Origin of the sequence: Thalassococcus profundi, assembly GCF_003344785.1 — a bacterium.
GTDB lineage: Bacteria > Pseudomonadota > Alphaproteobacteria > Rhodobacterales > Rhodobacteraceae > Puniceibacterium > Puniceibacterium profundi.
Map to the genome: position 1 here is coordinate 164512 of NZ_QPMK01000006.1, position 54653 is coordinate 219164.

The following is a 54653-nucleotide window of genomic DNA, read 5'->3' on the forward strand; positions in this document are numbered from 1 at the left end:
CCCGCACCCGCGCCTCGACCTCGGCATTGGCGGTCAGCAGCAGCACCGGGCGGGCGTCGCCGCGCGCCCGCAGCCCCCGCAGCACTTCCAGCCCGTCCAGCCCCGGCAGGTTGATATCGAGGATGATCAGGTCGTTGCCGTCGCCGCGCAGGAACTCGTCCGCGGCGATGCCGTCATGGATGAGGTCCGTCGCATGACCGCGATCCTCGAGCCTGTAGGCGATCCCCTTGGCCACGCTTTGATTGTCCTCGACGATGGCGATGCGCACAGTTTTTGACCGTTTTGTGAAAAGGCGTCAGCTTCACGCAAGTTTTGCAGGTTACCAACCGGTCATCAAGCGGGGCTGCCCCGCTGATTCGAACTTTGGCCGCAGGGAGAGGCGGCCGTTTTTGGGAGGACCATCATGACCGACTTGACGAAACTGAACATTTCCAAACCCGCGCCGCTGGCAGCGTTCGGCGTTGCCGCCGTTGTCGCATCTTTCGCGCTCGCCGCGGCCCCGGCCCAGGCGGGCAGCCACGGCATGGACCTGAGCGGCGAGACCGTCGAATTCGTGATCCCGTTCTCGGAATCCGGCGGTTCGGCCAAATGGGCCAACTTCTATGCCCCGCTGCTGAGCGAAGCGCTGCCCGGCAATCCGACCGTGGTGGTCAAGTACATGCCCGGCGCCGGTTCGACCAAAGGCGCCAACTGGTTCCAGGATCAGACCTTCGAGGAAACCAACGGCACGCTGATCTTCGGCTCCTCGGGGTCGACGCAGTTCCCCTACCTTCTCGACGATCCGCGGGTGCGCTACGAATACGGCGACTGGAACGTCGTGCTGGCGTCGGGCACCGGCGGCGTCGCCTACCTGCCGCCGGACATCGCCGAGCAGATGGACGGCATGGATGCCACCGGCCTGCAGGACATCGACTTCATCTGGGGCTCGCAGGGCGCCACGCGTCTCGACCTCGTGCCGCTGCTGGCCTGGCGGATGCTGGGCATGAACGTGGAGCCGGTCTTCGGCATCGAGGGCCGCGGCGACGGCCGCCTGATGTTCGAGCGCGGCGAAGCCAACATCGACTACCAGACCTCTTCGTCGTACCTCAAAGGCGTGACGCCGCTGGTCGAAGGCGGTTCCGCCGTTCCGATGATGAGCTGGGGCGCGCTGGACGAGGCCGGCAACATCGTTCGCGACCCGACCTTCCCGGACATGCCGAGCTTCAAGGAAGTCTGCGAGGCGACGCCGGCCTGCTCGACCGAGGGCGAGGCTTGGGACGCTTGGAAGGCCTTCTTCGTCGCCGGCTTCCCGGCGCAGAAGATGGTGTTCCTGCCCCAAGGCGCAAGCGACGACGCCATCGCCACCTACACCCAGGCGTTCCGGGACATCATCGCGCGCGAGGACTTTGCCGAGATGAGCGAAGTCACCTTGGGCGACTACCCGCAGATGACCGGCGACGCGGCCAAGGAGACCCTGCGCCAGGGCACCCAGGTGCCGGCAGAGGCCAAGGCCTATGTCAAGGACTGGCTGCTCGAAGCCTACGGCGTGTCTCTCGACTGATCCGGTCGTGACCACACGATCCGCGGCGGCTTCCGGCCGCCGCGGATCCTCTCGATTTTCCGAACTCTGACCGAAAGGAGGCTCTGTGATGGAGACCCTTCTGGCGGCGCTTCCGGCGCTGGGCGAAGCCTTTTCCCTGATCCTGCATCCGACACAGATCATGTACCTGATCATCGGCGTGGTTTTGGGCCTGTCGGTCGGGGTGTTCCCGGGCCTTGGCGGGATCGCGGGGCTCAGCCTGGTGCTGCCCTTCATGTTCGGCATGGACCCGGTGTCGGGCCTGGCGCTGATGGTCGGGCTGGTGGCGGTGGTGCCGACCTCGGACACCTTCGCAAGCGTCCTGATGGGCATTCCCGGGTCCTCGGCCAGCCAGGCCACGGTCCTGGACGGCTTCCCCATGGCCCGCAAGGGCGAAGCCGCGCGGGCGCTGTCGGCAGCCTTCGCCTCGTCGCTTTTCGGCGGCCTGCTGGGCGCGACAGTCCTGACCTTCTTCATCCTGGTCGCGCGTCCGCTGGTGCTGTCCTTCGGCACGCCCGAGATGCTGATGATCACCATCCTCGGCCTCTCGATGGTGGCGATCCTCGCAGGGCGCCTGCCGCTCAAGGGCCTGGCCGCGGCCTGTCTCGGCCTGCTGCTCGGAACCATCGGAGAAGCGGCAGCCGGGGGCGGCCTGCGCATGGCCACCTACGACATTCCCTACCTCATCGACGGCGTGACGCTGGTGATCGTGGGCCTTGGCATCTTTGCGATCCCCGAGATCGTGTCGCTGCTGCGCCAGGACGGGTCGATCGCGCGCAATGCGTCACTGGGTGCGGGCTGGATGCGCGGTGTGCGCGACTGGTTCGCCAATATCTGGTTGTCCGTGCGGTGTTCCGTGATCGGCGTGCTGGTCGGCGTGATCCCCGGACTTGGCGGGTCGGTCGTCGACTGGATCGCCTATGGCCACACGGTTCAAAGCACCAAGGACAAGTCGAAGTTCGGCTCGGGCGACGTGCGCGGCGTGATCGGGCCGGAAAGCTCCAACAATGCCAAGGAAGGCGGCGGTCTGGTGCCGACGCTGATCTTCGGCATCCCCGGTTCGGGGTCGATGGCTGTGTTCCTGGGCGGCCTTGCGCTTCTGGGCATCGACGCCGGTCCGCAGCTCATCACCAACGACCTCAGCACCACCTACACCATCGTGTGGTCGCTGGCGCTGGCCAACGTCGTCGGCGCGGGCCTGTGCATCGCGCTGTCGGGCGGTATCGCCAGGCTGACGACGATCCGCTTCACCCTGCTGGCGCCGTTCCTGTTCATGATGATCGCCTTTGCCGCCTTTCAGTCGCGGCAGTCGCTGGGCGACCTCGTGGCGCTCATGTCCATCGGCATCCTGGGAATTTTCCTGCGCCGCTTCGACTGGTCCCGGCCGGCCTTCCTGATCGGCTTCGTGCTGTCCTACCAGGCCGAGAATTTTGCCAACCAGGCGCACCAGATCGCCAGCTTCCGGTTCCGCCGCGGCTGGATGGACGGGCTGGAGTACATCTTCTCGCCCATCGTGCTGGGTATCCTGCTGGTCACCGTGATCTCGATCATGGTGGGTCTGCGTCAGGCCAAGCAGATCCTGCCCGAAGGCAAAGTCGCCACCGGGCGCAAGCGCGCGCCGCTGGTGTTCCTGCTGCTGATGCTGGCCTATTCGATCACCGCCTGGATCAACGCGTGGATGCTGCGGCTCACCTCGGACAAGATCTTTCCGATGACCGTGGCGACCGTGGGCATCATCGCGCTCTGCATCCTGCTGATCCGGATGATGCGTGCGCCCGAAACCGATCCGGTCTTTGCCGACCGTGAAACCGGGGGTGAGGATGCGGAGGCGCCGCACGGGCTTTGGACGACGCTGGCGTGGTTCGGAGCACTCCTCGTGCTGAGCGCGCTCCTCGGCTTCATCATCGCGCTGGCGCTCTTCATGGTGGCGTTCTTCCGGTTCCGCGCCGGGCTGGGCTGGGCCCGGACGCTGATCCTGTCGGGGCTGGGCATCGCGGGCATGTGTTTCATCGCCGGAACGCTCAATCGCGACTTCCCGCCGGGACTTCTGCAGGAATTCGTGCGGCTGCCCTGGCCGCTGACATGACGCTGACGCTGCTCTGTCTGCCCGGCGACGGGATCGGGCCAGAGATCATGGCGGCCACCCGTGACACGGTGGCCGCCGTCTGCGCGTCGCACGGCGTCGCGGTCGCGCTGCCCGAGGCCGAGATCGGCTTTGCCGCGCTCGCCGCTGCCGGCACCACCATTGCGAAAGCGGTGATCGACGCGGCTCGCGCCGCCGATGGCGTGATCCTGGGGCCGGTGTCGCACAACGCCTATCCGCCGGTGGCCGAAGGCGGGCGCAACCCGTCGGGCGTGCTGCGGCGCGAGCTGGGCCTTTTTGCCAACATCCGGCCCGCGCGCAGCCATTCCGCAGTGCCGACCCCCACCGGCGCGGCTGTCGACCTGGTGGTCGTGCGCGAGAATCTCGAAGGCTTCTATGCCGACCGCAACATGCACGAGGGCGGCGGAGAGGTCATGCCGGTGCCGGGCGTGGCGCTTGCCATGCGCCGGATCACCGCCGAGAACAGCCGCAACATCGCCCGTGCAGGCTATGCGCTGGCGGCGCGAGAGGGGCGGGGCAAGGTGGCGCTGATCCACAAGGCCAACGTCATGCGCCTGTCGGACGGGCTGTTTCTCGACTGCTGCCGCGCCGTCGCCCGCGACTATCCGCAGATCGAGACGACCGAGGTGCTGGTCGATGCGGCGGCGGCGCTGCTGGTGCGCGATCCCGGTGCCTTCGACGTGCTGATCGCCACCAACATGTTCGGCGACATCCTGTCCGACCTTGCCGCCGAACTGGCCGGCGGGCTGGGCCTTGCCGCATCGCTGAACCACGGCGACACGCACGCCGTGGCGCAGGCGCAGCACGGATCGGCGCCGGACCTTGCCGGGCAGGATGTGGCCAATCCGGCCTCGCTGATCGGATCGGCGGCCATGCTGCTGGCCCACCTCGGCCACGCCGGTCCGGCCGCCAGCCTGCAGGACGCGCTGGCGCGCGCGCTGCGCGACCCGGCGACCCGCACTTCGGACCTGGGCGGCGCGCTGGGCACCCGCGCCTTCGCCGACACGCTTTGCACCCTGATATCGGAGTCCACATGACCCAGACCGCCATCCCCTATCACTTCCTGCGCGGCGGTACCTCGCGGGGGCCGTATTTCAATCGCGCCGACCTGCCCGAGGATCGCGAGACCCTGTCCAGGGTGCTGGTCCGCGTCGTGGGCGCGGGCAATTCACGCAACATCGACGGGCTGGGCGGGGGCAACGCCGTCACCACAAAGGTGGTGATGCTGTCGCGTTCCGAAGATCCCGCCGCCGACATCGACTATTTCTTCGCCCAGGTCGCGGTCGAGGAAGAGCTGGTCGATTACGGTCCCACCTGCGGCAACATGCTGGTGGGCGTCGGCCCGGCGGCGATCGAGATGGGGCTGATCGCGCCTGCGGGCGACGTGACGCCGGTGCGCATCCGGGCGGTCAACACCGGTGCGCTGGTCGAAGCCGAGGTGCAGACCCCGGGCGGGCAGGTCCGCTATGACGGCGATCTCGCCATTGACGGCGTGCCGGGCACGGCCGCTCCGGTGGCACTGAACTTCATGGAGGTGGTGGGATCGCGCACCGGCGCGATGTTCCCGACCGGCCAGCCCAAGGACGTGATCGACGGCATCGAGGTATCCTGCGTCGACGTGGCCATGCCGATGATGATCGCCCGCGCCGCCGACCTCGGGATCGGCGGCTACGAGACGCAGGAGGCGCTCGACGCCATGCCCGAGCTTTTCGCGCGAATGGAGGCACTGCGCATCAAGGCCGGGGCGCTGATGGGGTTTGGCGACGTGACCAAATCCGTGGTGCCCAAGCTGGGTCTGATCGCGCCCGCGCAGGGCGACGCGCATTTCGCCGTGCGCTACTTCATGCCGTGGACCACCCATCCCACCGTGGCCGTGACCGGATCGCAATGCCTGGCCGCCTGTGCGCTGGCGCCGGGCACCGTGGCCGAGGGCATGGTGCGCGCGATCGACCCGTCACCCGCAGTGGTGACGATGGAACATCCGATGGGCACGCTGGATGTGCTGGTGAAATACGAGACCGGAGCGGAGGGTTTCAGCTTTGTTTCCGCCGGCGTCACCCGCACCGCGCGTCTGATCGCACGGGGCGAGGTGTTGGTGCCCGCCTCGGTCTGGGGCGGCGCGTGATCCGGGTCTACGACCGGCTGGCGCAGGTGGCGGCGCAGGAACGCCCCGGCACCTGCTTTGCGCTTCTGGGCGATGCCAACATGAACTTCGCCGTGCGGCTGGGCGCACTGGGCTGCCCGATGATCCACGTCCGGCATGAACACTGCGCCGTCGCCGCGGCCATGGCCCATGCCCGCAAGACCGGCGGTGTCGGCTTTGCCACGGTGACCTGCGGACCGGGGCTGACGCAGCTGATGACGGCGCTTCCCGCCGCGGCGCGCGCGGGCATCCCGCTGGTGGTGCTGGCGGGAGAGGCGCCGCTGCGGCAGGCCTGGTACAACCAGGCCATCGACCAGGCCCCCTTCGTCACCGCCACGGGAGCGGCCTACCACGCCGCACACTGGCCCGCGCGGATGCCGACCGTGCTGCGCGACGCCTTTTTGCAGGCGCGTCAGGAGCGGCGCCCGGTGGTGGTCGGCATGCCCTTCGATCTGCAGAACCAGACATGGGAGGGGACCGAAGACCTGCTCGCCCCGTCGCGCGACCTGTTGCCCGATCTTGCCCCGATCCCTCCGCATCCGAACGACCTTGCGCGCGCGGCGGCGCTGATCGACGGGGCGGAGCGCCTCGTCGTCATGGCCGGGCTCGGCGCGGTCGAGGCGGGCGCCGGACCGGCTTGCGCCGCGCTGGCCGAACGCTGCGGCGGTCTTCTCGCCACGACTCTGCCCGCGCGCGGGCTCTTTCACGACGATCCGTTCTGCATCGGCATCGCAGGCGGGTTTTCGACGGATACGGCACGGGACTGCTTCGGGCAGGCGGATTTGATCGTGTCTGTGGGCTGTTCCCTGGCGCGGCACAATGCCGACGGCGGGGCGCTCTGGCCGCAGGCGCGGGTTCTGCAGGTGGACGTTTCCCCGCGCTCGCTCAGCCAGGGGCGGGTCGCGTCGGATGCGCACCTGCGCGCCGATGCGCGGCTGGGGGCAGAGGCGCTGGCCGGGGCCGTCGCGCGGCGCGACGGCTGGCGCAGCGCGGCCTTGGCGGACCGGATCGCCACCGCCCCCGCCGACGGGTCCGTGCAGCCGCAGTCGCCCGACCTGCACGATCCGCGTGACGTTGTCGCCGCGCTCGAGGCGGCGCTGCCGCGGGACTGGCAGTTGGTCAATTCCTCGGGGCATTGCTCGTACTATACCGCGCAGATGCCCAGCCGGCCGCAGCACCGGTTCCTGACGATCCGCGAATTCGGCGCCATCGGAAACGGCCTGTCCTTCGCCCTCGGCGTGGCCGCCGCCTGTCCCGAGGACCGGGTGGTCCTGTTCGACGGCGACGGCAGCCTGCTGATGCATGTGCAGGAACTTGAAACCGCCCTGCGGCACGATCTGAACATCCTGATCGTGGTGTTGAACGACGGCGCCTACGGGTCCGAAATCCACAAGCTGCGCGCCGAGGGTCTGCCCGAGGAGGGCGCGTTTTTCGGCCGCACGGACCTCGCCGCGATCGCGCGCGGTTTCGGCGCGCAGGGCCGGACGCTGGACGATCTTGCCGCGGTTCCGGGACTGGTGGCAAACTGGGCCGCGACGGGCGGCACCGCCGTCTGGGACGTCCCTGTCAACGATCGCATCCTGTCGCCGGTCATGCGCCGGGCGCATCCCCCGAAAGCCGCGCATTGATTGGATCGCCCCGGAATGGTATGCGATTGTATACCTTCTGGGAGATATGCCATGAGACCTGAGTACGAGACGGAGCTGACCCAGGCCCAAATCCACCTTCGCGCCGCGCGGCACGCCGTGCAGGCTGAAATTTCCGCCTATCCGACACCGATCTCTGGCTGCGACGCGCAGTTCAACCGCCTCCTGTCGGACCGGTCCCGGATCGACGCCGCGCTGCGCGACCTATCCTCGGCGCCCTTCGTGCCCACGCCGCGCATGCCCATGCCCGCCACATCGCTGGAGTCCCGATGAATGTTCATATCCTCGACGACTGGTTCGACACCCTGCGCACCCTGCCAAGCTTTGCCAAGCTGGCCGCGCATGACGTCACCGTCTGGAACGACCACACCGAAGACCTGGACATCCTGGCAGAGCGGCTGCGGGGCGCCGAGGCGCTGGTGCTCTTTCGCGAACGCACGCCTGTCACGGCGGCGCTGCTGGACCGGCTGCCAAAGCTGAAGCTGATCAGCCAGCGGTCGGTTTATCCGCATGTGGACCTGGCCGCCTGTACCGCGCGCGGCGTGCTGCTCAGCTCCAACATGTCGGCGGGCAAGCCCTCTATCGCCGCGGCCGAGCTGACATTCGGACTGATGCTCGCCAGCGCGCGGCAGATCCCGCAGCAGATGGCCAGCCTGCGTGCCGGAACCTGGCAACTGGCGCCGGGCCAGACGCTGGCGGGGCGCAGGCTGGGCCTTTACGGCTATGGCAAGATCGCGGGTCAGGTCGCGGGCTACGCGCGTGCCTTCGGCATGACGGTGCACTGGTGGGGGTCCGACGAGGGCCGCCAGCGCGCCGCCGCCGCCGGAGAGACCGTGGCGCCGGACCGCCAGAGCTTTTTCGCAACGTCGGATGTCGTGTCCATTCACGTGCGGATGAAACCGGCCACCCGGGGGATCATCACCGCCGAGGACCTGTTGGCGATGAAACCCTCCGCGACCTTCATCAACACCTCGCGCTCGGGCCTCGTCGCGCCGGGCGCTTTGGAAGAGGCGCTGGTGCAGGGTCGTCCCGGACGGCTGGCGCTGGATGTCTTCGACGTCGAACCGCTCACCGACCCGAATGATCCTCTGGTTCAGCACCCCGCGGTCATCGCCACGCCGCATATCGGCTACGTCACCGAGGACGAGCTGGATATGCAGTTTTCGGACATTTACGACCAGATCAACGCTTATGCCGCGGGGGCGCCGATCCACATGGCGAACCCCGAGGTCTGGAGCGGCGCATGACCGGACGTCAGGCGGTCGGATACGCGACGCCGGGCGGAAAGATCACCGTGCCGTCCTCGTCCGAGACAAGGAACGCGCCGGGGTCGACGCGCGCCTCGCCCAGCCGGATCGGCACACCGATGCTGCCGCCGTCGCGCCGGATCGACGGGCGCATCATGTGTCCGAGCGCAAGGATCCCCATGTCGAGCTTGGCAAGCTCGGCCACGTCGCGCACGGCGCCCCAGATCACCACGCCGGCCCAGCCATTCTTGGCAAAGTTGCCTGCGATCATGTCGCCCATCACCGCGTGGCGCAGCGATCCGGCGGCGTCGACCACCAGCACGCGGTCCTCTCCGGGCGTCTGTGACAGTTCGCGGATGCGGCTGTTGTCCTCGAAGCACTTGACCGTCTCGACCGGCCCGAAGAAGGCCGTACGCCCGCCGTATGCACGCAGGCCAAAGGGGACGATTTCAAGTTGCGGGCCGAAATCGTCGTGCAGGTCGCAGGTGTTCTTCATTCTCTGTCCTTGTCCGAAGGTCCGGGCATGAACTGGGACCAGTTCAGCGCGATGATGGGCGGGTTCGACCCGATTGTCACCTTCGGATTGCTGGCCGCGAGCTTTGGCGCGTCCTTCATCACCGTGGCCTTCGGCATCGGCGGCGGCGCGCTGCTTCTGGCGATCATGGCCAGCCTTATGCCGCCGCTCGCCCTGATCCCGGTCCACGGCGCGATCCAGCTGGGGTCCAACCTCTTCCGCGCGCTTCTGCTCGTGACGCATGTGCACTGGCCGCCGGTGCTGAGCTTTGCCATCGGCACGCTGATCGGCGTGAGCCTTGGCGGGATGGTCGCGGTCAACCTGCCGCCGGCCTTCGTTCAGATCGGCGTCGGCGTCTTCGTGATCTACAGCGTGCTGCTGCGTCCGCCCGCGTGGCTGTCGGCCTGGCCGTCCTTCACCGGGGCGTTCTCGAGCTTCCTGACGATGTTCTTCGGCGCGACCGGGGTGTTCGTGGCGAATTTCAGCAAATCGCTGTCGCTACCGCGGCAAGAGCACGTGGCCACCCACGCCACGCTGATGACCCTGCAACACCTGCTGAAGATCCTCGCTTTCGGTGTGTTGGGCTTTGCCTTCGGCCCCTGGGCGATCTTCACCCTCTCGATGATCGCGGCGGGTTTTCTGGGCACCGTGGCCGGTCGCGTCCTGCTCATCCGGATGAGCGACACCGGCTTCAAGAAAGCGCTCGACGCGATCCTGATCCTTGTATCGCTGCGGCTGATCTGGAACGGCGCGACGAGCTTTTTCGGCATCGGCTGAGCCGGGGCCGCCCGCGCCACGCCAGGGGCGCGCATGAAAAAAACGCTGGCCTTTTCATGCGACTCGCCTCATCGTGAAAATAAGGTCGATTTTTTCACGAGGTGTTCCGTTGCAGCACGCCACCCCCGCCAGCCCCAGCACCCTTGGTGCCGACCTGCGCACCCTGCGCAAGGCGCGGCGCCTGACGCTGGCGGCGCTCGCGCGGCGGTTGGGGCGGTCCGTGGGCTGGCTGAGCCAGGTGGAGCGCGACCTGTCCGAACCTTCGATCACCGACCTGCGCCACATCGCGGCAGCGCTCGACGTGTCGGTGTCGATGCTCTTCGGCCAGGCGCAGGCCCCCGCCGAAGAGGTCGGGCGGATCGTGCGACGGGGCGCGCGGCGGCCCATCGGGTCGGGGGCGGCGGGGCTGGTCGAGGAACTGCTGTCGCCGGACCTCACGGATGAGTTCGAGATGGTGCATTCGACCTTCGCGCCGCATTCGCGCATCGGCGAAACGGTCACCCGACCGACGCAGGAGGTCGGCTACCTCGTCTCCGGCACGCTCGACCTCGAGATCGGCGACAGCGCCTTCACCCTGCATCCCGGCGACAGCTTCCGCATCCGCGGCGAGCCGTTCCGCTGGATCAATCCCTACGATGCGCCCGCCGTGGCGATCTGGGTCATCGCGCCGCCGGTCTACTGATGAGCATCGAGGCCTGGGGCATATTCGCGCTGTTCTGGGTGATGTTCGTGACCTCGCCCGGGCCCAACGCGGTGAACTGCATCCAGAACGGCATGGCGCTCGGTTTCGTGCGGTCGCTCTGGGGCGTGCTCGGCATCCTCACACAGGCGACGCTGTTCCTGTTCCTGTCGGCGGCGGGCATCACCGCGCTGCTGACCGCGTCCCCCACGGCGTTCTTCATCGCGAAACTGGTCGGCGCGGGATTCCTGATTTGGACCGGCCTGCGCAACTGGGTGCGGGCGAGGACGCCCATCCGGGCGGAAGAGCAGCCCGGCGGGTCGATCTACATCCGCGCCTTCCTGATTGCCACGATCAATCCGAAATCCGTCGCCGGCTACCTCGCCGCCTTTTCGCAATTCGTGCAGCCCGACGTGCCCATCGCGCAGCAGATGTGGGTGATCGTGCCCACCGCGCTCAGCATCACGGCCGCCAGCTACTGCACCTACACGGCGCTGGGCGCGGGGCTGGGCCGCGCGGCGCTGGGCGCGGTCGGCAACCTCGTGGTGCGCCGCGTCATGGCCGCCTGCTTCATCCTCTACGGCGTTCTGCTGGGAGGTTCGACAATTCCACAGGGGAGAGGCATATGAACGGCAGTTGCGCCTGCGGGCAGATCACCTTCACGGTCACCGGCCCGGTGCAGGGCGTCTCTGTCTGCCACTGCACCACCTGCCGCAAGATGTCCGGTTTCGCCTGGTCCTCGGCCTATGCGCCTGAAGAAGCCATCGCGATCTCCGGCCCGGTCCGCTGGTTCGAGGCCACACCCGCGGCCAGGCGCGGCCTTTGCCCGACCTGCGGCGCCTTCCTGTTCTGGCAGGCACATGACGAGGACACCCTGAGCTTTGCCCTGGGCGCGCTCGACGGGCCGACCGGCCTGACGCTCGAGAAGCACATCTTCACCGGAGAGAAGGGCGATTACTACACGCTGGCCGACGGCCTGCCGCAGAAGGATTAGGCGATGCTCGAGACACTCCTTGCCCCGCCGCCTTCGACGCTTTTGGCCTTTGCCGGGGCGGGCATCCTTCTGAATCTCACGCCCGGCGCGGATGTCATGTTCGCCACCGCCAGCGGCGTTCGCGGCGGTGCGAAAGCGGGAATCGCGGCGGCGGCGGGGGTGGCGCTGGGGTCGGTCTTTCACGTGGCACTGGCGGTGCTGGGCGTCGCCGCCGCCCTTCGCGCCATGCCCGAGGCGCTGACGGTCATACGTTGGGCCGGTGCGGCCTACCTTCTGTGGCTGGCCTATGCCGCCTGGACCGCAAAGCCCGATACCGGCAATGCCGGCGGCGCCGGGTCGCTGGGCCAGGCCTTGCGCCGCGGCTTCGTCACCAACCTGCTCAACCCCAAGGTCGGGCTCTTCATCCTCGCCTTCCTGCCGCAATTCGCCGATCCCGGTCTGGGGCCAGTGGCGCCGCAGATGGCGGTGCTGGGCGCGATCTTCATCTTCACCGGCCTTATCATCACCTCGGCCTACGGCGCGCTCGCCGGGGTTTTCGGCACCGCGCTCCGGCGGCATCAACGCTTCACCAACCGGATCGCGGCGGCGGTCTTCGGCGGCCTCGCGGCGCGTCTGGTCCTGGACTGAGGAAGAACGGACATGGCGGATTTCCCGACAACGGCCCGCGTGGTCATCATCGGCGGCGGTGCGGTGGGGGCTTCCTGCGCCTATCACATCGCCAAGGCCGGGTGGGACGTGGTCCTGCTGGAAAAGAACGAGCTGACCGCGGGCAGCACCTGGCATGCGGCGGGCAACTGCCCGTCCTTTTCGACAAGTTGGGCGATCATGAACATGCAGCGCTATTCGCTGCGCCTCTTCGCGGGCTTGGCGGCAGAGGTCGACTACCCGATGAACTACCACGTGACCGGCTCGATTCGGCTGGGTCATTCGCGCGACAGGATGATGGAGTTCGAACGCGCCCGCGCCATGGGCCGTTACCAGGGACTCGACCTCGAGATGATGCAGGTCGGCGACATCAAGGACCGCTATCCGTTCGTTGAAACGCATGATCTGGCAGGCGCGCTCTGGGACCCGGACGACGGCGACATCGACCCGGCGCAGCTGACGCAGGCGCTGGCCAAGGGCGCACGGATGCACGGGGCCAGGATCGAACGCTTCTGCCCCGCCACCGGTGTCAGCCGCAGGGGCAGCGAATGGATCGTGCACACCGACAAGGGCGATATCGCCTGCGAAAAGATCGTGAACGCCGCCGGCTACTACGCGCAGCGCGTCGGCGAATGGTTCAAGCCCTTCGGCGGGCGCACCGTGCCGATGACCGTGATGAGCCACCAGTATTTCCTGACCGAAGAAATCCCCGAACTGGAGGCCTGGACGAAAGAGCAGGGCCGCAAGGTGCCGCTCTTGCGCGACGTCGACAGCTCCTACTACCTGCGGCAGGACAAGCACGGCCTGAACCTCGGCCCCTACGAGCGCAACTGCCGCGCGCATTGGATCAGCCGCGACGACCCGATGCCCGAGGATTTCAGCTTTCAGCTCTATCCCGACGACCTCGACCGGCTGGAGTGGTACATCGAGGATGCCATGGCCCGCGTTCCGATCCTCGGCACCGCCGGGGTGGGCCGGGTGATCAACGGCCCCATTCCCTATGCCCCCGACGGCCTGCCGCTGCTGGGCCCGATGCCCGGCGTGCCCAACGCCTTCGAGGCTTGCGTCTTCACCTTCGGCATCACCCAGTCGGGCGGCGCGGGCAAGGTTCTGGCCGAATGGGTCACCGAGGGTCAGACCGAATGGGACATGTGGGCGGTCGATCCGCGCCGCTACACCGACTACGCCGACCAGGACTATTGCAACAAGAAGGCGATGGAGACCTACGGCCACGAATACGCCATGCACTTCCCGCATCACCGCTGGCCCGCGGGCGCCGACAAGCGCCTGTCGCCCAACCATGCGAAGGTGCGCGCGCTGGGCGGCGTCATGGGCACCTACAACGGCTGGGAACGTGCGAACTGGTTCGCGAAGCCCGGGGACGACACGTCCGAGGCGGCGAGCCAGACCTGGGCGCGCTCCGGCCCGTGGCAGCCGCGCGCGGCCGAGGAATGCGCGGCGGTGCGCGACGGCGTCGGTGTGCTCGACCTGCCGGGGTTCTCGCGTTTCGAGCTGACGGGTCCGGGGGCCGCGGCGCATCTCGACCGCCTGACCGCCGGACGCCTGCCGTCGCCGGGCCGCGTGAGCCTTGCCTATTTCCCCGACGCCTGCGGCCGCATCCTGACGGAGATGTCGATCCTGCGGCACGGGCCCGAGCACTTTACCCTCATCACCGCCGCAGCCGCGCAGTGGCATGACCGCGACGTGCTGCGGGATGGCCTGCCCGAGGGTGTCACGCTTACCGACCGCAGCGCCGATATCTCGACGCTGATCGTTACCGGCCCGAAAAGCCGCGCGCTGATGACGGCGCTCGGCACGGATGCCGACCTGGGCCTGCCGTGGCTCACGCATCAGGCGGCCACCGTTGCGGGCCGTCCCTGTACGCTGGTGCGTGTCAGCTTTGCCGGGGAACTGGGCTGGGAAATCCACGCGGCCAATGCCGACTGCCCCGCGCTTTACGACGCGGTTCTGGGCGCCGGCGCCACGCCGTTCGGGATGTTCGCGCTCAATGCCCTGCGCATCGAAAAGGGGTATCGCGCCTGGAAGGGCGATCTGTCGACCGACTACAGCCTGCTCGAAGCCGGGCTCGGGCGGTTCATCGACTGGTCCAAGGACTTTACCGGCAAGGCCGCGCTGGATCTGGAAAAACAGCGGGGTGTGACAAAGCAATTTACCACCCTCACCATCGACGCAGGCGACTGCGACGCCCCTTACATGTCCTCGATCTGGCAGAACGGAGAGCTCGTGGGCGAAACCACCAGCGGTGCCTGGGGCTACCGCGTCGGTGCCTCGGTGGCGCTGGCCATGGTGCGCGCGGATCTCGCGACACCTGGCACGGCGCTGGAGGTGGAGATCTTCGGGCGGAAATGCCCGGCCTTGGTGCAGCCCGCGGGCGCGCTCTGGGATCGGGCGAACGAAAGGCTGCGCGCATGAGGTTGAACGTCGCCGCCCGCCAGCTGATCGCGCGGTTTCCGCTGGGCTTCGTCGCCACGGTTGACGCCGAGGGCCTTCCTTGCGTCTCACCCAAGGGCACCTTCCTGGTGCTCGACGACGGCACGCTGGGTTTCGGCAACATCCGTTCGCCGGGCACGGTCGCCAACCTGCGTGCCAATCCGGCCTGCGAGGTCAATTTCATCGACCCCTTTCTGCGCAAGGGCCTGCGGGTGCGCGGTACGGCGCGGATCGTGGGCAGCGGGGAGGCCGGATTCGACCGCATCTCAGGCTGGCGCGCGGTCTGGGGCGACCTGGCCGACCGGATCACCGACCTTGTGCTGATCGAGGTCGCGGCGGTCAAACCGCTCTCCACGCCGCCCTATGATGACGGGGTCACCGAAGACGAGATGCTGGCCCTCTACAAGGCCAAATACGCGGAGATCTATCCATGAGCGACATCACCCTGCTCGACGGCGGCATGGGACAGGAACTGGTCAAGCGTGCGGGCGACAGCCCGACGCCGCTCTGGTCCACGCAGGTCATGCTGGACCATCCGGGCCTCGTGTCGCAGCTGCACCGCGACTATTTCGAGGCGGGCGCGACCGTCGCCTCGGCCAACACCTACGCGGTGCATCGCGACCGGCTGGCACCGGTGGGGCTCGAGCACCGGTTCGAAGACCTGCAGGCCGCCGCCCTCTCCGAAGCCGTGACCGCCCGCAACGCCCACGGCGCGGGCCGTGTTGCCGGCACCATCGGACCGCTCGGCGCCAGCTACCGGCCCGACCTGCTGCCCGATCACGACACCGCCGTCGCGGCCTTTGCCGAGATTGTGCGGATGATGGAAGGCAGCGCCGACATCCTGCTATTCGAAACCATCGCCTCGCTGGATCATGCCCGCGCCGCGCTTGCCGCGGGACGGCAATCGGACCTGCCGATCTGGCTCGCGGTGACGGTCGACGACACCGACGGCAGCCGCCTGCGGTCGGGCGAACCGGTGGCAGAGGTGGTGGCCATCGCCCGCGACGGCGCCGCCGCGGTGCTGGCCAACTGCTCGGCGCCCGAGGCGATGCCGGCAGCACTCGACGCGCTGATGCGCTCCGATCTGCCCTGCGGCGCCTATGCCAATGCCTTTACCCGCATCACCGAGGATTTCCTGAAGACACGCCCCACGGTGGCCGCCCTCGACGCCCGCCGCGACATGGACCCCACGACCTACGCCCGTCACGTGATGGGCTGGGTCGGACAGGGCGCCACCATCGTCGGCGGCTGCTGCGAAACCGGCCCCGCCCATATCGCCGCGATCGCCCGCGCCCTGCGGGATGCCGGGCATGACCTCGTCTGACCCTGCCTTCATCTGCCCGAAAATACTTCGGGGGGTTTGGGGGGCTGGCCCCCCAATCGGCCCGACGCCACCGGCGTCCGGCTCTCGACCATCCCCGAAGGCATTCCTCTCGAAAGACACCCCATGACCCTTCCCACCCAGGCCCGCGTCGTCGTCATCGGCGGCGGCATCATCGGCTGTTCGGTCGCCTACCACCTGACAAAGCTCGGCTGGACCGACGTGGTGCTGCTGGAACGGAAGCAGCTGACCAGCGGCACCACCTGGCACGCGGCGGGTCTGATCGCGCAGCTGCGCGCCACCGCCAACATGACGCGGCTGGCGAAGTACAGCCAGGAGCTTTATGGCGCGCTGGAAGAGGAGACCGGCGTCGCAACGGGGTTCAAGCGCGTGGGGTCGATCACCGTCGCGCTGACCACCGCACGGCACGAGGAGCTGCGCCGCTCCGCCGCCATGGCCCGCGCCTTTGGGGTCGAGATCGACGAGATCGGCATCGACGACATTGCCGCGAAATATCCGCATCTCAACACCGATGGCGTGCGGGGCGGTGTCTATCTGCCGAAGGACGGGCAGGGCGATCCGGGTAACATCGCCCGTGCGCTCGCCAAGGGCGCGCGCATGCGCGGCGCGCGGATCGCGGAATACACGCGCGCCACCGGCGTGACCCGCGAGGGGCGCCGGATCACCGGCGTGGACTGGACGGCCGAGGACGACAGCAGCGGTCACATCGCCTGCGACCATGTCGTCAACTGCGCCGGCATGTGGGGCCGCGAGGTGGGGCGGATGCTGGGCGTCAACGTCCCGCTTCAGGCCTGCGAGCATTTCTACATCGTCTCGGAACCGATCCCGGGGCTGCAACCGCTGCCGGTGCTGCGGGTGCCGGACGAATGTGCCTATTACAAGGAGGACGCGGGCAAGCTGATGCTCGGCGCCTTCGAGCCCCTGGCCAAGCCCTGGGGCCTGGCGGGCATCCCCGACAGCTTCGAGTATGACCAGCTGCCAGAGGATTTCGATCATTTCGAACCGATCCTCGAGATGGCCGTGACGCGGATGCCGGCGCTGGCCGAGGCGGGGATCCACACCTTCTTCAACGGGCCCGAAAGCTTCACCCCCGACGATGCCTACCACCTGGGCCAGGCCCCCGAGAGGGAGAATGTCTGGGTCGCTGCCGGGTTCAACTCCATCGGCATCCAATCGGCGGGCGGCGCGGGCATGGCGCTGGCGCAGTGGATGGACGGGGGCGAAAAGCCCTTCGACCTCGGTGACGTGGACATCGCGCGGATGATGCCGTTCCAGGGCAACCGCCGCTACCTGGCCGCGCGGGCGACGGAAACCCTGGGCCTGCTTTACGCCGATCACTATCCCTACCGGCAGAAGGCCACGGCGCGCGGCGTGCGGCGGTCGCCGTTCCACGAGCAGCTTGACGCGCGGGGTGCGGTCTTTGGAGAGTTGGCGGGCTGGGAGCGCGCCAACTGGATCGCGCGCGAGGGCCAGGCGCGGTCCTATGACTATGGCTGGGGGCGGCAGACCTTCTTCGACAACGTCGGAGACGAGTTGCACGCACTGCGCACCGGCGTCGGCATCTACGACATGTCGTCCTTCGGCAAGCTGCGGGTTGAGGGGCCCGAGGCCGAGGCCTTTCTGAACCGGATCTGCGGTAACGACGTGGCCGTGCCGCTGGGGCGGATCGTCTACACGCAGTTTTTGAACGCCCGTGGCGGGATCGAGGCCGACCTGACCGTGACGCGGCTGTCCGAGACCGCGTTCCTGGTGGTCACGCCCGCCGCGACGCGGCTGGCGGACGAGACCTGGATACGGCGGCACCTCCACGGCGCGCAGGCGGTGATCACCGACGTGACGTCTGCCGAGGGCGTGCTGGCGGTGATGGGGCCTCGGTCGCGAGACCTGCTGCGCGCGGTCAGCCCAAATGATTTTTCGAGCGATGCCTTTCCTTTCGGCACGGCACAGGAGATCGAGATCGGCCTGGGCCTCGCCCGCGCGCACCGGGTGTCCTACGTGGGCGAGCTGGGCTGGGAAATCTACTTGAGCGCCGACATGGCCGGACATGTTTTCGAGACGCTCTGGGAGGCGGGTCAGGATCACGGTCTGACGCTCTGCGGGCTGCATGCGATGGATTGCGGGCGCGCGGAAAAGGCGTTCCGGCACATGGGCCACGACATCACCTGCGAGGATCACGTGCTCGAGGCGGGTCTGGGATTTGCCGTCAAGACGGGCAAGGGCTGCGATTTCATCGGCCGCGACGCGGTGCTGGCAAGGCGCGAAGCCGGGCCGGCGCGGCGGCTGGTGCAGTTCCGGCTGACCGATCCCGAACCGCTGCTCTATCACAACGAACCGATCCTGCGGGACGGGCAGATCGTCGGGCACCTGAGTTCGGGCGCTTACGGGCATCACCTGGGCGGCGCCATCGGGTTGGGCTATGTGCCTTGTGCCGGGGAAAGTGCCGCGCAGGTGCTGGCCTCGACCTATGAGATTGACGTGGCCGGCAGCAGAATTGTGGCGGAAGTGTCGGTGAAGCCGATGTACGACCCTGACGGCGCGCGTCCCAAGGGGTGACGGGATCGCCCTTCGGGCGATACGAGAGGCTCTGCCTCTCGTGCTCTCCGAGGGTTATTGTAAACCGAAGAAGGGGGTACGCGTTGTGGCGGTTGTGCGGGATGTGCGGGCCGGGGACCTGGCCGGGCTGGTGGGGCTGATCGGGGGATTGGCGGCGCATCACGGCGACACTGCGACGGTGCGCGTGGCGGATCTGCAGCGCGATCTGTTCGGGCCGCGCCCCTGGCTCTTTGGGCTGGTCGCGGAAGAGGCTGGACGGCTGGTGGGCCATGCGCTGCTGTTTCCGCTGGCGCAGGCGCAGTTCGGGTCGCGCGGGATGGACCTGCACCACCTCTTTGTCGCGGAGGATTGTCGCGGGCAGGGTGTGGGCCGTGCCCTGATCGACGGGGTGCTGGACCTCGCGACGCGGTTGGGGTGCGCCTATGTCGCCGTCGGCACCCAGGGAGAGAATGCCCGCGCGGTGGCGGTCTACGACGCGGCGGGTTTCGTGCTGCGCGCCCCCGGCGGGTTGAGGTTGGTGAAGCGGCTTTAAGTGCGCTTGCGCCTGCGCCCGGCATTTGACAGGAGAGCGGGATGAGCACGCCCTATGCCCCGCCCGACGATCCGATCGATGTCCTGCACGAGGACATGCAGCTTCTGGTGGTGCAAAAGCCCGCGGGGCTGTTGTCGGTGCCGGGCAAGGGACCGGATCTGGCGGATTGCCTGCTGTCGCGATTGCAGGCGGCCTTCCCGACGGTGCTGCTGGTGCACCGGCTGGACCGCGACACTTCGGGTGTCATGGTCTTTGCGCTCACCCCGCATGCGCAGCGGCACCTGGGGCTGCAGTTCGAGAAGCGCAGCGTGAAGAAGATCTACATGGCGCGCGTCGCGGGGCGTCTGGTGCCGAAGACCGGCACCGTGGACCTGCCGCTCTGCGTCGACTGGCCGAACCGGCCCTTGCAGAAAGTCGATCACGAGACCGGGCGTCCTGCGGTCACCGACTGGCGTGTAATGAAGGCGGACGAGACCGAAAGCCGGGTGATGCTGATGCCGCAGACCGGGCGCAGCCATCAGCTGCGTGTGCACATGCTGGCGCTGGGCCATCCGATCCTGGGCGATCCGCTTTATATGCCCGACCGCGCGGCGGAGTATCCGCGGATGATGCTGCATGCGCAGGAACTGCGGTTGCGCCATCCCGAGGGCGGGGCGGGGATGAAGTTCCGCGCACCGGCGCCGTTCTGAACCGGGCTCAGGCGCGGGTGCTGAGCCGCTCCATGCGCTGACGGGCGATTTCCTCGTGGGCATCTGCCTTGCGCTCGGCGCGCAGGGCGATTTCGACGTAGTCGAGATGCGCCTCGACCGCGGCGCGGGCGGCGGCGGGATCGCGGGCCTGCAGCGCGTCGTTGATCGCCCGGTGCTGGTCCAGCAGGGCCGAGCGGGTGGTGCGCTGCTTGAACATGACCGAGCGGTTGTAGAACACGCCCTCGCGCAACAACTGGTACATCGACCGCATCATGTGCAGCATGATGACGTTGTGGCTGGCCTCGAAGATCGAGAGGTGGAATTCCGCGTCGAGCTGCGCCTCGTCTGCCGGATTGCGCTTCTGATGCGCGGCTTCCATCTGCGCGAAGACCGCGCCGATGACCTTGAGGTCGGTTTCCGACGCCAGCCGTGCCGCACGGTCGGCGGCGAGACCTTCGAGGTCGCGGCGGAAGCTGAGGTAGTCGAAGACCGCCTCGTCATGTTCGGCGAAGAGCGTCACCAGCGCCTCGGAAAAGGCCGAGCCCAGCACGTCGGCCACGTAGATGCCGGCCCCGGCGCGGCTGGTCAGCAGGCCGCGGGTCTGCAGATCGGCCACCGCTTCGCGCAAGGAGGGGCGCGATACGCCGAGACGTTCGGCCAGTTCGCGTTCGGCTGGCAGACGTTCTCCGGGGCGCAGGATGCCGCGCAGGATCATCTTCTCGATCTGGCGGATCACCGCGGCGGACAGTTTCTCTGGCTGGACGGGGCGGAACGGCATGGCACACCTGACTGATTACCGCACAGGTGATAGGGTGCGGCGTGCTGTCGCGCAAGCTTAGCGTGCGTTCGGGGCCTTACCAGCGATCGAGCGCTGCCTCGTCCTCGTCCTTTGCGGCGACCCATCCGGCGCTGTCGGTACCGTGCTCTTTTTTCCAGAACGGCGCGCGGGACTTGAGGTAGTCCATGAGGAATTCCGCCGCCTCGAAAGCGTCCTTGCGATGCGGCGCGGCGGTGGCGACCATCATGATGCGCTCACCCGGAGTGAGCCGTCCAAAGCGATGGATGACCAGCGCATCGCCCAGAGACCAGCGCCGGATCGCCTCGTCCGCGATGGCTTCCAGCGCCTTCTGCGTCATGCCGGGATAGTGTTCGATCTCCATCGCGTCGAGCCGGTCGCCGGCGAGGTCGCGCACAACGCCGGTGAAGGTCACCACCGCGCCCATGTCGGTGCGGGCGCTGGCGAAGGCCTCGGCCTCGGCGCCGAAGTCGAAGGGCGCTTCCTGCACGACCACGCGCATGGCTCAGCCTCCGGTCATCGGCGGAAAGAACGCCACCTCGCGCGCGCCGGCCAGCGGCGCGTCGAAATCGGTCAGTTCCTGGTCGACCGCGACGCGCAGGGCCGACAGGTCGGCGAAGGCCGCGGCGTATCGGTCCTCGCGGGCGCTGAGTTCGGTCACGAGATCCGAGACGGTGGCGGCGTCAGTCTCGACCCGTTCGCGGGGCAGGCCGATGCGTTCGCGGACCCAGGCGAAATACAGCACATCCATCAGCGATCCTCCTTGAGGTAGGGCGCGGCCTTGGTCAGGTAGTCCCAACCGGTCATCAGCGTCAGCGCGGCGGCGATCCAAAGCAGCGCGATCCCGACGTTTCCGGCCCAGACCATGCCGGTCTCTTTCCAGCGCAGCCCGTGCAGATCCTCGGTCTCGCCGTTCAGGATCGACTCGATCATCGCGGAATCCATGCCCCAGACCGACATGCCGAGGTAATGTTCGAAGACCCCCTGGGCGAACAGCACCGCGATGGCGATCATCTGCAGCGTCGTCTTCCACTTCGCGAGGTTCGTGACCTTGAGCGTCCCGGCGGTGTCGCCGAGGTATTCGCGCAGGCCCGAGACAAAGACCTCGCGGAAGAGGATGAAGGTGGCGGGCAGCACCAGCCAGGGCGACATCGAGGAATAGCCGACGATCACCATGAGCGCGATCACCACCATCGCCTTGTCGGCGATGGGGTCGAGCATCGCGCCGATCTTGGTTTGCTGGCCCCAGGCGCGCGCCAGGTAGCCGTCGAACCAGTCTGTGATGGCCGCGCCGACGAAGAGCGTGAGCGCGAACCAGTCGGCATAGGGCCGGGTGAAGAACAGGAACATGACCGCCACGCCGGGGGCGGCGAGCAGGCGCAGGGCGGTGAGCACATTGGGCACGTTCCAGATCATGGGGGTTACCTAGCGCGGAATGATGCCGCAGGGAAGATGGCGCGGTCGGTCTCGTGTCGAGGTCTCTTGTGGGACAAACGCAGGCGGGCTAGGACCGTTGCATGCGAATTGACCTGCTTCTTTCAATCGGCCTTCTGGCGGCGTGCAGCGCGGACGAGACGGTGTTCTCCTACGGCGCCGGGGAACGCACCTTTGCGGTGCAGAGCATCGACGGCGATGGGTTCGACGCCCGCGCCACCTTGTCCTTTCCCGAACCGGGCCGCATCGCCGGACGCGCGCCCTGCAACGCCTATTCCGGCGCGCAGCTGGTGCCTTACCCGTGGTTCGAAGCAGGTGAGATCATCGCGACCAAGATGGCCTGTCCGGACCTTGCCGCCGAGGCCGCCTATTTCGAGGCGCTGGCCGAGATGGCCCTGGTCAAGGTCGAGGACGGGACCATGCGGCTCTGGAACGACGCGGGGCGCGAGATCGTGCTGACAGAGGTCGCGGCGGAGTAACCCGGCGTCGGCGCTAGGCGCTGTCGACCCGTCTGCCGAAACGCTCCACGAACAAGGCCCGCGCGGCGGGCAGCGGCCTGTCGCCCAGCGACGCGGCCAGGTGCGCGCTCAGGAAGTGACCGGTGGTGCCGAGCGCCGTCAGCACCTCGTGATCGGCGCCCATGCCTTCGCCCAGCATCACCGGCGGCAGCGGCAGCAGCCGCGGCGCCCAGTCGCCGGCCCCCGAGGCCGACACCGCGCGGCCGGTGCGCGGCGAGACGTAGACCAGGTGATCGTTGCCCCCCGTCGCGGCGCAGGCGGAAAGGTCGAGGCCGAAGCCCATCTCGTCGAGCAGCGCCATTTCCCAGCGCAGGTAGGCCAGCGGCCAGAGGTCGGGCTGGTCCAGCAGGTCGAGCAGGTTGTGCGTGCGGGCGTAGAGCGCGGGATGCGATTCGCGTTCGGGCAGGCAGAAGGCCAGCAGCGCCGTGACCGCGTTGAGCCCCGCCAGCGCCAGCCGGTCGGACATCGCCTGCGCGGCCCGCGACCGCTGCGGTTCGACCGTATAGGTGCCCAGGTGATCCTCGAGCCGGGCGCGCCAGGCGAGGTCGAGCTGCGCGCCGGGTTGCAGGCTGGGCGCGATCCTGCGCGAGGTGCCGCCGCGCAGGATGCCCGCATGCCGCCCGTGCTCGGCGGTGAACACGTCGAGAATGGCCGAGGTTTCGCCATGCCGCCGGGTGGTCAGAAGGATGCCTGTGTCGCGCCAGTCCATGGCGTCAAACTGGGCTTGGCGCGGGTCTGGCGCAAGCCCGATCGCGGCTCTGGCGCTATTGCGCATTGGAACCGGCCGGCGCCCGCGCTAGCGTTGCCCGGAGTGACACGAAAGGCGCGGCGGCGATGGCACAGAAAATCCTGATCCTGGGCGGCGGATTTGGCGGCATGTTCGCCGCCCGCGAGCTGCGCAAGCGTCTGGGCGGCCGCGCCGAGATCGAAATCATCAACAACACCAACTACTTCGTTTTCCAGCCGCTCCTGCCCGAGGTCGGCGCCGGGTCGATCACCGCGATGCACGCCGTGTCGCCGTTGCGCAAGCTCCTGCGCGGGGTGCGGGTGCGCAAGGCGCGGATTTCGTCTGTCGATACGGACCGAAAGGTGGTCACGGTGTTCCAGGGCGTGCAGCGCCGCCCGACCGAGGTGACCTACGATCACCTCGTCGTGGCGCTGGGGCAGGGCGTGGACCTTACGCGCACGCCGGGGCTGGCGGACCACGCGCTGACGATGAAGACGCTGGACGACGCCCGCCGCCTGCGCGCGCATGTGCTGGAACGGCTGGAGCATGCCGACATCACCGCCTTGCCCGAGGTCAAGCGTGAGGCGCTGACCTTCTGCATCGTCGGCGCCGGGTTCTCCGGGATCGAGACGGCAGGCGAGCTGGGCGAGATGATCGACCGCGCACTGGGCGATTATCCCAACATCAAGCGCAGCGAGATCCGGATCGTCCTCATCGAATTCATGGGCCGGGTGCTCGCGGAACTGCCCGAGACGCTGGCCACCTATGCGCAGAAGACGCTGGAGGATCGCGGCTTCGAAGTGATGCTGAACACCGGTGTGAAATCCGCGACCGGCACGTCGCTCGAAACCACGACCGGAGAGATCATCGGCACCCGCACCATCGTCGCCACCATCGGCAACACGCCATCCCCGGTGGTTCAGGAGATGCCGCTCGAGACCCGGCACGGGCGGATCGCGGTCAACCGTCACCTGCAGGCGCAGGGGGCCGAGAATGTCTGGAGCCTGGGCGACTGCGCGCTGATCCCGATGAAGGAGGACGCCACCGAGCGCGGCGATTTCGCCCCGCCCACCGCGCAGTTCGCCGTGCGCGAGGCGCGGTGCCTGGCGCAGAACATCGAGGCCGCCATCGCCTGCCGCCCGCTGCAGCCGTTCGAGTACACGTCGCAAGGCGCGCTGGCGTCGCTGGGCGCGCATCGCGGCGTGGCCGAGGTCTGGGGCATGACCTTCCGGGGCTATCCGGCCTGGCTCTTGTGGCGGGCCTATTACCTGTCGTTCCTGCCGGGGTTCCGGACCCGGATCACCGTGCTTCTGAACTGGTTCATCGACGGCTTTTCCCGCAGCACCGTGCAGATCCGCGCCGAAGACAACAACGGCGCGCGCTACGTGCATTACCGCGCCGGCGACCGGGTGTTCGAGGCGGGCAACCGGTCCGACGGAGTCTACTCGGTGATCTCGGGCGCGGTGGAGTTGCGCATCGCCGACCCGGAGACCGGCGAGGAGCGCGTCAGCCGCATCGGCCCCGGCGAGATCTTCGGCGACCGGGTGATCTTCGGCAAGATGCAGCGCACCGGCACGGTGCGGGCGCTGGAGAACACGCAGGTCCTGGTCCTGCGCCGCGAGGAGGTGGCCAAGATCGCCACCGGCTTCGCCCCGTTCCGCGACTATTTCCAGCGCCACATGAAAGAGGCCTATGGCGTGGAGTGGAACCCCGAGGACGGCATCGGGCCGGATCGGTAGGGGGCCTGCTTGATCGGGCAGACGGGAGCGGTGCGCGCGGGTCTGGTCCCCTTCTTGCCCTCCGCGAAAGCCTCGCTCTGCCGAAACGGCGATGCGGGCCGTGCGCCGCACCCGGAGACCCTTCGATGGCACCGTGAGAATGTCTTTGGCCGAAATCTGCCCGGCGGCTGGGCGCCTTGGGCGTGACCTGACGCACTTGTGCTCGACTGCGGCATTTGGCGCCCTGAGGCAGGGTTGCGACGGGGTGGCGAACGGCCCATCTAGCGGCCATGCCCGCGTCCGTCCGAACCTGTGCCGCAATGATCGCCCTGCTGACCTGGGCGGTACTGGTGATGCATGTGCAGGTCGGCCTCGACCGGCGGCCGCACTGGACGCTCTGGCAGGAGTTGTGGCGCACGGGGCGATATTTCACCATTCTGACCAATGCCCTGACCGCCGCGACGATGACCGCGGTGGCGGCGGGCTGGCGCGTCCCGGCGGGCTGGGCGGCGGGGCTGACGCTGTGGATGGGGATCGTGGCGCTGGTCTATCACGGCATCCTGTCGCGGGACCTTTCCGGCCTGCGCTGGTGGACTGACCAGGGGATGCACACCGCCGTGCCAGCGGCGGTTGGCCTGTGGTGGTGGGCCTGTGCGCCGAAGGACGGGCTGCGTCGCCTCCACGCGGTCTGGTGGCTGGGCTGGCCGGCGCTTTACCTCGCCTACGCGCTGGTGCGCGGAGAGATCGACGGGCGGCATCCCTATTTCTTCATCGACCCGCCGCGGATCGGCTGGGACATGGTGGCGCTCTGGATCCTCGGGCTGGGGCTGGTGTTCTGGCTCTTCGGACTGGGGATGGTGGCGCTGGCCCGGTGGATCAGCTCAGACCGTCCTCGTCCAGCAGGTGCCGTCCCTGCCGATCCTCGACCTCGATGACCCAGAGATCCGGGTCGAAGCCGCGCTGACGGGCGATGGCGGCATCGACATCGTTTTCGGGACCCGCCGTAAGTTCGGTCCAGGCGCGGTCGCCGGTGCTCAGGTCGAACATCCGCGTGAAGGCGCGGGCGGCTCCGTCCAGCGTGTTGAGCTTGACCAGCACCGCGCCCGCCGTGTCGTCTCCATGGGCGGTGACGAAGGCGGGGATGTCATGAAGCGACAGGCGGCGCAGGTAGGCCTGCACCCAGAAGCCCGCCGCGAGGCGCGGTTCAGGCATTGCCGTCCTTGAAGTTCAGGCCCATTTCCGAATAGCGCTCTGATTCCTCGAGCCATTTCTCGCGGACCTTGACCTGCAGGAACAGGTGCACCTTGCGGCCCAGAAATTCCTCGAGCTCTTCGCGCGAGGCCTTGGAGACGGCTTTGATCGTCTCGCCCTTGTGGCCCAGCAGGATCCCCTTATGCCCGTCGCGGGCCACGTAAACCACTTGGTCGATGCGGGCGGTGCCGTCGGGGCGTTCCTCCCAGTTCTCGGTCTCGACCGTCAGCTGGTAGGGCAGTTCCTGGTGCAGGCGCAGGGTCAGTTTCTCGCGAGTCATCTCGGCGGCGATCATGCGCAGCGGCAGGTCGGCGATCTGGTCCTCGGGATAGAGCCAAGGGCCTTCGGGCAGCTCTCCGGCCAGCCAGTCGCGCAGGTCCTCGACACCGTGGCCCTTTTCGGCGGAGATCATGAAGGTGCGCACGAAGGGAAAGGCGTCGTTCATCTCCTGGCTGAGCGCCAGCAATGCCTCGGCCTTCACGCGGTCGATCTTGTTGATGGCGAGCGCGACGGTGCGGCCCTTGGCGATGTCGCCCAATCCTTCGAGAATGTTCTTGACGCCCTCGGTGACGCCACGGTGCGCTTCGATCAGCAGCACGACGACATCGGCATCCGCGGCGCCTGACCAGGCGGCGGCGACCATGGCGCGGTCGAGCCGGCGCTTGGGGGCGAAGAGGCCGGGCGTGTCGACGAAGACGATCTGCGCTTCGCCGGCCATCGCGACGCCACGGATGCGGGCGCGGGTGGTCTGGACCTTGTGGGTGACGATCGACACCTTGGCCCCGACCATGCGGTTGGTCAGGGTGGACTTGCCCGCGTTGGGCTCTCCGATCAGGGCGACGAATCCGGCGCGTGTGGGCATCTTGGGAACCTGTCTGCGGTTGCAAGTCTGCGCCTATAGGCGAAATCGCGGCCAAGGGCCAGAGGGTCGTCGCGGAGGGCGATCCGCGCGGGGCGCGCGGATACGAGAGACGCTGTCTCTCGTGCTCTCTGGAGTTTATCGGCAAGATGAAGGGGCGGCGGGCGGCTGCCGTTCCTCTGACGGGCCGTTGGTTTTACGCTTGTCTGCGGGGGCCTCCGGTTCGGGAGCCGCCGCGTCCGTGCCTCGGGGTTATGGTGTCGCGCGGCGGCGGTAGCTGAGCTTCATCCCCGGGGCGGCGAGGCGGTCGGTATTGCCGACCCAGGCATAGGCCAGCAGGCAGGGGTCGACCTGGCCGGTGGTGATGCGGTGTTCGTGTTCCGACCGGTTGAGGATCAGCGAGCCGGGCGCGTAGACGGCGGCATCGTTTTCCGACCAGGCGCCGGCGAGGGAGATGTAGCTTTCCTCGATTTCCTTGTGGCTGTGCTGCGGATAGGTGGTGTTGGGCGCGAAGAGCACGAACCCGAGGATCAGCCGTTCGGCCATCACCGGGCCCTTGGGACCCAGCACTTCGCAATAGGCGTATTTGCGGGCCAGGGCCTTGGGCACTTTTTCGTAGCCGTATTCCCAGGTCAGCAGGTGCGCCACACGCTCCAGCGCGCGGGACAGGCCGCAGAGCGCGCCGCGCGCGCCGATGTCGAGCGCGCGGTCGAGGTGCGCGGTCACCGGCTTGGCTTCGGGCGCGCGGGCGGCGAGCACGGGGTTGGCGTCGATCACCGAGGACAGGGTTTCGCGCACCCGCTTGCGGTGGCTGCGGATCGCCTTGCTGCCGCCGGCCGACCCGTGTCGGTAGAGGGTTTCGAATTCGCGCAGCAGGTAGATCCAGTTCGGCGTATCCTGCAGCCGCTGGGTCTGGTCGGGCTCGGCTTGGAACGGGCGGAATTCGGACATCGGGCAGGGCTTTCAGATCGGCGTGGTGGTTCGGGCCGTAGCCGACTCGCCGGTGTTTCCACCGCCCATGGGCGACAGGATCGTGTCGGTTTTCGACCGGGTGGCTATTGCGGCCGCGGGCCTGGGCGGCGCAGAAGCGTGTAGGTGCCGCTGGCGACGATGATCGCGGCGCCCAGCAGGGTCAGCGCGTCGGGCGTTTCCCCAAAGAGCAGCACCGCGAGGACAAGCGCCACCAGCAGCCGGCTGTAGCGGAACGGGGCCACGACCGAAACCTCGCCGGTGCGCATCGCGAGGGTCAGCGCCGAGTAGCCCAGCACGCCGCAGATCGCGGTGCCGGTGATCTTGAACGCGGCGCTGGCGGTGGGCAGGGCGAGCGGCTGCGGCTCGAAAGCCAGGATGGCGAGGCCCGCGGCGGTGACCACCGCGAAGCCGAGGATGCCCAGCTGGTGCGCGTGCACCTGCGGCGGGCTGGTGCGGGTGGCGAGGTCGCGTCCGGCAAAGCCGATCATGCCGAGAATCGCGAAGATCGCATTGGCCTCGAGCCCATCTGCCGTGGGCCGCAGGATCAGCAGCACGCCTGCAAAGCCGACGGTCATGGCGATCCAGCGCCGCGGTCCGACCTTTTCGCGCAGGACAAGCGCCGCACCCAGCGTGACCACCAGCGGCGCGGCCTGCAGGATCGCGGTGGTGGTGGCGAGCGGCGTGTAGGCGAGGCTGAGGGCGAAGAAGATGCGCCCGCAAAGCTCGAACCCGGTGCGGATCAGCAGGCGGGTCTGCAAAAAGGCCGGGTGCCAGAGCGGCGTACCGCGGGCGCGCAGCAGGGCGGCGTAGATCAGCATGGCCATCAGCCCGTATTGCAGCGTGCCCATGCCGGGACTGGTGCCGCCGGAATTGGTGGCGGCTTTGAAAAAGGCGTCCTCGATCCCGAAGCCGATCATCGCCAGCACCATGAAGGCGCTGCCGCGCAGGTTATCCGTCACGGTCCGTCACCCGGTCGAGCAGCGCCCGTGCCGCGGCCTGTTCGGCGGCGCGTTTCGATCCCGCCGTGGCCTCGGCGCCGGTGCCGTCGGCAAGCTCTGCGCGGATGGTGAAGACCGGCGCGTGATCGGGGCCGGTGCGGGCGGTTTCGGTATAGCTGGGCGGAGTCTGCCCGCGCGCCTGGGCCCATTCCTGCAACGATGTCTTGGCGTCGCGACTGTCGTCCTCGACGGTGTGGATGCGCTTGCCCCAAAGCTTCAGGATCACCGTCTTGGCGGCGTCGAAACCCGCGTCGAGGTAGATCGCGGCGATCACCGCCTCCATCGCGTCGCCCAGCAGCGCCTCTTTCCGGCGGCCGCCGGACAGCATCTCGGACCGTCCGAGTTTCAGTGCCGCCCCAAGGTCGATCTGGCGGGCCACCTCGGCACAGGTTTCCTTGCGCACCAGCGCGTTGAAGCGCGGCGCGAGCTGGCCTTCGGCGGCCTTGCGATCGGCGGCGAGCAGTGCCTCGGCCATCACCAGGCCCAGCACCCGGTCGCCGAGGAATTCCAGCCGCTGGTTGTCGTCGCGGTTGGGGCCGGACATGGAGGCATGGGTGACCGCGCGCAGGATCAGCTCGGGCCGGCCGAAGCGGTGGCCGATCCTGTCCTGGAGCGCGATGAGGTCGGCAGAGAGCTTCATCGGCGGGCCATGGATGCGCAGGCCGGCAGCATCACTCGATCTTTTCGAAGAAGCGGTCGCCGCGCCAGGTCCAGAAGAACAGCATCGAGGCCCCAGCCGAGGAGAACACCACGCGGTCGGCGCGGCCCACGAGGTTCTCGTATGGCACGAAGCCGACGCCGCCGGTCACCGACGGCACGCGGCTGTCGGCGGAATTGTCGCGGTTGTCGCCCATGAAGAAGTAATGCCCTTCGGGCACCGTGTAGACGGGCGTGTTGTCCGATCCCTGGTTGGCGATGTTGAGAATGTCGTGGCTCACGCCGTTGGGCAGGGTTTCGGTGAAGCGCGATTTCGTGCAGGCGCCGCCGTCGCCCACGGGACCGTTTTCGCAGCGCGGGCGCGAACCTTGCGGGCCCTGGGGTTCGGAGGTCTCTTCGAAGGTGCCGTTGGGGGTCAGCTCGACCGCGGCGCCGTTGATGTGCAGCACGCCGTCCCGCATCTGCACGGTTTCGCCCGGCAGGCCGATCAGGCGCTTGATGAAGTCGCGCCCGGTGATCGGGTGGCGGAAGACCACCACGTCGCCGCGCTGCGGCTCGCCGCCCAGGATGCGGGTATTGTCGCCGTCGAGAAAGCCGCAGATGTCGGCGGCGTCGATGTCGATGCCGATCTGCGGCAGGTAGACCGACGGGCAGGAGGCATAGGAATAGCCGTAGGCCATCTTGTTGACGAAGAGGAAATCGCCGATCAGCAGCGTGTCCTTCATGGAGCCGGAGGGGATCCAGAACGGCTGGAAGAAGAGCGTGCGGAAGACCCCGGCGATCAGCAGGGCATAGACAACCGTCTTGATCGTCTCGACGATCGCGTTGCCCTTTTTCTCGGACGCCATGGAATGCCCCTTTCGCGGTTTTCTTGCGCGCTTCATGCGGGGGGGCGCGGCGGGTGTCAAGGTGGCGGGGTGACCGCCTGGTGCGCGTGATCCCGGAGAGGCCGTCCGGTGGGCTTGCGCGGAGGCGCTGCCGGATCGCCCGTGCCGGGCGATACGAGAGACGCTGTCTCTCGTGCTCTCTGGAGGTTTATCGGCAAGATGAAGGGGGCGCCGGTTTCGATGCTTCAGCACGGGGCCGCTCGGATTCGCTCGGGACGGCGATGCGCGGGAGCGGCTTGATGGATGACCGTGAATGCGCGCCGGGGGCCGCGAAATTTCGCGGCACGCGGCGAGTCTTTCTGAGCGGACGCGGCGACCGAGATGCGGTGACGGTCGCGCTTGTTGCGGCGCGCGTGCGGCCCGGTCCGTTCAGTGGATTCCGGCCCTTGGGCGGTGGACTGGCGCGCCGCACTCTCTGCTCTCGTGTGCCCGGGAGGAGGCGGACGCGATGGCGGGCGGATCGGGTGCCGCGGGTCAGGCGGACAGGGCGGCCTCGACCGAGAGGGCGAGGCGCAGCAGCGGCTCTTCGCCCATGGGGCGGCCCAGGAGTTGCAGCCCGCAGGAGGGCGTGCCGGTGGGCAGGGTGATCGCCGCGAGCCCCATGAGGTTGCCGACGCGGGTGTTGCGCAGGGTCAGCAGGTTTTCGGTCACGTAATAATCGTTCTCGGTCATCAGCCGGTCGACCTTGGGCGGCAGGTTGGGAGCCGTGGGGCAAAGCACCGCATCGAAACCCGCCGTGGCGGCGGCCCACGCGGCGCGGACCCGATCGAGTCGCCGCCAGGCGGCGACGTAGTCGGCGCCCGAAACCACCTTGCCGCCTTCGAAGCGTTCGCGGATCGGGGCGAACATCAGGTCCGGCTGTGCCGCGATGGTCTCTCCCCAGGTGCCCCAGGCCTCGGTGGTGTAGAGAACGCCCGAGTCGCCCATCGGGCCCGTGATCTCGGGCACCTCGATATCCGCAACGCTGGCGCCCGCGGCGCGCAGGCGGTTAAGGGCCGCGGCATGAGCGGCGGCGGGTTCGGGGCGGATGTCGTCCTGGACGACCGTCAGCAGGTTGGCGAAGCGGCGGCCCTCGAGCGAGGCGGGGGCGCGGGTGTCGATTGCACGGCCACCTTCGAGTGCCGCGAGGAGCAGGGCGGCATCCTCGACCGTGCGGCAGAGCGGGCCCACGGTGTCGAATTTCGCGGCAAGCGGCACGGTGCCTGTAAGCGGAATGCGCCCGGCGGTGGTCTTGAGCCCGACGAGATCGTTCCAGGCCGCGGGGATGCGCACCGACCCGCCGGTGTCGGACCCGATCCCGGCCGCCGCGAGGCCGAAGGCGACGGAGGCGGCGGCGCCCGAGGAGGAGCCGCCGGGCACCGCGTCGGCATCGTTGATGCAGGGCGGGGTGGCGGTCACCGGGTTGAGGCCCAGGCCGGAGAAGGCGAGTTCGGACATGTGGGTCTTGCCGAGGCAGACGAGGCCCAGGGCGGTGGCGGTGCGCAGGACCGGCGCGTCGGTTTCGGGCACGCGGTCCCTGAGCAGCGCGGAGCCCGCCTCGGTCGCCACGCCGGCGCTGTCGAAGAGATCCTTCCAGCTGACCGGTACACCGTCGAGCGGCGAGCGGCGCTGGCCGCTGCGGGCACGGGCGGCGGCGGCAAGCGCCTCGGCCCGGGCGCGGTCGGGCGTGGTGCGGGCGTAGATGCGGTCGGACAGGGGGTGGTCTTTGATCTTGTCGAGGAAGGCCTCTGTCAGGTCCACCGGATCGACCTTCCCGGCGGCGATGGCCCGGCCGAGTTCGGCGGCGGTTTGAACGGTCCAGTCGGTCATGTCGGTGCCCTCTTGATGTGTGGCGAAGCTAGAGCAAAGAGCAGGGGCAGGGAAAGGGGCTTTGCCGGGCCGGACGCGCATGCGCCGCATGGACAATCGGATGCGACCGGCCATATTGCGGGGCATGGAGACAGAGACCGATATCATCGTCGTGGGCGGCGGGCTGAACGGGGCGGCGCTGGCGCTGGGGCTGGCGGAGCTGGGTTGTGCCGTGACCGTGGTCGATGCCCAGCCCGCGGGTGCGCAGGAGGCGCCGGGCTTTGACGGCCGGTCCTATGCGCTGGCGCTGGCGTCGCAGCGAATGCTGGCGCGGCTGGGACTGTGGCAGGCGCTGGAGGCCGATGCGCAGCCGATGCTCGAGATCAAGGTCGCCGACGGCCGGGTGGGTGACGGCGCGGTGTTCCTTGGCCTGCATTTCGACCATGCCGAGATCGAGGAAGGACCGATGGGCTACATGGTCGAGGACCGGCACCTGCGGCGCGGCCTTCTGTCGGCGATGGCTGCGGCGGACCGCATCACCCATCTGCGCGGCGAGACGGTCGTGGCGCAGGAGACGACGGCGCGCGGTGCGTCGGTGACTCTGGCTTCGGGCGCTGTGCTGCGGGGGCGGCTGATTATCGGCGCTGACGGGCGCGGGTCGGGCACGCGGGCGCGGGCCGGGATCGGGCGGATGCGGCGCGGCTACGGACAGACGGCTCTGGTCTGCGCCATCGCCCACGCGCTGCCGCACCACGGCATCGCGCACCAGCTGTTCCTGCCCTCCGGGCCGCTGGCGATCCTGCCGCTGGCGGGCAACCGGTCGTCCATCGTCTGGAGCGAACGCACCGAACTGGCGGAAAAGATCAACGCGCTGCCGGACGCGGCCTATCTGCAGGTGCTGCGGCCGCGGTTCGGCGATTTCCTGGGAGACATCGGCCTTGCCGGCGCGCGCTTTGCCTATCCGCTGGAGCTGAGCCTCGCCGATGCCTTCGTGGCGGAGCGGCTCGCGCTGGTCGGCGACGCCGCGCATGCGGTGCACCCGATCGCGGGGCAAGGGCTCAATGCCGGGCTGCGCGACGTGGCGGCGCTGGTCGAGGTGCTGGACCAGGCGCGACGGCATGGCGAGGATTTCGCAAGCCTGGGCGTGCTTGAACGCTATGCACAATGGCGACGGTTCGATACGGCGTCGCTGGCGGTGGCGACGGATGTCTTCGCGCGGCTCTTTTCCAACGACAGTGCGGTGTTGCGCGGCCTGCGCGATCTGGGCATGCGGGCGGTGCAGGGGACGCCGGCGCTGCGGCGGGCGTTCATCCGCGAGGCGACAGGTCTGACCGGGGATGTGCCGGAGTTGATGCGGCCCTGAGGCCGAAGGGGAACGAGATGGATCAGAAAACGGCGGTGGTGACCGGAGCGGCGCGGGGGATCGGTCTGGCCACGGCCGATCTTTTCCTCGAGATGGGCTGGCGTGTGGTCATGGTCGACCGGGATGCCGAGGCGCTGGAGGCCGAGGCGGGTCAGCGGCAGAGCGTGCGGGCCGTCCATTGCGACGTGTCGGACCCTGACGCGGTGACGGCGATGGCCGAGGCGGCGGCCGGCTGGGCCGGGCGGATCGACGCGCTGGTGAACAATGCCGGCGTGGCGGAGTTCGGGCCGATCGAACAGACCGACTTCGCAACCTGGAGGCGGGTCATGGCGACCAACCTCGACGGGGTGTTCCTGTGTTCGCAGGCGCTGGTGCCGGCGTTGAAGGAGACGCGGGGTGCGATCCTCAACATCGCGTCGATCAGCGGGCTGCGCGCCTCGACGCTGCGGGTGGCCTACGGGACGTCGAAAGCGGCGGTGATCCAGCTGACGAAACAGCAGGCGGCGGAGCTGGGGGAATACGGCATCCGCGCCAACTGCGTCTGTCCGGGGCCGGTGCGGACGAAACTGGCCATGGCGGTGCATACGCAAGAGATCATCGACGCCTATCACGATGCGATTCCGCTCAACCGTTACGGCACCGAACGGGAGCTGGCCGAGGTCATCACCTTTCTCTGCTCCGACAAGGCGTCCTACGTCACCGGGCAGGTGCTGGCCGCGGATGGCGGGTTCGACAGCACCGGTGTCGGGCTGCCGGCGCTGCGAGGAAAGCCCGCGCGGGCTTGAGGAGCAGCTTATCCGCCCGTGCGGGCGTCTGCGCGAGTCAGCGCGGCGGCGGCAGGCTGGCGCGGTTGTAGGGCGTCCAGTCGGTGATCTCGGGGTAATGCCGCGCCCGCCACTGCCGCACGCGCGGGTTCATCACCCGGCGCCAGAGCGGCGGGATCATCGCGGCCATGGTCATCACCGGGTAGCCGTAGGGCAATTGCGGCGCCTCGTCCTCGGCGTAGGTCTGCAGCAGCGGAAACCGACGGTCGGGCTTGTAGTGATGATCCGAATGCCGTTGCAGGTTGATCAGCAGCCAGTTCGACGCCTTCTGCGCCGCGTTCCAGGAATGCCGCGGCTTGACGTGTTCGTACTTGCCGTCGCCCAGGTGCTTGCGGGTCAGCCCGTAGTGTTCGATGTAGTTCACCAGTTCCAACTGCCAGATCGCCACTCCGGCCTGCAGCAGGAACAGCCCGACGCCGATCCAGCCGCCCAGGGCCGCGGCGATTGCCAGCATCCCGGCCTGCAGCGCCGCGTAGCGCCAGAACGGATTGCCGGCGTGATACCAGGGCCGGCCCCGGCGCGCCTGCATCGCCGCCTCGGCCTTGAAGGCCGAGACCAGGCTTTGCCGCAGGACGCGCGGGTAGAAGCGGTGGAAGCCTTCGTTGTAGCGCGCCGTCACCGGGTCGCGCGACGTGCCGACATAGCGGTGGTGCACCAGCAGGTGTTCCGAGCGGAAATGGCTGTAGAGCACCATCGCCAGAAGCAGGTCGCCCAGCCACCGTTCCAGCGCGTTCTTCTGGTGCATGAGTTCGTGGCTGTAGTTGATGCCCACCGTTCCGGTCAGGACGCCGATGCCGAAGAAGACGCCGAAGGTTTCCCAGCCGTTCAGGTGCCCGGCGCGGCTTACGTACCAGATCAGGCCAAAGAGCGAGACCGCCTGCAGCGGCACCCAGATTAGAGTGACGAGGCGGTACCAGAAAAGCTGGTCCTCGCCGGTCTGCGGATCGAGGTTGTCGAGGTTCAGGCCCAAAACCGCGTCCAGGGCCGAGAACAGGTACCAGGTCGCCACGATCGGCAGCAGCACCCAGAGCCCGCCCTGCAGGGCGCCGAGCCAGACCAGCGGCACCAGCCCGAGCGACAGCCAGAAGGGAAGCGCGGGCGCTATGGCCGCGAGGCGGGACGGAACCGGATCGGATTGCTCTGCCATGGGTCCTCGCTTTCTGCCTGTGGCGGATCATAGAAGTGACGGGCCAGCCTCGCAAAGCGGGACGTCGCGTTCCGTGATCCATATCAAGGTCATGGCGGCGCGGCGCGGCGATTTTATGACGATTCGGCGCCGGGCGCGGGGCGTCTCCGGATTGCCGGGCGCGGCAGAAGCTCGGCCCCGGACCGGTCAGTTCGCGCTGATGCGCTCCACATAGGCGCGCATTTCCTCGGCCTCGTGGCGGGCGTCGCGCAGGCCTTCCATGGCGGCCGAAAGCTCTGCCTCGGTCTGGGCCAGCTGGTTGGTCAACTCGGCCTCGCGCTGCTGCAGATAGGTGATCGCCTGGTCGCGGGTTTCCTCGGCCTCGTGCAGTTCCTGCGCCATCCGGTCGAGTTGGTCGACATCGGACTGGCTGACGCGGCGGAACCGGTGCACCAGCCAGTTGGTGAACCAGCCCATGCAGAACGCCACGAAGAGGATGATGGCTGTGGCGACGATAAACTCAATTCTGTTCAACGGGTGCGTCCTCTGCGGCGTCGTCCTCCGGCGCAGCGGCCGGATCGTCGGAAGCCTCTAGCGCGGTTTCCTCCTCGGGAACAGGGTCTGACGGGATCAATTTGAACTCGATCCGGCGATTTGCCTCGCGGCCTTCCTCGGTGTCGTTGGGCGCGATGGGCTGCGCTTCGCCGTAGCCGCGCACGGCGTAGGACGCGGTCAGCACACGCCGGGCGCGCAGGGCGTCGACCACCGACTGGGCGCGGTCCTGGCTCAGCTGCTGGTTCATCGATTCGCGGCCCTGGCTGTCGGTGTGGCCCTGCACTTCGAGCGGGATGTCGCCGCAGATCTTCAGCAGCTCCGCCACCTCGTCGAGGATGTCCTTGGCCGACAGGTCCAGCGTCGCCGAGCCGGGTTCGAAGGTGATCTTTCGATCGCCGATGATCTGGCGGATCTGGGTGACGCATTCCTCGGGCGAGGGGATGCCGAGCGTCGGGTCGAGCTTCTCCTGGTAGACCACGGCGATGTCGAAATTCTGGGTTCCGCCCAGCTTGTCGGCCAGCAGCCCCGCGATCTCGGCCCCGGCGTTCTGGTTGCCGGTGTTGCCCATGACCGACACGCTCTCGGGGGTGACTTTGACGGTGCCGTTGGCGAGCTTGGCCAGCGATTCCAGCGCGGCGAGCACCCGGGTGGCCCAGCTTGCAGGCAGGTCCTCGTCGACCCGCGCGCCGGTATAGACCGACTCGGAACCGAAAGACGCCTTGGCATAGCTTTCCGCCGTGGTGCGCGTCAGTTCGGAATTGACCCGGCCGCGCAGTTGCACCTGGCCCTCGGGCGACAGGGTCGCGGTGAATTCGGGCGGACCCTCGTTGGCATCGGCTTCGGGCGGTTCCGGCAGCAGCGCCTGCAGGGCAAAGACCTCGGGCAGGGCGTTTTCAAGCTCGCCCACCACGCGGTCGAAAAGCGCCTGGTCGGTGCCCATGGTGGCGATCAGCGACACGTCGGCATTCGAGAAGGTAATCGACTCCCCGCCCAGTTCCGCCAGCGCGGCGATCCCGGTCTCGACCGCCTCGGCCCAGCTTCGGGTGGGCACGCCCAAGCCGATGGTGCATGTCGCCTTGCCCTCGAGCCCGGCGGCGCGGGCGGCGGCGAGGATGCGGTCGCGGGCCTCTTCGGTATCGGCCGAGCAGGCGTCGAACCGGGCGCCGTTCTCGCCAAGGACAAAGCGGGTGGTGAAGGGCGTGATCACCGGGCGCGGTGCCGACAGGTCGAGCGCCAGACGCACCGTGTCGGGGGCGCGGCGGGCGAGGTCCGCCTCGAGCCGGCGGCGGGCGCCGTCGCTTTCGGTCATCGCCTTGACCGCAACGCGCCCGGCCTCGACCGACACCTTGGAGCGCGGCAGGTTGCGCAGCGCCGTGAGCGCGAAACGCAGGGAATCCGACCAGCCTTCGGGTTCGGGGAAATCGGCGGCATCGAGAAGGTCGGAGATCTGCGCATCCTCTCCGGCCAGAGCGGTGACATCGGCGATCAACTGTTCGCGATCGGTCTCCGCCGGAACCAGGCCGATCAGCTGCACACCACCGTCATTGCGCAGGATCTCGATGGAAAAGCGCGGGGGCTCGGCGTTGTTCCGGTCCTCCACATTGATCTGGTCGATCACCCGGGCGGCGTCGACCACCCGGCCCGCGACGGTGAGCGCGCGGAACCGGTCGGCCTCGGTGGGGGCGGTGCCGGCCATGAAGAGCTGCAGACCGTTCGCGTCCACCTCGGCCCAGGTCATTGCCTCGCGGTCCAGTTCTGCCCGGACCCCGATCACCGAGCTGTCTTCGATCATCCTGACCGAGAAATAGGCGGCGACGAGGCACAGCGCGGCGGCTCCGAGAAAGGCACCGGCGGTGATGAACAGGGACGACAGGCGCATGGGCGCTCCGGATCAGTCAACGGGTACAGTCTGATACGCCGCAAGGGCTTGGCGTGCAATCAGGCGAACAGGGCTGTGGCGAAAAACAGCACAGGCAGAAGGCCCGCGTTGCGGTTCGAGCGGAACAGTGACAGCAGCCTGTCGTTGTCGTCGAGCTTGAGCCGGCGCAGCTGCCACAGCATGTGCACGCCCATGGCGCAGGCCCCGGCGACGGCCAGCGCCAGTGCCGGAATTCCGCCGATTGGGGCGGCGGCGACGATGGCCAGCCCCATCAGCGCCACGGCGGCGACCATGAACCGCGCGAGCCAGGCGGGCGTGGCGTCGTCGCCGAAGAGCCGGGCGGTGGATTTCACCCCGATCAGCGCGTCGTCCTCCTTGTCCTGGTGGGCGTAGATCGTGTCGTAGAACAGCGTCCAGGCCATGCCCGCGAGATAGAGCAGCACCGCCGGCAGCTGCAGTTCCCCGGTATGGGCTGTCCAGGCCAGCAGCGCGCCCCAGTTGAAGGCGAGGCCGAGGAAGATCTGCGGCCACCAGGTAAAGCGCTTGGCGAAGGGATAGACCGCCACCGGCAGCAGCGACAGGATGCCCAGCAGGATGGCGTTGAGGTTGAAGGTGATGAGGATCAGGAAGGCCACCAGCGACTGCGCCACCGCCCAGCCCAACGCCTGTTTCGCCGAGACCTGGCCGGAGGGGATGGGCCGCGAGGCGGTGCGTGCCACCGATCCGTCGATGTCGCGGTCGGTGATGTCGTTCCAGGTGCAGCCCGCGCCGCGCATCAGGAAGGCGCCGATGCCGCAGCCCGCGAAGATCCACAGGTCGTGCCATGTGGCGCGGCCATCCGACAGCATTGCCAGGGTCAGACCCCACCAGCAGGGCAGCAGCAGCAGCCAGGTGCCGATGGGCCGGTCGGCGCGGCTGAGCCGCAGGTAGGGCCGTGTCGCGGGAGGGGCCAGGCGGTCGACCCAGTTGCCCTTGACGGCGTCGGCAACCTGGCCGCTGTCGGGGCTGTCCGCGGCCTCTGGCGTTGTCTTGGGATGGCTCATATGGTGCGCCTCATGGCTGGACCTCTTCGCCTTTTTGTAGAGCACCCCCTGGGGGAGGCACAACCGGTTCCCCTGACGCGGGAGCAGGCGCATTATCTCTTTGGCGTGATGCGCCAGGGGGTTGGCGCCGAGGTGCGGCTGTTCAATTCGCGTGACGGTGAATGGCGCGCGCGGGTCACGGAGGCGGGCAAGCGCGGTGGCCTGTTGACGGTCGAGGACCGGACCGCGCCGCTGCGGGTGCCGCCGGACCTGTGGCTGCTGTTCGCCCCGATCAAGAAGGCGCGCACCGATTTTATCGTGGAGAAGGCGGTGGAGATGGGGGCGGCGCGCATCATGCCGGTGCAGACCGACTTCACCAATTCCGAACGTATCCGGCAGGACCGTCTGCAGGCGCATGCCGTCGAGGCGGCAGAGCAATGCGGCGGCACCTTCGTGCCCGAGGTCTGCGAGCTGCAAAAGCTGAGCACGTTGCTGGCGGGCTGGCCTGCGGACCGGCAGCTGATGTTCTGCGACGAGGCCGAAGCGGACGGCGAGGCCGGCTCTTCCGCCCTTGGGGGCGTTCTCGCCGGCGGTCCCTGGGCGATCCTGATCGGGCCCGAGGGCGGGTTCAGCGAGGCTGAGCGCGCGCGCCTGCGTGACATGGCGCAGTCGCATGTGGTGCAGCTCGGGCCGCGCATCTTGCGCGCCGACACCGCGGCGGTCGCGGCGCTCACGCTGTGGCAGCTGCGGCTGGGGGACTGGGCGTGATCCGGCCCGCTGCCAAGGCCGCGCTGTGGCGCTGGCGCGAGACGCTGATCGGCCTGGGGCTGATGGCGCTGGGCGGCTGGTGGGGATTCTTCACCGGCGGCGGGCTGTTGCATTACGTGGGCTATGCCGTGCTGCTGGCGGGGGCGGCGCTGGTCGTCGCGGGCGTCCAGCGCGCGCGGTTCCGGCAGGGCGGCGGCGGGCCGGGCGTGGTGCAGATCACCGAGGGGCGCATCGGCTATTTCGGGCCTCTGGACGGCGGGCTGGTGGACCTGCGCGAGATGACGCAGCTGCGGCTCGACCGGCGTGACACCCCGCCGCACTGGGTTCTGGAGCAACCCGGCCAGCCGCCGCTGCACATTCCGCTGACCGCCGCGGGCGCCGACCAGCTTTTCGACGCCTTCGCCACCCTGCCGGGGCTGCGGACCGAACACATGCTGCGGCAGATGCAGGCGACCGGCGCGAAGGCGGTGGTGATCTGGCAAAAGCCCGAGACCCGCGACTCCATCGTTCGGCTGCATTGACAGCCCTGGCTTTTCTGGCCATGGCTGGGCCTCGTTGCAAGACAAGACGGAGCCTGTCCCGATGTCCATTCCCCAGTCCGGCGGCGGGCCGATCGAACACCATTCCCAGCTGGCCGAATACATGGCGCAGGGCTGCAAGCCGCGCGCCGACTGGCGGATCGGAACCGAGCACGAGAAATTCGGCTATGACAAGCAGACGCTGGCGCCGCTGCCCTACGAGGGCCGCTGCTCGATCAAGGCGATGCTGGAAGGGCTGCGCGACGGGCACGGCTGGGACCCGGTCGAGGAGGGCGGCAAGCTCACCGGTCTGACCAAGGGGCTGGCCAACATCAGCCTAGAACCCGGCGGCGCGCTGGAACTGTCGGGTGCGCCGCTTGAGACGATCCATGAGACCTGCGACGAGGTAAACGAGCACCTGGCGCAGGTGCGCGACGTGGCCGACCGCATCGGCGCCGGGTTCATCGGCCTGGGTGCCGCGCCGATCTGGAGCCACGAGGACGTCGGGCTGATGCCCAAGGGCCGCTACAAGCTCATGGATTCCTACATGGGCAAGGTCGGCACCATGGGAAAGGTGATGATGCGGCGGACCTGCACCGTGCAGGTCAACCTCGATTTCGGCTCCGAGGCGGACATGGTGCAGAAGATGCGGGTGGCCGTCGCCCTGCAGCCGGTGGCAACCGCGCTTTTCGCCAATTCGCCGTTTTTCGAAGGCAAGGTGAACGGCCACAAGTCCTGGCGCAGCCGGGTCTGGCGCGATCTCGATCCGGCGCGCACGGGCATGGTGCCCTTCATCTTCGAAGACGGTTTCGGGTTCGAACGCTGGGCCGAATACGCGCTCGATGTGCCGATGTATTTCGTCTACCGCGACGGCAAGTACATCGACGCATTGGGCCAGTCCTTCCGCGATTTCCTGCGCGGCGAATTGCCGGCGCTGCCGGGTGAAAAGCCGACACTGAGCGACTGGGCCGATCATCTGACGACGCTGTTTCCCGAGGCGCGGGTGAAGAAATACATCGAGATGCGCGGCGCCGATGGCGGGCCGTGGCGGCGGCTTTGCGCGCTGCCGGCCTTCTGGGTCGGGCTGATGTATGAACAGGGGCCGCTCGACGCTGCCTGGGACCTGGTCAGGGGCTGGGATGCAGAGACGCGCGAAGGGCTGCGGGTCGCGGCTTCGGTCGACGGTCTTCAGGCCGAGGTGAACGGCATCCGGATGCACGACCTGGCCCGCGAGGTGCTGGCGCTCTCGGACCAGGGGTTGCGGGCGCGCGCGCGCACCGGCGCGGGTGGGCTGGTGCCGGACGAGACGCATTTCCTCAACGCGCTGCGCGAAAGCATCGACACCGGCAAGGTTCCCGCCGACGAACTGCTCGAACGATTCCGCGGCGACTGGGGCGGCGACCTGACCCGGATTTACGCGGATTACTCATACTGATCCGGCAAGTTCGTCGGCGCAAGGCGGGGCGGCTGGTGAAGCAATCGGTTGGCAACCGTTATCAATGCCCTGCGCGAATGCGTCAAAACCGGCAGGGCAGAGGGGAACCAAAGACTTGAATGGTGCGACGACTTTCGGGGCGGAGCTCGGCCGGATTTCTCAAGGACATCCCCGCTGATCCGTCGCCGCTGTCAGAGCACGGCAAGGCGGATCAGGTAGGCGACGATCCCCAGCAGCCCAACGCTGAGGACCCAGATCGCGGCGAACCACGCCAGCCGCTGCCAGAGCGGTCTGTCGGGCATCAGTGGTATCCTTCGTCAGGGTCAATCTTGCCGCGGAACACCCAGTAGGCATAGGCGGTGTAGCCCAGGATAAGCGGAATCAGCACCACCGCGCCCACCAGCGCGAAGGCGAGGCTGCTGTCTGGGGCCGCGGCCTCCCAGATGGTGAGGTCGGGCGGCACCATGTGCGGGTAGAAGCTGATGCCGATGCCGACAAATCCCGCGACGAAGAATCCCAGCGCCGACAGGAACGGCTGCAGATCCTTGTGATCGCGCAGGCCGGTGAAGAAGAGATAGGTCAGCGCCAGCATGATCGCGGGCATGATGACCGACCAGAACACGCCGGGCAGGGCGAACCAGCGGTCGAAATAGACGCTGTCCTGGAACGGGGTCAGCAGGCTCACCAACCCGATCAGCGCCAGCGTCGCGATGCACAGCCACTTGGCATAGCCCTGCATGCGCTTTTGCAGCGGGCCTTCGGTCTTGTAGATCAGCCAGGTGGCGCCCAATAGCGCATAGCCCACCACGACCGCCACGCCGGTCAGCAGCGAGAACGGGGTCAGCCAGTCGAACCAGCCGCCGGCATAGGCGCGGCCCTCGATCTCGATCCCCTGCACCATGGCACCGAGGGCGATGCCCTGGCATAGCGCCGCGATGGTCGATCCGCCGAAAAACGCGATGTCCCAGACGCCGCGCCAGCGCGTGGTCTTCCAGCGGTATTCGAAAGACACGCCGCGGAAGACCAGCGCCAGCAGCATGATGAGGATCGGCATGTAAAGCGCCGGCATGACCACTGCATAGGCCAGCGGAAAAACCGCGAAAAGCCCGCCGCCGCCCAGCACCAGCCAGGTTTCGTTGCCGTCCCAGACCGGGGCCACGGAGTTCATCATCACGTCGCGGTCCTTGTGCGTCTCGGCAAAGGGAAAGAGGATGCCGAGGCCAAGATCGAAGCCGTCGAGCACGACGTAGGTGAGGATGGCAAAGGCGATGAGCCCGGCCCAGATGAAGGCAAGATCGAAAACCATTGCAACTCTCCTTTATTCGCCGGGGCTGGTGGCCGAACCGGCCGAAACCTGCTGGATCGGCGTGATCCCGGCGGCGCGGTTCGGCCCTTCGCGCAGGCCCAGTTTCGGGTCGTTGCTGGGCCGCTTGTTCATCATCCGCAGGATGTAGTAGGTGCCCGCGCCGAAGACGAAGAAGTAGACCACGATGAAGGCGATCAGCGAGGCCGCGACGGCGGGCGCGTCGATGGGCGCAAGCGAGTCCGAGGTGCGCAGCAGGTTGTAGACCGTAAAGGGCTGGCGGCCGACCTCGGTCGTGATCCATCCGGCCAGCACCGCGACGAAGCCGCTGGGCCCCATGATCATCACCGTCCGGTGCAGCCATGGCGAATGGTAAAGCTGCCCGCGGAATCGGGCCCAGGCGCTCCAGAGGCCGACCGCCAGCATCGCGAACCCCACGGCGATCATCACCCGGAAGCTGAAAAACACGATGGCAACCGGCGGTTCCTCGTCGTCGGGGATGGTGTCGAGCCCTGGCAGCGGCGCGTTCAGGTCGTGTTTGAGGATCAGCGAGCTGAGCTTGGGGATCTCGATGGCGTAGTCGATCCGCTTCTCGGCCTCGTTGGGAATGCCGAAGAGGATCAGCGGCGCGCCGTCCGGATGGCTGTCGAAATGCCCCTCCATCGCCATGACCTTCTGCGGCTGGTGTTCGAGCGTGTTGAGCCCGTGCAGGTCGCCGGCGAAGATCTGGATCGGGGTGACGATCACCGCCATCCACATCGCCATGGAGAACATCCGCCGCGCCTCGGCGTTCATGCGCTCGCGCAGCAGGTGCATGGCCGCGACGCCGCCGACGACGAATGCCGTGGTGAGGTAGGCCGCCAGCACCATGTGCACCAGCCGGTAGGGGAAGGACGGGTTGAACACGATGGCCCACCAGTCCTCGGGCACGAACTGGCCGTTCTCGGCGATGGAGTAGCCCGCCGGGGTCTGCATCCAGCTGTTCACCGAGAGAATCCAGGTGGCCGACATCAGCGTGCCGAAGGCGACCAGGGCGGTTGCGAACATGTGCAGCTTGTCGCCCACCCGTTCGCGGCCGAAAAGCATGATGCCGAGGAACCCGGCCTCGAGGAAGAAGGCCGACAGCACCTCGTAGGCCATGAGCGGGCCGAGGATCGGGCCGGTCTTGTCCGAGAAGACCGACCAGTTGGTGCCGAACTGGTAGGACATGACGATGCCCGACACCACGCCCATGCCAAAGGCCACGGCAAAGATCTTTTTCCAGTAGTTGAAGAGGTTCAGGTAGGTCCGGTCCTTGGTCCAGAGCCAGGCGCCGTTCAGAACCGCCAGGTAACTGGCCAGCCCGATGGAAAAGGCCGGAAAGATGATGTGGAACGACACCGTAAAGGCGAATTGAAAGCGTGCCAGCAACTCTGCTGAGGCTCCGTCGAACATCCTGTGCTCCTCTCGGCGATTTCCCGGTACGTCGCTTGGTCCGTGTAACACGAAACGGTGCACGACGCGCTGTCCTGCCGGAAAAACTATGGCGAAACGCCCCGATTGCCACCACTCTGCGCCCGCCTTGCGTCACTCTGTCCTGCGCGGATTGCCGCAGGGTGGACCCTGTCGGCGCGCAGCATCCGTCGCGTCGCATGTCGGTTCCGGAACGGACAGTCGCGGCGCCTTGGGCCAGCGTCGTGCCGACAGAGGGAGGGACGGACATGAAAATCGGTTTCATCGGGTTGGGCGCCGTGGGCGCGAAACTGGCGGGCAGCCTGCTGCGCAACGGGCAGGATCTGGTGGTTCACGACCTCGATCCCGGTCCGGTCGCCGATTTCGTCGCCCGCGGGGCGCAGGCCGGCGCGGACCCTGCGCAGATGATGCGCGACGCCGATGTCGTCATCACCAGCCTGCCCAGCCCCGCCGCGTCGCGCGCGGTGCTGGATGCGATGCTGCCCGAGATGGGGCCGGGCAAGATCTGGATGGAGATGTCGACGACCGACCCAGCGCAGATCGAGGCGCAGGCGGCCGAGGTTGCAGGCCGGGGCGCGCTCGCCATCGATTGCCCGGTCTCGGGCGGCTGCCACCGCGCGGCCACCGGCAACATCTCGATCTTCGCGGGCTGCGACCGAGCCGCCTTTGACCGGGTGCTGCCGATTCTGACGTTGCTGGGACGGCGGGTGCTGCACACCGGCGCGGTCGGTACGGCATCGCGGCTGAAGGTGATGACGAACTACCTTGCCACCGCCAACCTGTTGACGCTTTGCGAGGCTCTGGTGACGATGAAGGCGCAGGGTCTCGATATGGCCACGACCTACGAGGCGATCAGGATTTCGTCGGGCACATCCTTCGTGCATGAAACCGAAAGCCAGCTGATCCTGTCGGGATCGCGGGACGTGGATTTCACCATGGACCTCATTCTCAAGGACCTGGGGCTTTTCCAGGCCCTTGCCGACGACGCGCAGGTGCCGCTGGAACTGTCACCCAAGGTGATCGAGATCATGCAGGACGGCGCGCGCCGTTACGGGATGCGCGGCCAGACCGACCGCATCATCGAACGGCTCGAAGAGGCGGCGGGGCTCAAGGTCACCGCCCCCGGCTTTCCCGACGAACTGATCGACGAGGAACCCGAGGAGCGCGGCTACGAGGTGCGTCCGCCCGCCGCCTCCTGAGAGGTATTGGGGATCAGACCGCTGCCGTCGCCTCGATCTCGAACATCAGCCCGGGGATCGCCAGCCGCGTCACGCCAAGGAGAGTCATCGGCGGGGCGCTGTTGTACTGACCGAAACGCATGCCCAGAAGGTCGAAATTCTTCAGCGCCTCGTCCACATCGGTGGCATAGACCCCGAGGCGGGTCACGTCGCCAAGGCCCATGCCGGCGGCCGTCAGCACCGCCTCGAGGTTGTCCAGCGCGAGGCCGATCTGGCCGCGCATATCGCCCGGATGCTGGGGCGCGCCCGTGCCATCCACGGCAGTCTGCCCGGCGCAGACAACCTGGCGCGCGGCGCCCCGGGTCACTTCGGCCTGATTGTAGCCCAGTTTCAGGGACCAGTCCCGGGGGTTCACTGCGGTGCGTTCCATTGGTCTATTCTCCGTATTGGTTGCGATGACGACGGGTTAGACCGAAATGGTGCCAAAAAATGACACCATTCATGTTAGGCTTGGGCTATGAACATCCGATCCAGACACGACGCCATCGTGCGCAGCCTGCGCCGCAACGGCACAACCACCATCGACGATCTCGCCGGCGAGGTGGGCGCCTCGCGCCGCACGGTTCTGCGCGACATCGGCGCCCTGCGCGACCAGGGCTTCGTGATCCATTCCGATGTCGGTCGCGGCGGCGGCGTGCAGCTTGATCCGCAGTCCATGCAGACCACCGCACGGCTTTCGGTGCCCGAAGTCTTCGCGCTCCTGATCAGCGTCGCGGCGATGCGCGCCGCCGGCAACCTGCCGTTTTCGGATCTCGCCGACGCCGGGCTGGCCAAGATCGAACGCGCGCTGCCGTCGGACAAGGTCAGGGATCTGCGCGCCGTGCTGGATTGCCTTCACATCGGCCAGCTGTCGCCGCTGCAGGATCTTTCGGACATGGGCCGGATCGACCCGCAGCTGCTGCCCGCCTTTGAAACCGCGTTCCTGCAGCGCCTTCTGATCCGCTTCGACTATCGCGATGCGAAAGGGCGAGAAACGGCGCGCGAGGTCGAACCGCAGGCGATGCTGATCCTGCCGCCGCTTTGGTATCTCGTGGCCTGGGACCCGGCGCGCTGCGATTTCAGACATTTCCGCATGGATCGGATCAGCGGGCCGGCCGCACTGGACGGCACGTCTTTCCGCCGCCGGCATGTGCCGTTCGAAGACGACGTCTGTCCATTCCGTGACCTGCCGCGATGAAACGATTGGCCGGAAAGGTCCGGTCCCGCCTCATTATGCGAAGAGGCACGCGCGGAAAGCGGTTTCCCGGCGGCGCCGGCGGCGCTAAGACGCGGCATCGCCAGCGAAAGGGCCACGCACATGACCGATGAGAAAATCCTCGCGCGGATCACCGCCTCCGCCCCGCGGCGGCTGCTGGGGGTGGGGGCGCTGGTCTTTCTGGGTGCGCTGCTGATCTACATGGCCTTCGCGGCGCCGCCGAGCCTGGTTTGGCAGCTATTCCTGCTGGCGCTTGGGGCGGGCGCCTTGGTGCTGGCCGCGCTGATGCGGCAGGCGACGGCGCTGGAGCTGGAACTGACCGAGACCGAACTGCGCGACACCTCGGGCGCGGTGCTGGCGCGGATCGACGACGTGGTGCGGGTCGACCGAGGGGCCTTTGCGATGAAACCGTCCAATGGCTTCACCCTGACGACGAACCGGCCGCAAGCGGGATGCTGGCGGCCGGGTCTTTGGTGGCGGCTGGGACGCCGGGTTGCCGTGGGCGGGGTCACCTCCGGCGCTCAGACCCGCCCAGTGGCGGATGTGATCGCCGCGATGATCGCCCGGCGGCAGGCGGACTAGGCGTTACGCCTTGCCCTTGCCCTTCTTGCTGGGCTCGACGTTCTCTTCGCCGTTGTCGTTGGCGCAGTCGGTGGCGTTCTCTGCGTTGTTGTTGCAGAGCGAGCCGCCCGGTGCGTCCTGGTCGCCGTTGCCCCAGCCGTTGTCCTGGCCATCGTCTTCGGAGCTCGCATAAAGGATCTGCGGCGCGAAGCGGGGGCGGGTGAAGGAGTAGGTGCGGATCTCGAAGAAATCCATGCCCACGCCGCGGAAGTCGGCCCAGTAGTCGTCCCAGGTTTCCACGATCACCACCTGGTCGTTGTTGGCCATGATCGGCAGACGGTCTTCGTAATGCCGCATCATGTTGTTGGCCAGCGGCTCCGGGTTGCCCCGTGCCTCGGACCAGACGACCTGGTAATTGCCGTTCTTGGCGTTGAACTTCACAACGGTGATGCGCATGTCGGTCGACACGGCGTCCGATTCGTTCATCGCCATGAGCAGCTTGTACGTGTTGTCGATGTATTCCGGCGTGATCGGATCGGTTTCCCGGCTGATCATGTCGCCGATCGTGTAGTTGGCCTTCTGGTTCACCGAGCTTTCGCGGGACAGGTCGAAGTAGACCCAGCAGGCGGCGAAGAGCCAGAGCAGCGCGGGCAGGACGATCATCGCCTCTGTGGTGACGTAGCCGTCGGTGTCCCGGCCGAAGCGGCGGAGGCGGGAGGTGATCTTGTTCAGCATGTCCGTCTCCTTAGCTCGGTTCCTGCACGAAGGCAGAGGTGGAAATCAGGGCCGAATAACCTTCGCTGTCGGTCCGCAGGCTGGATCCCAGGCCGCTGGCCGGAGAGAAGGGCCGGTACTTGTAGCAGGCGCGCAAGTACATCAACTCGTTGTCGCGGCCGTATTCGAAGGTCAGGACCGGCGCCACGGTTTCGGAGTGGTCGACGCAGTCCACCGCTGCGGGCGGCTCGTGCCAGTTGCGGATGTTCAGCTTGACCATCTCGAGACGCAGGTTGTCTTCGCAGCCCGGGAGGATGTCGGCCTTTTCGCAGATCGACGCCTTGATCGACGCGTGATCGTAGTTCGTGCCGGTGCCCAGGCGGATGTCCCGCACGGTCTGGTCCAGCGCCCGTTCGAGGACGGTGTGCCGCAGGGTGATGGCGCCCAGTTCGATGCCCGACACGACGATGCCGATGAAGAGCGGCAGCCAGAGGGCGAAGGGCACGATCATCAGGGCCCCGTCTTCGCTGAGCCAGAAGCGGCGCAGTTTGGTGTGCATGTTCCGGGTCATTGGGTCAGCCTCAACTGGTTGATCGCACGGGCGATGGAATAAAAGGCATCCTGGATCTCGGCACCCTGCACACGGAAGAAGTGCGAGGGCGAGGAGGCGCAGTTCTGCATGACGCCGGCGCCGTGGTCGGTGACCTCAAATCCGATGGTCCAGATCACGATGCCGCTTTCCTTTGCCGCGTCGCAGATCTTGTCCAGAAGCCAGTCGCCGGTTTCGGCGTTGTATTTCTGCTCGTAGAAATAACTGCGGTTGTACGAGGACACGTTCCGCGCGAGGTAGTACCAAAGGTTGTAGCGGTCCCAGTGCGCCACCTCGCTCGGCTCGTTGTAGGCCCAGTCCTGGATCCGGTAGGACTTGTCATGCTGACCGTCGGTCATCAGGACGATGGTCTTGAGCGTCTCGACGTCGTTGTAGTTCGCCGGACGGCCGGCAAAGGCGCTGTCCATGTCGCCCGAGCTTTGCAGGCTGTTGGCGATCGTACGGGTCGACGGGTCGAGCAGGGCAGTGCCCCACTTCATGCCCAGGAAGATCGACGTACCGGCACGCGGCTGGAACTGCGCGACCTGCTGCTTGAGCTCGTTCGCATCCTGACTGAACGGGGTGATCCGCTCGTAAGAATAGCGCGGGCAGACGGTGTCATCGCGGTCGTTGTTGCCGAAGTAGTTCCACTGGAAGTGCTGCATCTGTTCGTAGGTGCGGTTCAGGTCCAGCGCGACGGAGTCGAATTCGGAGTTCGGGAACTCGAGGCAGTGCGAGTAGCCGTGCTTCCAGTTGACGCGCATGTGCTGGGTCAGCAGAGGCCCGGCGTTCACATGCTCGGAATAGGGCACCATCGAGACCGAGATCAGGTCCTGCGTGTCGTCGTCGAGCACCGTGTCGATGAAGGTGTTCGCCGCGTTGCGCAGGTTTCCGATCTTGTTGTTGTCGTCCATCGAGCCCGAGATATCGAGGACCATGGAGATCTCGACCTTGGCGATCCGCTCTTCGGCGGCCGACAGGGCGGTCGCCTGAAGCTGTTCGACGCCCAGCGTCTTCATGAAGTTCGCCGGAGACGTGACCGTCGCCTCGCCCTGCACGGCCTTGTAGTTCAGGCCGGTGGAGACCGAAACGTTGGACAGGGACCCGTTCAGGTTCATCTTGTCCATGTAGTCGTTCACGACCGCGGTGGGGTCGATCGTCTGCTCCAGGTCGGCGGCGGCCAGAACGGCGCGGTCGAGCGTGTTTTGCAGCTTGGTACGCTGAAGTTCATTGCCGATCAGGTCGACGCCGATGCCGGCGAACACCATCAGCAGCAGGGACGAGACGATCGCCACTTCGGACATGGCGCCCGATTCGTCCTGTCCGAACCGCGACAGCCGCCGTCCGAACAACGCTTCGGAAGCACGGTTGCGCGGGATCGGCCTGACCTCTTGTACAGGTTTCATATTTGACATCCCATTACCTTCCTCTTGGACCCTCATCCAAGATCGCGCCCCACCATCGCGCAGTTACATGGGCTGGTTATGCTTGGGTATAATGGCCAAATTTGGGCGGTTTACCTTGATTTTTCAGGGCATTATCATCGAATTTCGGGCTAATTGTCCTGAGGTCGATCATTGTTCTCCGGGCCGGAACAGTCGGAAAATTCGCCGCGTCAAAAGTTGGGCGGGCGCGGCCGGAAATAAGTCATGGTCAATCTTTACCGGGTCGTCATACGCTGATTGCACATTTTCCAAGCAACCGAGTCGTCGGTTTCAGAAAAAAAGGGAGCGCCATCATGTCTGCAGCACCGATCAACGAACCCACCTTCCGCGAAAGCGTGGACCTGATGTTCAACCGGGCCGTGGCGCTGATGGACCTGAGCCCCGGGCTCGAAGAAAAGATCCGCGTGTGCAACGCCACCTATACCGTCCGCTTCGGGGTGCGGCTGCGCGGCAAGATCCAGACCTTCACCGGTTACCGCTCGGTGCATTCCGAACATATGGAGCCGGTCAAGGGCGGCATCCGCTACTCGATGGCCGTGAACCAGGACGAGGTCGAGGCGCTGGCGGCTCTGATGACCTACAAATGCGCGCTGGTCGAAGCGCCTTTCGGCGGGTCCAAGGGCGGGCTTTGCATAGACCCGCGCGAATATGACGAGCACGAACTCGAGCTTATCACCCGCCGCTTTGCCTATGAACTGGCCAAGCGCGACCTAATCCATCCCAGCCAGAACGTGCCCGCCCCCGACATGGGCACCGGTGAACGCGAGATGGCCTGGATCGCCGATCAGTACCGGCGGATGAACACCACCGACATCAATGCGGCGGCCTGCGTGACCGGCAAGCCGATCAACGCCGGCGGTATCCAGGGCCGGACCGAAGCGACGGGCCGCGGCGTGCAATACGCGCTGCAGGAATTCTTCCGCCACCCCGAAGACGTGAAGGCCGCGGGCCTTTCGGGCAAGCTCGACGGCAAACGGGTGATCGTGCAGGGGCTCGGCAACGTCGGCTACCACGCGGCCAAGTTCCTGCAAGAGGAAGACGGCTGCGTGATCACCGGCATCATCGAACGCGACGGCGCGCTCTACAACGATTCCGGCATCGACGTGGAGTCGGTGCGCGGCTGGATCGTCAAGCACGGCGGCGTCACCGGATACCCGGAGGCCAGCCATGTGAAGGACGGCGGCAGCGTGCTGGAAAAGCCCTGCGACATCCTGATCCCTGCGGCGCTCGAAGGGGTGATCAACCTGGCGAACGCCAAGCGCATCGAGGCGCCGTTGATCATCGAGGCCGCAAACGGCCCGATCACCGCCGGTGCCGACGAGATCCTGCGCGAAAAGGGTACGGTGATCATTCCGGACATGTACGCCAACGCCGGCGGCGTGACCGTGTCCTATTTCGAATGGGTCAAGAACCTGAGTCACATCCGCTTCGGCCGGATGCAGCGGCGGCAGGAGGAAACCCGCCACCAGCTGGTCGTCGACGAGCTGGAAAGGCTCAGCGCGGACAAGGGGCTGGGCTGGCAGCTGAGCCCGGGATTCAAGGAAAAATACCTCAAGGGTGCAGGCGAACTCGAACTGGTGCGCTCGGGCCTCGACGACACGATGCGCGCCGCCTACCAGTCGATGCGCGAGATCTGGCATAGCCGCGAGGACGTCACCGACCTGCGCACCGCCGCTTACCTCGTGGCCATCGGCAAGGTCGCGCAAAGCTACCGGGCCAAGGGACTGTAACGCGCGGACCCGCATGCGCCGCGCCGAGGCGGCCGCTTCGGCGCGGATGCGGCAAAATCCGCGAAAGATCGCGAAAAATCGTAAGTGAAGTCCACGGTTTTGCCGTGACTTCGCCGTCGCGGGCCGGATCCGGCCACCGGCGCGCCACAGTTGATGGCAAAGCTTCCTGGAACGGCGCCCTCACGCCGCGTGCCTTGCCAGGAGACATCCCGATGAAAAGCCTTTCCCGTTTTATCCGCCGCATCACCCGCGACGAGGAGGGTTCCCAGACCGTCGAGGCGGTCCTGTGGCTGCCGGTCTTCGTGATGTTCCTCTCTCTAGTGATCGACGTGTCGATGGTGTTCAACCGGCAGTCCGAGTTCAACCGCATCGTGCAGGACGCCAACCGCAGCTACGCCACCGGACGGCTCGGGTCCGAAGATGCGGCCGAGGCCTTCATCAAGACCGCGCTGGGTAATTTCGGCGCCAGCGCCACCGTGACGACATCCCTGATCGATGGCATCATCTTCACCCGGCTGACGGTGCCGGTGACCGACCTGATGCCGATCAACAGCTTCCCGATCTTCCGCGACCGCGATGTCGTGGTGGCCAACCAGCAGCTGGCGGAATTCTGATGGGACGGCCCATTCTGCGCCGCTGGTTGCGCGATGAAACCGGCAGCCTGACGATCCTGTCCATCTATTTCCTGATGATCACCCTGATCATGGGCGGGCTGGCCATCGACTTTTCCAACCGGGCGGCCAAGGCGACCAAGATGCAGACCGCGACCGACGCAGTGGCCCACGCGGCGCTGCTGTCGCGGGTGACCGCCTCGGCGCAGGTCGCCAAGGCCCGCGCCATCGAGATCGCCCGGGCCAACCTGTCCGTCGACCTGCACGGCGATGCGATCCGGGCCGAGGATATCGAATTTGGCCGCTGGGATACGGACAGCGCCAGCTTCACCGCCGATGCCGACGCCCGCGACGCGGTGCGGGTGACGGCCCGCCGAATCGCCGCGCGCGGCAACTTCGTCGACAACCTGATGCTGCATGTGGTCGGCTACGCCGGGTTCGAGGTCGAAACCTCCACCGTTTTCCGGATGTGGGAGCCGCCGTGTTTCCTTAATGGCTTCATGGCCCGCCGTGTGGTCGATACGCAAAGCAACAACGTCTTCGGCGAATATTTCTGCATGCACGGCAACGACCACGTCAGCCTGAACAGCAATTCGCTGTTCAGAACCGGATCGGTCGTGTCGATGCCCGATCTCGCCGATCTGTCGGTGCCGGCATCGGGCATGGAGTCGAACCTGGGCCTGGCCGAGGCACTGCGCGCGGCGTGGTATCCGTTCACCGTGCTGGACAGGATGGACGACGCCATCGCCGATCTGCTTGCGGGGGGCACGACCTATGCGCCCGGGCTGATCTCGGGGACCGGCGGCATCGCGCTGTCCGGCAGGAAATTCGATGCGGGCAGCTTCGAATCCGACCGCCTGCACACGGCGCTGACCTGCGGCGGCAACCAGTCGATCACGTTTCAGGCAGGCATCTACGAAGACTTCATCCTCGTCACCAATTGCAAGGTCAAGTTCAACCAGGGGGTCGAGTTGCGCGGCGTCATCATCGCCAGCACCAACACCGACCCCAAGGCGTTCAACTCGCCCTCGAGCCTGGTGCTGGGTCTCGATGACAACTGCGCGCCCGGCGGCGGGGCGGTGTTGCTGACCTACGGTGGCTTCAGCGTCGCTGCGGATCTCGCGGTGCACGGCAGCCAGGTGGTGGCACTCAAGGACATCGACTTTGCCGCGCAGGCCACCGGCATCAAGGGCGTGTCGATGATCGCGGGCAATGACGTCAACACCACGTCGAACGTGCAGATGAACGGCTGCCCGCCCGAAGGTGTCGACCATGTACTGACCGAACGGGTGCTGCGTATGGCCGAATGACGATGACCGGGCCGGGGGACTTGCAACTTCGGCCCGCTCTGACATCCTGACGGCATTTCGATCCAGAACCGGCCGCGAGAGACGCCATGACCCGGACCGCGCATTTTTCCTGCCGCTGCGGCGGAGTCACCGGCTTGTTGCACGATGCTGCACCCGCGCAGGTCTGCCACCTGGTCTGCTATTGCCGCGACTGCCGCGCCTTTGCCCGTCACATGGACCGGATGGGCGCGCTGGAACCCGGCGGCGGGTCGTCGCTGGTGCAGGTGCTGCCCGCGCGCATCGAGATGTCGTCGGGTGCGCAGCACATCGGTTGCCTGCGCCTGTCTCCCAAGGGGCTGCACCGCTGGTACGCCACCTGCTGCGGCTCGCCTCTGGCCAACACGGTGGGCAGTTCGAGAATGCCGCTGGCGGGGATGTGGCGACCGCTCTTTGCCGATCCGTCGATATTCGGCCCCGTGCGGGTGCACGGCTTTGTCAAATCTGCGCTGTCCGGGCAGGGCGCGCCGACCAAGGACAAGGGACTGGCGTTCATGCTG

58 protein-coding genes (2 of these 58 only partly in view) are annotated in these 54653 nt (G+C 67.4%); 33 read left to right on the forward strand and 25 right to left on the reverse strand.

The genetic code is table 11. The features are described from left to right. Nucleotides 1–268: the beginning of a response regulator transcription factor gene (locus tag DU478_RS10530; protein ID WP_114510915.1), read on the reverse strand. Its footprint begins 407 nt before the window's first position; the window shows 268 of its 675 coding nt (coding positions 1–268); the start codon lies at nucleotides 266–268; its stop codon lies beyond the left edge, outside the window. Nucleotides 269–403: 135 nt separating this feature from the next. Here DU478_RS10530 and DU478_RS10535 point away from each other — a divergent pair, with 135 nt between their 5' ends. From DU478_RS10535 to DU478_RS10565, 7 genes are all read left to right on the forward strand, one after another. Then, entirely contained in the window at nucleotides 404–1540 is a 1137-nt protein-coding gene (locus DU478_RS10535) for a tricarboxylate transporter (RefSeq protein ID WP_233501197.1), read from the forward strand. 88 nt (nucleotides 1541–1628) lie between these two features. Further along, nucleotides 1629–3644 carry a tripartite tricarboxylate transporter permease gene (locus tag DU478_RS10540; RefSeq protein WP_114510916.1) on the forward strand — a complete coding sequence of 672 codons (2016 nt, stop codon included), beginning with the start codon at nucleotides 1629–1631 and terminating at the stop codon, nucleotides 3642–3644. Beyond that, nucleotides 3641–4699: an isocitrate/isopropylmalate dehydrogenase family protein gene (locus DU478_RS10545; RefSeq protein WP_114510917.1), complete on the forward strand. Its 1059-nt coding sequence runs from the start codon at nucleotides 3641–3643 to the stop codon at nucleotides 4697–4699. The genes DU478_RS10540 and DU478_RS10545 overlap by 4 nt, the downstream gene beginning before the upstream one ends. Next, nucleotides 4696–5787 carry a 4-oxalomesaconate tautomerase gene (locus DU478_RS10550; RefSeq protein ID WP_114510918.1) on the forward strand — a complete coding sequence of 364 codons (1092 nt, stop codon included), beginning with the start codon at nucleotides 4696–4698 and terminating at the stop codon, nucleotides 5785–5787. The genes DU478_RS10545 and DU478_RS10550 overlap by 4 nt, the downstream gene beginning before the upstream one ends. Next, entirely contained in the window at nucleotides 5784–7433 is a 1650-nt protein-coding gene (locus tag DU478_RS10555; protein ID WP_199488322.1) for a thiamine pyrophosphate-binding protein, read from the forward strand. The genes DU478_RS10550 and DU478_RS10555 overlap by 4 nt, the downstream gene beginning before the upstream one ends. A gap of 51 nt (nucleotides 7434–7484) precedes the next feature. Continuing rightward, nucleotides 7485–7724 (forward strand): hypothetical protein, encoded by a 240-nt coding sequence (locus DU478_RS10560; RefSeq protein WP_114510919.1) that lies wholly within the window; start codon nucleotides 7485–7487, stop codon nucleotides 7722–7724. Beyond that, a complete protein-coding gene (locus DU478_RS10565) occupies nucleotides 7721–8698 on the forward strand; it encodes a D-2-hydroxyacid dehydrogenase family protein (RefSeq protein WP_114510920.1) in 978 nt (325 codons plus the stop codon). The genes DU478_RS10560 and DU478_RS10565 overlap by 4 nt, the downstream gene beginning before the upstream one ends. Nucleotides 8699–8705: 7 nt before the next feature. Here the strand turns inward: DU478_RS10565 and rraA are convergent, their stop codons facing one another. After that, nucleotides 8706–9194 carry a ribonuclease E activity regulator RraA gene (gene rraA, locus DU478_RS10570; RefSeq protein WP_114510921.1) on the reverse strand — a complete coding sequence of 163 codons (489 nt, stop codon included), beginning with the start codon at nucleotides 9192–9194 and terminating at the stop codon, nucleotides 8706–8708. A gap of 27 nt (nucleotides 9195–9221) precedes the next feature. On the opposite strand from rraA, the gene DU478_RS10575 reads away from it, so the two are divergent. The 11 genes from DU478_RS10575 (at nucleotide 9222) to DU478_RS10625 (ending at nucleotide 19874) form a co-directional block, all read left to right on the forward strand. Then, nucleotides 9222–9989, forward strand: coding sequence for a sulfite exporter TauE/SafE family protein (locus tag DU478_RS10575; protein WP_233501198.1), 768 nt, complete (start codon nucleotides 9222–9224; stop codon nucleotides 9987–9989). A 109-nt stretch (nucleotides 9990–10098) separates the two neighbouring features. Further along, nucleotides 10099–10671, forward strand: coding sequence for a helix-turn-helix domain-containing protein (locus DU478_RS10580; protein WP_114510922.1), 573 nt, complete (start codon nucleotides 10099–10101; stop codon nucleotides 10669–10671). Further along, nucleotides 10671–11297: a LysE family translocator gene (locus DU478_RS10585; RefSeq protein WP_114510923.1), complete on the forward strand. Its 627-nt coding sequence runs from the start codon at nucleotides 10671–10673 to the stop codon at nucleotides 11295–11297. Before DU478_RS10580 ends, DU478_RS10585 begins: the two co-directional genes overlap by 1 nt. Continuing rightward, nucleotides 11294–11662 carry a GFA family protein gene (locus tag DU478_RS10590; RefSeq protein WP_114510924.1) on the forward strand — a complete coding sequence of 123 codons (369 nt, stop codon included), beginning with the start codon at nucleotides 11294–11296 and terminating at the stop codon, nucleotides 11660–11662. Before DU478_RS10585 ends, DU478_RS10590 begins: the two co-directional genes overlap by 4 nt. A gap of 3 nt (nucleotides 11663–11665) precedes the next feature. After that, nucleotides 11666–12289, forward strand: a complete 624-nt coding sequence (locus DU478_RS10595) for a LysE family translocator (protein ID WP_114510925.1) — start codon at nucleotides 11666–11668, stop codon at nucleotides 12287–12289. A gap of 12 nt (nucleotides 12290–12301) precedes the next feature. Beyond that, nucleotides 12302–14740: a GcvT family protein gene (locus DU478_RS10600; RefSeq protein ID WP_114510926.1), complete on the forward strand. Its 2439-nt coding sequence runs from the start codon at nucleotides 12302–12304 to the stop codon at nucleotides 14738–14740. Beyond that, on the forward strand, nucleotides 14737–15192 hold the full coding sequence (locus DU478_RS10605; RefSeq protein WP_114510927.1) for a pyridoxamine 5'-phosphate oxidase family protein: 456 nt from the start codon (nucleotides 14737–14739) through the stop codon (nucleotides 15190–15192). Before DU478_RS10600 ends, DU478_RS10605 begins: the two co-directional genes overlap by 4 nt. Beyond that, nucleotides 15189–16082, forward strand: a complete 894-nt coding sequence (locus DU478_RS10610) for a homocysteine S-methyltransferase family protein (protein WP_114510928.1) — start codon at nucleotides 15189–15191, stop codon at nucleotides 16080–16082. Before DU478_RS10605 ends, DU478_RS10610 begins: the two co-directional genes overlap by 4 nt. A 123-nt stretch (nucleotides 16083–16205) precedes the next feature. Further along, a complete protein-coding gene (locus tag DU478_RS10615; RefSeq protein WP_114510929.1) occupies nucleotides 16206–18653 on the forward strand; it encodes a GcvT family protein in 2448 nt (815 codons plus the stop codon). Between the two features lie 85 nt (nucleotides 18654–18738). Next, a complete protein-coding gene (locus tag DU478_RS10620; RefSeq protein WP_158545770.1) occupies nucleotides 18739–19185 on the forward strand; it encodes a GNAT family N-acetyltransferase in 447 nt (148 codons plus the stop codon). Nucleotides 19186–19226: 41 nt separating this feature from the next. Continuing rightward, a complete protein-coding gene (locus tag DU478_RS10625) occupies nucleotides 19227–19874 on the forward strand; it encodes an RluA family pseudouridine synthase (RefSeq protein WP_114510931.1) in 648 nt (215 codons plus the stop codon). Nucleotides 19875–19881: 7 nt separating this feature from the next. On the opposite strand, the gene DU478_RS10630 is transcribed toward DU478_RS10625, so the two are convergent. From DU478_RS10630 to pgsA, 4 genes are all read right to left on the reverse strand, one after another. Next, entirely contained in the window at nucleotides 19882–20652 is a 771-nt protein-coding gene (locus DU478_RS10630) for a FadR/GntR family transcriptional regulator (RefSeq protein ID WP_114510932.1), read from the reverse strand. 76 nt (nucleotides 20653–20728) lie between these two features. Next, entirely contained in the window at nucleotides 20729–21172 is a 444-nt protein-coding gene (locus tag DU478_RS10635) for a molybdenum cofactor biosynthesis protein MoaE (protein ID WP_114510933.1), read from the reverse strand. Between the two features lie 3 nt (nucleotides 21173–21175). Continuing rightward, nucleotides 21176–21421: a molybdopterin converting factor subunit 1 gene (moaD, locus tag DU478_RS10640; protein WP_114510934.1), complete on the reverse strand. Its 246-nt coding sequence runs from the start codon at nucleotides 21419–21421 to the stop codon at nucleotides 21176–21178. Then, on the reverse strand, nucleotides 21421–22086 hold the full coding sequence (pgsA, locus tag DU478_RS10645; RefSeq protein WP_114510935.1) for a CDP-diacylglycerol--glycerol-3-phosphate 3-phosphatidyltransferase: 666 nt from the start codon (nucleotides 22084–22086) through the stop codon (nucleotides 21421–21423). The genes moaD and pgsA overlap by 1 nt, the downstream gene beginning before the upstream one ends. A 101-nt stretch (nucleotides 22087–22187) precedes the next feature. Here pgsA and DU478_RS10650 point away from each other — a divergent pair, with 101 nt between their 5' ends. Beyond that, on the forward strand, nucleotides 22188–22583 hold the full coding sequence (locus DU478_RS10650; RefSeq protein ID WP_114510936.1) for an META domain-containing protein: 396 nt from the start codon (nucleotides 22188–22190) through the stop codon (nucleotides 22581–22583). 13 nt (nucleotides 22584–22596) lie between these two features. Here DU478_RS10650 and recO read toward each other — a convergent pair whose 3' ends face one another. After that, nucleotides 22597–23331, reverse strand: coding sequence for a DNA repair protein RecO (gene recO, locus DU478_RS10655; protein ID WP_114510937.1), 735 nt, complete (start codon nucleotides 23329–23331; stop codon nucleotides 22597–22599). A 125-nt stretch (nucleotides 23332–23456) separates the two neighbouring features. On the opposite strand from recO, the gene DU478_RS10660 reads away from it, so the two are divergent. Both DU478_RS10660 and DU478_RS10665 read left to right on the forward strand, forming a co-directional pair. Then, the gene (locus DU478_RS10660) at nucleotides 23457–25088 is read left to right on the forward strand and encodes an FAD-dependent oxidoreductase (protein WP_114510938.1); all 1632 of its coding nucleotides are present in this window, start codon (nucleotides 23457–23459) and stop codon (nucleotides 25086–25088) included. 299 nt (nucleotides 25089–25387) lie between these two features. Beyond that, nucleotides 25388–26002, forward strand: a complete 615-nt coding sequence (locus DU478_RS10665) for a Pr6Pr family membrane protein (RefSeq protein WP_114510939.1) — start codon at nucleotides 25388–25390, stop codon at nucleotides 26000–26002. On the opposite strand, the gene DU478_RS10670 is transcribed toward DU478_RS10665, so the two are convergent. From DU478_RS10670 to DU478_RS10700, 7 genes are all read right to left on the reverse strand, one after another. Further along, on the reverse strand, nucleotides 25944–26279 hold the full coding sequence (locus DU478_RS10670) for a DUF1491 family protein (RefSeq protein ID WP_114510940.1): 336 nt from the start codon (nucleotides 26277–26279) through the stop codon (nucleotides 25944–25946). The genes DU478_RS10665 and DU478_RS10670 overlap by 59 nt on opposite strands. Continuing rightward, a complete protein-coding gene (era, locus tag DU478_RS10675; protein ID WP_114510941.1) occupies nucleotides 26272–27180 on the reverse strand; it encodes a GTPase Era in 909 nt (302 codons plus the stop codon). The genes DU478_RS10670 and era overlap by 8 nt, the downstream gene beginning before the upstream one ends. 249 nt (nucleotides 27181–27429) lie before the next feature. After that, nucleotides 27430–28128 carry a dimethylsulfonioproprionate lyase family protein gene (locus DU478_RS10680; RefSeq protein ID WP_114510942.1) on the reverse strand — a complete coding sequence of 233 codons (699 nt, stop codon included), beginning with the start codon at nucleotides 28126–28128 and terminating at the stop codon, nucleotides 27430–27432. Nucleotides 28129–28232: 104 nt separating this feature from the next. After that, the gene (locus tag DU478_RS10685; RefSeq protein WP_199488323.1) at nucleotides 28233–29108 is read right to left on the reverse strand and encodes a DMT family transporter; all 876 of its coding nucleotides are present in this window, start codon (nucleotides 29106–29108) and stop codon (nucleotides 28233–28235) included. Beyond that, nucleotides 29098–29787, reverse strand: coding sequence for a ribonuclease III (gene rnc / locus DU478_RS10690; protein ID WP_114510943.1), 690 nt, complete (start codon nucleotides 29785–29787; stop codon nucleotides 29098–29100). The genes DU478_RS10685 and rnc overlap by 11 nt, the downstream gene beginning before the upstream one ends. Before the next feature lie 31 nt (nucleotides 29788–29818). After that, nucleotides 29819–30652: a signal peptidase I gene (gene lepB / locus DU478_RS10695; protein ID WP_114510944.1), complete on the reverse strand. Its 834-nt coding sequence runs from the start codon at nucleotides 30650–30652 to the stop codon at nucleotides 29819–29821. 513 nt (nucleotides 30653–31165) lie between these two features. After that, complete coding sequence (locus DU478_RS10700; protein ID WP_114510945.1) at nucleotides 31166–32500, reverse strand: amidase; 1335 nt, start codon at nucleotides 32498–32500, stop codon at nucleotides 31166–31168. Between the two features lie 88 nt (nucleotides 32501–32588). On the opposite strand from DU478_RS10700, the gene DU478_RS10705 reads away from it, so the two are divergent. Together DU478_RS10705 and DU478_RS10710 are read left to right on the forward strand one after the other, a co-directional pair. Beyond that, a complete protein-coding gene (locus DU478_RS10705) occupies nucleotides 32589–33842 on the forward strand; it encodes a UbiH/UbiF/VisC/COQ6 family ubiquinone biosynthesis hydroxylase (protein ID WP_114511026.1) in 1254 nt (417 codons plus the stop codon). A gap of 17 nt (nucleotides 33843–33859) precedes the next feature. Further along, entirely contained in the window at nucleotides 33860–34627 is a 768-nt protein-coding gene (locus tag DU478_RS10710) for an SDR family NAD(P)-dependent oxidoreductase (RefSeq protein ID WP_114510946.1), read from the forward strand. Between the two features lie 37 nt (nucleotides 34628–34664). Here DU478_RS10710 and DU478_RS10715 read toward each other — a convergent pair whose 3' ends face one another. The 4 genes from DU478_RS10715 to ubiA form a co-directional block, all read right to left on the reverse strand. Then, nucleotides 34665–35813 carry an alkane 1-monooxygenase gene (locus tag DU478_RS10715; RefSeq protein ID WP_114510947.1) on the reverse strand — a complete coding sequence of 383 codons (1149 nt, stop codon included), beginning with the start codon at nucleotides 35811–35813 and terminating at the stop codon, nucleotides 34665–34667. Between the two features lie 186 nt (nucleotides 35814–35999). Continuing rightward, nucleotides 36000–36326, reverse strand: coding sequence for a hypothetical protein (locus DU478_RS10720; protein WP_114510948.1), 327 nt, complete (start codon nucleotides 36324–36326; stop codon nucleotides 36000–36002). Beyond that, a complete protein-coding gene (locus DU478_RS10725; protein WP_114510949.1) occupies nucleotides 36313–38226 on the reverse strand; it encodes an OmpA family protein in 1914 nt (637 codons plus the stop codon). Before DU478_RS10725 ends, DU478_RS10720 begins: the two co-directional genes overlap by 14 nt. A 59-nt stretch (nucleotides 38227–38285) precedes the next feature. Next, complete coding sequence (ubiA, locus tag DU478_RS10730) at nucleotides 38286–39269, reverse strand: 4-hydroxybenzoate octaprenyltransferase (RefSeq protein ID WP_114510950.1); 984 nt, start codon at nucleotides 39267–39269, stop codon at nucleotides 38286–38288. Between the two features lie 12 nt (nucleotides 39270–39281). Between ubiA and DU478_RS10735 the strand changes: the two genes are divergently transcribed. From DU478_RS10735 to DU478_RS10745, 3 genes are all read left to right on the forward strand, one after another. Continuing rightward, nucleotides 39282–40016: a 16S rRNA (uracil(1498)-N(3))-methyltransferase gene (locus tag DU478_RS10735; protein ID WP_114511027.1), complete on the forward strand. Its 735-nt coding sequence runs from the start codon at nucleotides 39282–39284 to the stop codon at nucleotides 40014–40016. After that, on the forward strand, nucleotides 40007–40537 hold the full coding sequence (locus DU478_RS10740; protein ID WP_114511028.1) for a hypothetical protein: 531 nt from the start codon (nucleotides 40007–40009) through the stop codon (nucleotides 40535–40537). The genes DU478_RS10735 and DU478_RS10740 overlap by 10 nt, the downstream gene beginning before the upstream one ends. Before the next feature lie 61 nt (nucleotides 40538–40598). Then, nucleotides 40599–41969 (forward strand): glutamate--cysteine ligase, encoded by a 1371-nt coding sequence (locus tag DU478_RS10745; protein ID WP_114510951.1) that lies wholly within the window; start codon nucleotides 40599–40601, stop codon nucleotides 41967–41969. A gap of 191 nt (nucleotides 41970–42160) precedes the next feature. Here DU478_RS10745 and DU478_RS10750 read toward each other — a convergent pair whose 3' ends face one another. Genes DU478_RS10750 through DU478_RS10760 form a run of 3 tightly spaced genes read right to left on the reverse strand, consistent with a single transcriptional unit; the run spans nucleotide 42161 to nucleotide 44706 of the window. Beyond that, the gene (locus tag DU478_RS10750; RefSeq protein WP_114510952.1) at nucleotides 42161–42271 is read right to left on the reverse strand and encodes a DUF2474 family protein; all 111 of its coding nucleotides are present in this window, start codon (nucleotides 42269–42271) and stop codon (nucleotides 42161–42163) included. Then, nucleotides 42271–43275, reverse strand: coding sequence for a cytochrome d ubiquinol oxidase subunit II (gene cydB, locus DU478_RS10755; protein ID WP_114510953.1), 1005 nt, complete (start codon nucleotides 43273–43275; stop codon nucleotides 42271–42273). The genes DU478_RS10750 and cydB overlap by 1 nt, the downstream gene beginning before the upstream one ends. Nucleotides 43276–43287: 12 nt before the next feature. Continuing rightward, on the reverse strand, nucleotides 43288–44706 hold the full coding sequence (locus tag DU478_RS10760; RefSeq protein ID WP_114510954.1) for a cytochrome ubiquinol oxidase subunit I: 1419 nt from the start codon (nucleotides 44704–44706) through the stop codon (nucleotides 43288–43290). 197 nt (nucleotides 44707–44903) lie between these two features. Between DU478_RS10760 and DU478_RS10765 the strand changes: the two genes are divergently transcribed. Then, the gene (locus tag DU478_RS10765) at nucleotides 44904–45923 is read left to right on the forward strand and encodes an NAD(P)-dependent oxidoreductase (RefSeq protein WP_407703157.1); all 1020 of its coding nucleotides are present in this window, start codon (nucleotides 44904–44906) and stop codon (nucleotides 45921–45923) included. Nucleotides 45924–45936: 13 nt separating this feature from the next. On the opposite strand, the gene DU478_RS10770 is transcribed toward DU478_RS10765, so the two are convergent. Continuing rightward, nucleotides 45937–46332 carry a RidA family protein gene (locus DU478_RS10770; RefSeq protein WP_114510956.1) on the reverse strand — a complete coding sequence of 132 codons (396 nt, stop codon included), beginning with the start codon at nucleotides 46330–46332 and terminating at the stop codon, nucleotides 45937–45939. Nucleotides 46333–46419: 87 nt separating this feature from the next. On the opposite strand from DU478_RS10770, the gene DU478_RS10775 reads away from it, so the two are divergent. Then, a complete protein-coding gene (locus DU478_RS10775; protein WP_114510957.1) occupies nucleotides 46420–47139 on the forward strand; it encodes a helix-turn-helix transcriptional regulator in 720 nt (239 codons plus the stop codon). Nucleotides 47140–47259: 120 nt separating this feature from the next. Continuing rightward, the gene (locus tag DU478_RS10780; protein ID WP_114510958.1) at nucleotides 47260–47739 is read left to right on the forward strand and encodes a hypothetical protein; all 480 of its coding nucleotides are present in this window, start codon (nucleotides 47260–47262) and stop codon (nucleotides 47737–47739) included. Nucleotides 47740–47742: 3 nt separating this feature from the next. Here the strand turns inward: DU478_RS10780 and DU478_RS10785 are convergent, their stop codons facing one another. Genes DU478_RS10785 through DU478_RS10795 form a run of 3 tightly spaced genes read right to left on the reverse strand, consistent with a single transcriptional unit; the run spans nucleotide 47743 to nucleotide 50427 of the window. Next, a complete protein-coding gene (locus DU478_RS10785) occupies nucleotides 47743–48453 on the reverse strand; it encodes a TadE/TadG family type IV pilus assembly protein (protein ID WP_114510959.1) in 711 nt (236 codons plus the stop codon). 10 nt (nucleotides 48454–48463) lie between these two features. Beyond that, a complete protein-coding gene (locus DU478_RS10790; RefSeq protein WP_233501199.1) occupies nucleotides 48464–48991 on the reverse strand; it encodes a TadE/TadG family type IV pilus assembly protein in 528 nt (175 codons plus the stop codon). A gap of 8 nt (nucleotides 48992–48999) precedes the next feature. Continuing rightward, the gene (locus DU478_RS10795; protein ID WP_325048096.1) at nucleotides 49000–50427 is read right to left on the reverse strand and encodes a TadE/TadG family type IV pilus assembly protein; all 1428 of its coding nucleotides are present in this window, start codon (nucleotides 50425–50427) and stop codon (nucleotides 49000–49002) included. A gap of 332 nt (nucleotides 50428–50759) precedes the next feature. On the opposite strand from DU478_RS10795, the gene DU478_RS10800 reads away from it, so the two are divergent. The 4 genes from DU478_RS10800 to DU478_RS10815 all read left to right on the forward strand — a co-directional run. Further along, nucleotides 50760–52196: a Glu/Leu/Phe/Val family dehydrogenase gene (locus tag DU478_RS10800; protein WP_114510962.1), complete on the forward strand. Its 1437-nt coding sequence runs from the start codon at nucleotides 50760–50762 to the stop codon at nucleotides 52194–52196. A 212-nt stretch (nucleotides 52197–52408) separates the two neighbouring features. Then, nucleotides 52409–52810, forward strand: a complete 402-nt coding sequence (locus tag DU478_RS10805) for a TadE/TadG family type IV pilus assembly protein (RefSeq protein ID WP_114510963.1) — start codon at nucleotides 52409–52411, stop codon at nucleotides 52808–52810. Next, nucleotides 52810–54117, forward strand: a complete 1308-nt coding sequence (locus DU478_RS10810) for a TadG family pilus assembly protein (protein WP_114510964.1) — start codon at nucleotides 52810–52812, stop codon at nucleotides 54115–54117. Before DU478_RS10805 ends, DU478_RS10810 begins: the two co-directional genes overlap by 1 nt. A gap of 86 nt (nucleotides 54118–54203) precedes the next feature. Beyond that, a protein-coding gene (locus DU478_RS10815) for a DUF6151 family protein (RefSeq protein WP_114510965.1) crosses the window boundary here: on the forward strand, nucleotides 54204–54653 show its 5' portion. 141 nt of this gene lie beyond the right edge of the window; the window shows 450 of its 591 coding nt (coding positions 1–450); its start codon is at nucleotides 54204–54206; its stop codon lies beyond the right edge, outside the window.

Bases quoted from the DNA above. Each gene is read 5' to 3' on its own strand.
- cydB (WP_114510953.1), bottom strand. From the start codon at position 43,275: ATGGTTTTCGATCTTGCCTTCATCTGGGCCGGGCTCATCGCCTTTGCC.
- DU478_RS10540 (WP_114510916.1), top strand. From the start codon at position 1,629: ATGGAGACCCTTCTGGCGGCGCTTCCGGCGCTGGGCGAAGCCTTTTCC.
- DU478_RS10710 (WP_114510946.1), top strand. From the start codon at position 33,860: ATGGATCAGAAAACGGCGGTGGTGACCGGAGCGGCGCGGGGGATCGGT.
- DU478_RS10795 (WP_325048096.1), bottom strand. From the start codon at position 50,427: ATGAAACCTGTACAAGAGGTCAGGCCGATCCCGCGCAACCGTGCTTCC.
- DU478_RS10595 (WP_114510925.1), top strand. From the start codon at position 11,666: ATGCTCGAGACACTCCTTGCCCCGCCGCCTTCGACGCTTTTGGCCTTT.
- DU478_RS10565 (WP_114510920.1), top strand. From the start codon at position 7,721: ATGAATGTTCATATCCTCGACGACTGGTTCGACACCCTGCGCACCCTG.
- DU478_RS10800 (WP_114510962.1), top strand. From the start codon at position 50,760: ATGTCTGCAGCACCGATCAACGAACCCACCTTCCGCGAAAGCGTGGAC.
- DU478_RS10680 (WP_114510942.1), bottom strand. From the start codon at position 28,128: ATGTCCGAATTCCGCCCGTTCCAAGCCGAGCCCGACCAGACCCAGCGG.
- rraA (WP_114510921.1), bottom strand. From the start codon at position 9,194: ATGAAGAACACCTGCGACCTGCACGACGATTTCGGCCCGCAACTTGAA.
- DU478_RS10660 (WP_114510938.1), top strand. From the start codon at position 23,457: ATGGCACAGAAAATCCTGATCCTGGGCGGCGGATTTGGCGGCATGTTC.
- DU478_RS10560 (WP_114510919.1), top strand. From the start codon at position 7,485: ATGAGACCTGAGTACGAGACGGAGCTGACCCAGGCCCAAATCCACCTT.
- DU478_RS10780 (WP_114510958.1), top strand. From the start codon at position 47,260: ATGACCGATGAGAAAATCCTCGCGCGGATCACCGCCTCCGCCCCGCGG.
- DU478_RS10585 (WP_114510923.1), top strand. From the start codon at position 10,671: ATGAGCATCGAGGCCTGGGGCATATTCGCGCTGTTCTGGGTGATGTTC.
- DU478_RS10735 (WP_114511027.1), top strand. From the start codon at position 39,282: ATGGCTGGACCTCTTCGCCTTTTTGTAGAGCACCCCCTGGGGGAGGCA.
- rnc (WP_114510943.1), bottom strand. From the start codon at position 29,787: ATGAAGCTCTCTGCCGACCTCATCGCGCTCCAGGACAGGATCGGCCAC.
- DU478_RS10790 (WP_233501199.1), bottom strand. From the start codon at position 48,991: ATGCACACCAAACTGCGCCGCTTCTGGCTCAGCGAAGACGGGGCCCTG.
- DU478_RS10650 (WP_114510936.1), top strand. From the start codon at position 22,188: ATGCGAATTGACCTGCTTCTTTCAATCGGCCTTCTGGCGGCGTGCAGC.
- DU478_RS10715 (WP_114510947.1), bottom strand. From the start codon at position 35,813: ATGGCAGAGCAATCCGATCCGGTTCCGTCCCGCCTCGCGGCCATAGCG.
- DU478_RS10635 (WP_114510933.1), bottom strand. From the start codon at position 21,172: ATGCGCGTGGTCGTGCAGGAAGCGCCCTTCGACTTCGGCGCCGAGGCC.
- DU478_RS10625 (WP_114510931.1), top strand. From the start codon at position 19,227: ATGAGCACGCCCTATGCCCCGCCCGACGATCCGATCGATGTCCTGCAC.
- DU478_RS10615 (WP_114510929.1), top strand. From the start codon at position 16,206: ATGACCCTTCCCACCCAGGCCCGCGTCGTCGTCATCGGCGGCGGCATC.
- DU478_RS10770 (WP_114510956.1), bottom strand. From the start codon at position 46,332: ATGGAACGCACCGCAGTGAACCCCCGGGACTGGTCCCTGAAACTGGGC.
- DU478_RS10705 (WP_114511026.1), top strand. From the start codon at position 32,589: ATGGACAATCGGATGCGACCGGCCATATTGCGGGGCATGGAGACAGAG.
- DU478_RS10785 (WP_114510959.1), bottom strand. From the start codon at position 48,453: ATGCTGAACAAGATCACCTCCCGCCTCCGCCGCTTCGGCCGGGACACC.
- DU478_RS10610 (WP_114510928.1), top strand. From the start codon at position 15,189: ATGAGCGACATCACCCTGCTCGACGGCGGCATGGGACAGGAACTGGTC.
- DU478_RS10725 (WP_114510949.1), bottom strand. From the start codon at position 38,226: ATGCGCCTGTCGTCCCTGTTCATCACCGCCGGTGCCTTTCTCGGAGCC.
- era (WP_114510941.1), bottom strand. From the start codon at position 27,180: ATGCCCACACGCGCCGGATTCGTCGCCCTGATCGGAGAGCCCAACGCG.
- DU478_RS10775 (WP_114510957.1), top strand. From the start codon at position 46,420: ATGAACATCCGATCCAGACACGACGCCATCGTGCGCAGCCTGCGCCGC.
- DU478_RS10670 (WP_114510940.1), bottom strand. From the start codon at position 26,279: ATGCCTGAACCGCGCCTCGCGGCGGGCTTCTGGGTGCAGGCCTACCTG.
- DU478_RS10545 (WP_114510917.1), top strand. From the start codon at position 3,641: ATGACGCTGACGCTGCTCTGTCTGCCCGGCGACGGGATCGGGCCAGAG.
- recO (WP_114510937.1), bottom strand. From the start codon at position 23,331: ATGGACTGGCGCGACACAGGCATCCTTCTGACCACCCGGCGGCATGGC.
- DU478_RS10665 (WP_114510939.1), top strand. From the start codon at position 25,388: ATGATCGCCCTGCTGACCTGGGCGGTACTGGTGATGCATGTGCAGGTC.
- ubiA (WP_114510950.1), bottom strand. From the start codon at position 39,269: ATGAGCCATCCCAAGACAACGCCAGAGGCCGCGGACAGCCCCGACAGC.
- DU478_RS10630 (WP_114510932.1), bottom strand. From the start codon at position 20,652: ATGCCGTTCCGCCCCGTCCAGCCAGAGAAACTGTCCGCCGCGGTGATC.
- DU478_RS10605 (WP_114510927.1), top strand. From the start codon at position 14,737: ATGAGGTTGAACGTCGCCGCCCGCCAGCTGATCGCGCGGTTTCCGCTG.
- DU478_RS10750 (WP_114510952.1), bottom strand. From the start codon at position 42,271: ATGCCCGACAGACCGCTCTGGCAGCGGCTGGCGTGGTTCGCCGCGATC.
- DU478_RS10805 (WP_114510963.1), top strand. From the start codon at position 52,409: ATGAAAAGCCTTTCCCGTTTTATCCGCCGCATCACCCGCGACGAGGAG.
- DU478_RS10765 (WP_407703157.1), top strand. From the start codon at position 44,904: ATGTCGGTTCCGGAACGGACAGTCGCGGCGCCTTGGGCCAGCGTCGTG.
- DU478_RS10745 (WP_114510951.1), top strand. From the start codon at position 40,599: ATGTCCATTCCCCAGTCCGGCGGCGGGCCGATCGAACACCATTCCCAG.
- lepB (WP_114510944.1), bottom strand. From the start codon at position 30,652: ATGGCGTCCGAGAAAAAGGGCAACGCGATCGTCGAGACGATCAAGACG.
- DU478_RS10590 (WP_114510924.1), top strand. From the start codon at position 11,294: ATGAACGGCAGTTGCGCCTGCGGGCAGATCACCTTCACGGTCACCGGC.
- DU478_RS10575 (WP_233501198.1), top strand. From the start codon at position 9,222: ATGAACTGGGACCAGTTCAGCGCGATGATGGGCGGGTTCGACCCGATT.
- pgsA (WP_114510935.1), bottom strand. From the start codon at position 22,086: ATGATCTGGAACGTGCCCAATGTGCTCACCGCCCTGCGCCTGCTCGCC.
- DU478_RS10600 (WP_114510926.1), top strand. From the start codon at position 12,302: ATGGCGGATTTCCCGACAACGGCCCGCGTGGTCATCATCGGCGGCGGT.
- DU478_RS10700 (WP_114510945.1), bottom strand. From the start codon at position 32,500: ATGACCGACTGGACCGTTCAAACCGCCGCCGAACTCGGCCGGGCCATC.
- DU478_RS10810 (WP_114510964.1), top strand. From the start codon at position 52,810: ATGGGACGGCCCATTCTGCGCCGCTGGTTGCGCGATGAAACCGGCAGC.
- DU478_RS10535 (WP_233501197.1), top strand. From the start codon at position 404: ATGACCGACTTGACGAAACTGAACATTTCCAAACCCGCGCCGCTGGCA.
- DU478_RS10550 (WP_114510918.1), top strand. From the start codon at position 4,696: ATGACCCAGACCGCCATCCCCTATCACTTCCTGCGCGGCGGTACCTCG.
- DU478_RS10760 (WP_114510954.1), bottom strand. From the start codon at position 44,706: ATGTTCGACGGAGCCTCAGCAGAGTTGCTGGCACGCTTTCAATTCGCC.
- moaD (WP_114510934.1), bottom strand. From the start codon at position 21,421: ATGGATGTGCTGTATTTCGCCTGGGTCCGCGAACGCATCGGCCTGCCC.